The organism is Carnobacterium divergens (assembly GCF_900258435.1).
Classification (GTDB): Bacteria; Bacillota; Bacilli; order Lactobacillales; family Carnobacteriaceae; genus Carnobacterium; species Carnobacterium divergens_A.
Map to the genome: position 1 here is coordinate 2,147,853 of NZ_LT992558.1, position 57,671 is coordinate 2,205,523.

Here is a 57,671-nt window from a genome sequence, read left to right on the forward strand (position 1 = left end):
CAACTTCTCCAAATTCACTATGAATTTCTCCGCTGTTAGAAGTAATATTTTTTCCATATAAATCGCCGTCAACTAAGTTTAAATTAAACCGATCGACATGAAGATCAATAATACGCAACTCACCTTTCGTTAAATTGAAATCAAGGGAATCAAGTTTGGTTCCTGCTGGGATGAAAACAACCATTTCAGAACTGCCTGTTCTTGTAAAAAAGTCAAACTTATTTCGTTTATCAACTTCTAAATCAAATTTATTTCCCTTAACGGCATGGTTGATTTTAGTCAATTCACTTTTTTTAAATCGTCCGCTTAAAAAAATTCGGAATTCTTCATTCTTAGGAACTTCTACTGTTGTAATTTCAACATCTGCATCTGAATCCATTATTAATTTGACATCTTTTTCATTTTTTATCACTAAATCTTGTTCAATTTTGATTCCTTGATAAAATAAATCTCCTGCTAAATACCCTCCTGCTACCATAATCAAACTAAGAGAACCTAATAAAAATGACGTCCAGCCATTTAAATATAGTTTTTTAAATAACGTTTTTTTTCTGAGTCCCAAAATAATAATAGCCACAATCATTAAGCTGGATGAGAAAGGTATAATCGCTAAATGCTTCTCGTTAATCACTTCTTCTCCTAAATATACAAGGAAATAAAATAACAACAATAATAATAACGACATAAAAAAAATACGGACTCCAGTAAGGATAGACAGCGCTAAAATCTTCATTTTTTTCTTTTGATTGTCTAAAAAAACAGATTGAATTTCTTCACTTGGAATAACATCTTTTTCTGCATACATTGCTGTTTGCAAGCGACGATCTTCAAAAAAATCATCCGCTATTTCCTTAGGAGAGGCTAACGAACTTAACGCTTCTTCAATTGTCTGCCCGTCTTCTTTACAGGCTTCAATGTGATCCAATAAATCTTCTTTAATTTCATAATAACTCTCTAAATCATCTTCTGAAAAATAACTTTTTAGTTCTTTAAAATACTCTTTTGTTAAGTCCATTGTCTTCATCCTCCCTCATTTTTTTTATATTTTGAACAAAAATATCCCAATCTTCAATTAAAGAGGCTAAATAGTCCTCCCCTTTAGATGTTATTCGATAATATTTTCTTGAAGGTCCTCCTGATGATTCTTTTGTATAGGAAATACAAAAATCTTCTTTGACTAGTCGTCTTAGGACAGGATAAAGCGCACCTTCAGTTGTCGGAACGTATTTATTAACTACTTGGGTCAAATCATACCCATAGCGATCTTCATTTTTTAATAAATAAAGGACACACATCTCTAATGCGCCTTTTTTAAATTGTGTTGCGGCTCTCATAGACACTTCTCCTTAAGACAATATCTATTATTATATCAATAATTCTTTTAAGTAGCAATAAAACTTCACCTACTATTCATAAAACAGTATTATTCTATTGACAATATTATTTTTTGTTGTATATTATAAAAAGTGACTACTATTCAATAAATAGTATTAGCAAAAAAACAGTAGAATGGAGTTAAGGATTCATGAAGAACGTAAGAAAAGCGATTATCCCTGTAGGAGGTTTAGGCACACGATTTTTACCGATTACAAAGTCTGTTGCTAAAGAAATGCTTCCAATCATTGATAAACCAACGATTCAATTTATTATCGAAGAAGCCAAAGAAGCAGGTATCGAAGAAATTTTACTCGTTACGGGTCGAGGAAAACGTAGCATTGAAGATTATTTTGATTCTCATCCAGAATTAGAATCGACTTTAAAAGAAAAAGGAAAAACGGATTTATTGAAGCTTGTAGAAGAAACAACTGGAATTAAATTACATTTTATTCGTCAAACAAACCCACACGGACTAGGACATGCCATTTTACAAGGAAAATCATTTATTGGAGATGAACCCTTCGTTGTATTGCTTGGGGATGATTTGATGGCTGATACCCAGCCTCTTACAAAGCAATTAATAGAGGCTTATGAAAAAAAAGGCCGCACGATTGTCGCAACCATGGCCATGCCTCTTGAAGAGATTTCAAAATACGGCGTAGTTAGTCCAATGAATCATTCATCTAAGCAATTATGCCAAGTAGATGGTTTGGTTGAAAAACCTGCTATTGAAGATGCACCAAGTAATTTAGCAATTATTGGCAGATACTTGTTGACGCCTGCTATCTTTGATTTATTAGAAACCCAAGAACCAGGTGTAGGGAATGAAATTCAATTAACCGATGCCATCGCTGCTTTGAACAAACAAGAAGAGGTTTACTCTTATGAATTTAAAGGGACACGTTACGATGTTGGAGATAAAATGGGCTTTTTAAAAACCAATATTGAATACGGATTAAATCATCCAGAATTAAAAGAAGACTTAAAAACATATCTAAAAACGATTACTTTGTAAAAGGAAGGAAAAAATATGTATCAGCTATTATTCTATTACTACACGATTCCTAGTATTATTTTTCTAAGTATTTTTTATATTTTAACTAAAATCAACTTAAAATTCAGACGCTTTTTATTGATTGGGTATGTTTTAATGAATGGCATCTATCTTTATTGGAGAATTGCTTATTCTTTCCCAACTATTACTATTTTTAGTAGTTTTTCTGGAGGGTTGCTATTATTTGCTGAAATAATGGGATTTCTACAATCCCTAGTTTTAGTTATACTATTTTGGTCCCCGTATCGCAGAAAATTTCGTAGTTTAAAACGACTTAAAAAACTTCCAACCGTTGATATTTTAATTGCAACCTATAATGAAAATGCCGAAATTTTAAATCGCACAATTTTAGGTTGTCAAAATATTGATTACCCGAAACACCTTGTTTCTATCTATCTTTGCGACGATGGAAATCGCAGTGAAATTGCTACACTTGCTAAGAAATTTGATATTGGCTACATCAATCGAGATAGTAATGAACACGCTAAGGCTGGGAACTTAAACCATGCCTTAACTCAAACAACTGGTGAAATCATTGTTACTCAAGACGCCGATATGGTTCCAAAACGCCATTTTTTAAAGAGAACTTTAGGGTATTTTTATAAAGAAGATGTTGGTTTTGTTCAAACACCTCAAACTTTTTTTAATTATGATATTTTTCAAAATAACCTCTTTCTACATAATGAAGTTAATAACGAGCAAGACTTCTTTATGCGCTCTTTGCAAACGGCAAAAGATCAATACAACGCCCTTTTATATGTTGGAAGTAATGCGCTTTTTCGACGCACAACATTAGAAGAAATTGGTGGCTTTAGCACTGGTGTGATTACGGAAGATATGGCAACGGGCTTAATTATTCAAAACAATGGTTGGAAAACGGTTTTTGTAAACGAAGCTTTAGCATCAGGCATTTCTCCTGAAACGTTAGAAGATTTTATTAAACAACGAGACCGTTGGGGCCGTGGCAATATTCAAGTGTTTAAAAAATACAAGTTAAACAAGCTCCCAGAACTAAGTTTTATTCAAAAATTATTTTATGTTGATGGCGTTTTATATTGGTTTTATGGTATCTACAAATTAATTTATATTATTTGTCCCCTGCTTTATATTTTATTCAATGTTTACAGTATTGAAGCTGCTTTTACTGATTTACTTTTATTTTGGGCCCCTTCTTATCTTTCAGGACAACTAATGTTTAAGTCAATTGCAGGGAAAAAATACCATTCCTTATTAAGTCATATTTATGAACTATCCACCGCACCACAAGTATTTTGGGCAGTTTTTAAAGAAGTCTTTGCTAAATCAGATAAAGGAAAAAAATTCCATGTAACCAAAAAAGGCTTGAAGCAAACCACTAGCCACTTTAACTGGCGCATCATTCGAACACAAATTGTATTATTGGTTATTTGTTTAATCGCTTTTGTAAAACTAGCCCTAACTAGCTATCAATCAGGACACGCGATTTCATTCTTTAATCTAAACACGTATTGGTTACTTTATAATATTTTTGCATTAACGATTGTTGTTTTCGTTGCAATTGAACGTCCTAGATTGCCTTTATTTGTAAAAGTCATTGTGGATGAAATTATTAACATTGGCAAAACGAACCTCTTTGCTGAAGACATTATCATTAGTGAATCTCATTTAATTTTAAACTTACCCTATCGCAAAAAATTAGCACGACAATTAAAAGAAAATTACTACACCAGCATTTCTTTTAAAGAATTAACCAACTTACCTATTCAAAAAACGAAATTAAAAATCGCTAATGATGCCATCGAGGTCACGTTTAAAATTAACCATCTCTCAAAAGAAAATCAAAAAGCGCTTCATCAGTTAATTTACTCTGATATGAAAAACCAAGTTGGTGAAGTTAAAGACTTAAAAGCCTGGAGAATTCTTCGGGATGTAAATAAAAATCGTTATTTCAACCGAGAAAATTACCTTACATTAAGATAATTAAATAAAAAGGAGAGTTTAGTAATGAAAAAAAAATTAATCACAGGCGCTGTAATAATGATTATTGGAGGAAGCTTCTATTCCGTTCCTGCTATTGCAAAACCAGATACTTCAAGTATGATTGAAAACCGTTTTAAAATTAAGCGAGAAAAAATGATGACCCAACTTAATCAAGTTCTTTCTAAAGTGGATGTTGAAGTAAAAGAAACAATCAAAGAAAAAATCGCTATTAAAGAAGAAGCTTTAGTTAGAGCTGAAGAAGAAGCCAAAGCTCGTGCTACCCAGGAACAAGCCCAACAAGTCGCTAATGAGCAAGCCGCTCAAGAACAACAAGCAGCTACTACTCAACAAACTCCTCCAGTAGAACAAAATGAACCGTCGGCTAATTCTGCTGCCCCTGACGCAACAACAGGCGCTAGTCAAAACAATTGGCAAGAACGTAGCAACAAAGGCCGTGAGTACGGAGAACGCTTAAGTGACCCTAACTTAAGTCACGAGGAAAGAAGAAATATTGTGGAAGAAAAGAAAAACTATTTCCGTAATGGACGTTAATAGTAATAGGAGACTATGAAAATGAAAAATAGAATTTTACCCATTTTAGCTGTATTGAGTATTAGCATAACCTTGTTAGCTGGTTGTACGAAAAAAATTGATTCAGAAGACGCAATCTCAAGCTATATCAACGCCTATATTTATAGTGACGAAACCGACACCTTACAAAAAGCCTTTGCTGAAAAAGAAACGGACTTGGCTAAAGAAGACAAAGAAAACTTTACAAGCTCTTTAAAAGAACAGTTTAAATTAGGTGATGATTACGATCCGAAACTAGATGAACTTTATCAAATTTATCAAACGAATTTGAAAAAAAACACTAAATTTTCAACCAAAATTTTACATGAAAAATCAGATAAAGCAACTGTTGAAGTAACCGTTTCTGGTTTGAAAGAATTGAATTTAGATAACCTTGAAGAAGAAATTTCCCAAAAGATAGCAGCTAACCCCGATCTAATCAACGAAGATTTGTCTGAAGAAGATGCCCAAAAAGTAATCAATCAATTAGCTTTTGACATTTATTCAGAAAAAATTAAAGCAAATACTGAAACAAAAGAACCTGTAAAATTATCCATTTCGCTAAAAGAAAACCCCGATGATAAAAATGCTTGGGTGATTCAAAACGAAAATGATATTTTTAAAGAATTAAGCGACGCCTTTGGTGTATAAATAAAAAAACCGTTTGACTTCCAAATAAATGGAAATCAAACGGTTTTTAACTTACATTTATTTTTGAGCGTCTTTAACGGTTGCTTTAACGTCTTCTTTAACATCTTTTGCTTGATCTTTGGCTTCATTAGCAACATCTTTTGCATCTGATTTCACTGTTTCAGCCGTTTTTTTCGCTTCGCCTTTTACATCATTAGCTGCTGATTTCACTTCATCTGCAACATTTCTAGCGCCTGCTACAGCTGTATCTTTTGTATCTTCTAAGTCTGATTTCAACTCTTCTTTGTTGCTATCTAATTCAGTATGAATATCTTCTAAATCTGATTCTACTTCTTTAGATGTTTGTTTTAATTGATCTGCAAATTGATTCGCAGTATCTTTTAAGTTTACTTTGATATCTTCTGTAGCATCTTTTGCAACACGACTAATTTCAGTTCCTTTATCTACAGCGATATCTGCATAGTCTTTTGCAGTTTCTTTGAAGTCATTGGCTTTATCGTTAATATCGCCACGTAATTCTTTTCCTGATTTTGGTGCAAATAATAATGCTGTAATTGCTGCAGCTGTACCACCAATAATTGTTCCTAGTAAAAATCCACCTTTTTTAGCCATCTTTCATTCCTCATTTCATTTTTATAGTGATTGTTTCGATACTTTTTTAGCTTTACGATTTTTATTCATTGACCATGCCGTACGGCCAATTTTTGAAATAACGGAAGCTTGCGCAGTTTTCTTAGTTGCGCCTGTTACATGCCCTGCTAAATTACGACTTGATTGGTTTAAATCAGAAACCGTCACACCCAAATCACCAATTGCTTGGAATAGAGGGTCTGTCATACCTAATTTGCCGTTGACATCATCTAATAAAACATTGGATTTATTCAATAGCCCTTCAACTTCAATCGATAAACTATCGACATCTTTCGTAATCACTTCGATACTGTTGTTTGCTTCTTTTACTGTTTTAGAGATTTCTTCCATAATTTTAGTAATTTTCATCACTGCCATCACGATAAACAAAACTAAAACGGCAAATGCAACTGCTGCAATAATTGCTGCAATTTCTCCACCTGTCATCTTAATGCCTCACTCCCATCTAATATAGTATTCATGCTATTTAAATTGATATGTATTCTAAAAAAACTACTAAAAATCAACTAAATAGTCACTAATCTTCTTAATTAGAATAACATTTTTTCACTATCACTTCAAATTATACGAAAGGGGTTTCCAATAATTTTTATTAAGAACGTTAGTTTATTCTTAATTTCTACTAATTTTTTTTCTTTTCGGCTTAATTTTTGATAGAATGAAACTAAGTAGTTTCTAAAGGAGTTTTTTTATGAATCAAGATGTAGATAGTTCTGTCACAAATGACGTGGTTGAAAAAGTATCCAATAGCACCAATCTATTTGTTAATTATTGGCATAGTATTGATTGGAACAACATTTTAGCCTTGCTTATCAATAAATCAATCCAACTTGTTTTTATTACCTTTTTATTTTTTGTCTTTCGTAAAATAGGAAAAGTTTTTCTTGATAAAAGCTTTAATAATTATAAGAAGAAAAAATATGTTTCAGAAAACCGTTCAAACACACTTTATACCTTATCATTAAATATTTTCCACTATGTGATGGTTTTTTTCTATGCTTATGCTTTACTGTCAATTTTAGGTGTTCCTGTTGCAACCTTAATCGCTGGTGCTGGAGTCGTAGGGATTGCAATTGGTCTTGGCGCACAAGGCTTTATTAGCGACATTGTTACCGGGTTTTTCATTATTTTAGAAAAGCAACTAGATGTTGGCGATTTTGTTAAACTAGATTTAATTGAAGGAAATGTAGTCGCCGTTGGCCTCAGAACAACGCAAGTTAAAAGCGTTAATGGTACATTAAATTATATTCCAAACCGCAACATCACGATTGTCAGCAACTTATCTAGAGGCAATATGCGCGCATTAATCGACATTCATCTGATGCCAAATCCTGATATTGAAAAAGTTGCCAGTATCATTGAAGCTGTTAATGAAGAATTGGTTCCACTTCACCAAGAAATCGTCCAAGGACCTACTAATTTAGGCTTAACTGATTTAGGAAATGGACAGCTTGCGATGCGAATTGTTATTTTCACTCTAAATGGCAGCCAATATCAGATTCAAAATGAATTTTTACAAAAATACATTGTGGCCTTAACAGCTGCAGGCGTTGAAATCCCTGTTTCACCTTTGAACTTAACAAAATAAGCCTCACTATGATATACTCTATCAAAATGAACACAGAAAGGATGGATGGTCACTTGGACAAAGCTCCCAAAATACTCATTTTAACAGGTAGCTATGGAAACGGGCATCTTGAAGTAACAAGAGCACTGATAGAAGAACTTCATCGCGTGGGTATCACAGATATCACCACGTCGGATTTATTTTATGAAGCTCATCCCATTGTCACCACTGTTACAAAATACCTATACATTAAAAGCTTTACTAGATACCGTAATCTCTATGGCTTTCTTTACTATAATTTTGACAATCAATTAAAAGAACACAGCTTTGATAAGTTTACGGATTCCTATGGCTACATTCGTTTGAATCAATTAATGAAAAACAATGACTTCGATTTGGTCATCAACACCTTTCCTATGCAAGTCTTTCCAGCCTATAAGAAAAAAGTTGGCAAGCAGATTCCTTTTGTCAATGTGTTAACTGATTTTTGTTTGCACACTCGCTGGGTCTCAAAAGAAATTGATCATTTTTTTGTTTCTTGCGATCATTTAAAAAATGAGCTAGTTGAAGCTGGCATCCCTCAAGAAACGATCACCATTTCTGGCATTCCGATCAAAGAACAGTTTTACTTGCAAAAACAAGAAAAACAGCAAAAACAAAATTCTCGTTCTAGCAAAAAAAATCTTTTGATTTCTGCAGGTGCGTACGGCGTCTTAACCAATTTGGCAGATATTCTTGAAGAATTAAAATCAAAAGAAGACCTAACCATTGTGGTGGTGTGTGGCAACAATAAGAATCTTTTCGACTCTTTATCGGCGCAATTTTCAGATCAACCTACCATTGAGATCAAAGGATTTGTTTCTGAAATGGCTAAATTAATGAGTCAAGCCGATATTATGATCACCAAACCAGGAGGCATTTCTTTATCAGAAGCCCTTGCGATTCAAACACCTTTAATTCTAACTCCTGGCGTCCCCGGACAAGAAAGTGAAAATGCGCAATTATTTGAAAAAGAATGTATGGCTATTGTAACTAAAACTGAAGAAGAAATTATTCCCGCTATTTATCAATTATTAAAACAACCCTTATTAGCAAAAAATCTCGTTCAGCATATGGAAGAACATTTTTATCCACATGCTGCTAAGACCATTATTACAGATTCGCTAGCTTTAGCAGGTATTTCTATCAATGAAAAAGTTGACTAAAAAACAATTCCTTGTTTTTTAGTCAACTTTTTTTGAATATCTTACTCCCTATCAAAAACAACCACTTGATTACGATTTTGAGACTTCCCTTGATACAAGGCTTCATCTGCTTGATTGATTATTTCTTGATAACGTTGTTTTTCATCCACTTTAAAAGAGACCCCAATCGATGTCGTCACTGCTATTTTTTGTTCTTCAGATAAAATGAAAGGATACGTCTCCACAGCCACCCGAATTGTTTCGGCCAACTTCGTTACTTTTTCACGATCTGTTTCATCAACTAAAATGATAAATTCTTCCCCACCATAGCGAAAAACAAGGGAATTGCTGCCAGTCGTCTTTCGCATTAACAGCGCTGCAAATTGCATTAAAGTCGTGTCACCTGCTGCATGACCATATTGATCATTAATTTTTTTAAAATGGTCAATATCCAGCAGTAATAGACTGTATTTTTTTTGCTTCGCATCTCTTTGTTTAATTAATTTAATCAGATAATTACGATTAAAAAGCTCGGTTAAAAAATCTTTCCTTGATTCATCCACTAAAGTTAAATGACTTTGAAAATAAATCCGTTGTTTATTAATGAAGAAGTAACAAATAACCGAAGAAAGATAACAAAATAATTCAAATATCCAAATACTCGGTTTCCAAATTGCTGTGGGATAGAAAATAAAAATAAGCACTAAGGAATAGACAATTAAAATAAAAAGAACAATCGAAAAAGCTTTAACTGATCTCTTCTCCCAAACTTTTAAAACAATTAAAAACATAAAAATCACTAACATATAAGTAACATTAAAAAAACTAAACGCGACTCTATCGGTTACAGACAAAACAAAAAAACTCGTCAAGCCTGCAAAAGGTCCTGCTAAATAAAAGCAAATAAAAATAGGAATTAAACTGTAGGATAGTTCACTTGATCCTTGTTTAATTGCCGTTTCCGTAAGCAAAAGCGCTAATAGTCCAAAAGAAATCCCAAATAAAGCTTTTTTCCAGTAATCAGAATAAACCGTAATGATTTCCTTTCCATCAAATAAATAAAAAATCACAGAGATAAAAAAGTAAATCACACTAATATTTTCAAGGGAACGAATCAAAAGTTGACTAGTTTGCATTTTTTCATCTCCTTCCTTAGCTATTTTAGTAAACAATCAAACACAATAGCAACAAAAAAGCCTTCCCCTTACAGGAGTGCTTTTTTGAAAGGCTATTTTTTTCTTAAAATACAAACTTTTAAATAATCCCCTTCCGGAAAATGTGGATTCAATTTAAAGTCATTTGGTAATGTATACTTTTCAAGCATACTATAACGTGTACTACTTGTTTCAAAAGCCTTTTGAATAAAACTTTCAAATTTTTCCATAGTAACATTGGCTGCATTTGTTGACGCAACAATGACACCATTTTGATTTGTAATAGCGATGACTTCTTCTAAAAGTTTTTGATAATCTTTCGCTACACTAAAGGTTCGTTTTTTGGAACGTGCAAAACTTGGTGGATCAATAATAACCGTATCGTAAGATAAGTTTTTTTTCAACGCATATTTAAAGTAATCAAACACATCCATGACTAAAATTCGTTGTGTCTTGGCATCAATTCCATTGACTTCAAATTGTTCTTTCGTTTTAGGAAGGCTACGATTGGCTAAATCAACACTAGTTGTTTCACTTGCCCCTCCCATTGCTGCAGCGATGGAAAATGCACCTGTGTAACTAAAGGTATTTAAAACTGTTTTTCCCATTGAATAATGTTCACGGATTGTTTCTCTGACTTCTCGTTGATCTAAGAAAATACCAGTCATTAAGCCATCATCAAGATACGTTGCATAGCGAATCCCATTTTCAAGAACCATTAATGGAGCTGGTGCCTCTTTTCCTACAAAATGACTTACTTGCTCTTTGCCTTTTAAATCATACCGAAATTTTTGATAAATACCTAGACAGTCTTTAATCACGGCTTGAAAAGCCTTTAAAATCAATTCATGGTGAGTGTAAATCCCTTCACTATACCAAGAAAAAACATAATAATCGGCATAATAATCAATGGTTAGTCCTCCAAGACCATCTCCTTCGCCATTAAAAAAGCGATAAGCTGTCGTAGATTCATCCAGTTTCAAAGTGTTTCGTGATTTTTCAGCCTTTAAAAAAAGTCGTTCAAAGAAGCTTTGTGTTAACTCTTCTTTTGGATTTGTTGTTAAAACCCACCCGTCACCTTTATTTTGCTTGGCAAGATACCCTTTAGCTACAAATTGCTTTTGATCGTCCACCAACTCCACAAAACGACCATCAATTTGCTTAGGCTCTGAAAGAAAATCGCCTTTTACTAATAAAGGATAGCCTTCCTTCACTCTTTTTGTCGCTACTTTTTTTAATTTTATTTTTTCCACGTTCTATTTATCTCCTTTAACTGACATACCTGTTTTTTAAAATCTCGTTTCAAAGCATACCATAAACTAGAAGCGCTGGCAAAAACTGTTTTATTATCGTTGATGATGGATGCTTTTTGTATTTCTACGAACCAACAGAAAATTGAACAAAACAAACATCGGCGTTATGATAAATACACCTCTAAATCCCAAGCTACTTGAAATCATCGAACCAATTAAAGGGCCCATGACATTTCCCATTGCTTGAAAAGACTGGTTGTAACTGAAAATACGTCCTGCAACAACATGAGGACTATTTTTAGTTAAAATCGCTTGAACGGCTGGAATTAACGCAGCATCCGATATCCCTAAAAAGAAACGTAAAACAGCTAACTGCCATACATTTGTAACAAAAGCCATTGGAATCAATAAGCAAATGGAGAAGATTAATCCTGCCATTAAAATACGTTCACTTCCAATTTTATCCCCTAAAGCGCCTAAGCGAGGAGCTGCAATCAGTGTCGCAATTCCTGGAACCGAAGCAACAATTCCACTAATGAAAGCAACATTTTGATTGGCTCCTAGTAATTCTTTTATATACAGACTAAGAATGGGACTAATGGAATTCGCTGCAACTTGAATCATCATCGTTGTAACAAACATGCCGATTATCACTTTTGGATACGTCAAATTTTTCAAAACTTCCCTACCAGAAAGCTCCGTGCCTTTTTCCACTGGTTGAAATTCTTCCTTCACAAAAAATAAACACAAGAAAAAAACAAGTAGCAATAGAACTCCTGTTAATAAAAAAGGAATTCGGTAACCAAACAATTCCGCTATGCCTCCACCAAAAAAAGGGCCTAATAACGTACCCGTCACACTTCCTGTAGTTAAGGTTCCTAATGTTTTTCCACTTTGTTCTCTAGGTACTTGTGTTGCAATTAATGCTGTCGCATTTGAGATAAACCCTGAAAAAACCCCTTGTAACAAACGCAATCCAATCAATTGGTAGACATTCGTTACACTTCCCATTAAACCAATTACAATGGCCATCCCTAACGCTGAGCGTAACAACATTAATTTTCGCCCTTTTCGATCGGCCAAACGCCCCCAATAAGGAGAAACAATTGCTGTTACTAAGAACGTTGAACTAAAGGTTACCCCACTCCAAAGGCTTAATTGCTTTTGAGAAAAGTCCCCTAACGTGTCTATATACAAAGACATAAATGGCATCACTAAACTAAAGCCCATCCCCGCTAAAAAACAACCAATCCAAAGTATTTTTAAATTTCGTTGCCAGATAGTTCTTGTTGCTTTTGCTTTTTCTACCATAGTAGAATCATCTCTTTTCGTTAAAGTCATTTTTATTATAGCATAAGCAAAAAAGCAACGGCTTAATGGCTAGTTGCTTTTTTGCTGACTGTTTTTTTAAGTAAAAAAATGAATTCATAAAACATATACCCAAGAATCGTACCAATTGTGTTAAAAATCAAATCATCGATATCTGCTACCCCAGTTCTAAAAAGAAACTGCATAGTCTCAATTGAAAGAGAACATAGAAAACCAATCATTACCACTTTAAAAAAAGGATGTCTTTTTTTAAATAGAAAGCCTAAACAACATCCCATTGGAATAAACCAAAAAATATTGCCATATAAATTATAGAAAAAATCAAATTGAGAAGTTCCATTAGTTAGCTTAAACGTTTCTGTAAAAGGTTCCCAATTTACTTCACTGATTGGACGCCACTCAATATAAACATTCATTATTGTATACTCTCCACGAAAAACAGTCAGCTGGAAAAGTAAAATAAAATAAAACACAAATCCATTTAGAAGCAGCTCTCTTCCAAGAAAAAAAGACGTCTTCTTTTTTGTAACAATTAAATAAAAAGCACGCAAAAGGAACCAAATTAAAAAGTAGACAAGCGTTTTATCCAGACTATAAAAAATTAACTTAACCAACGGAAAATGATTGATTGTGTCCCCAAAAACCGCCTCAGTGTATTCATATAACCTATTTAAGAAAAACATCGTATTTTCGGGAACCTCCTTCTTTTGATAAATCAACTCTATTATAACTTAAAGGGAAAAAAAATAATCCTCACTTTGTTTAAATTTTTATTAAAATCACAAATCCCCCACAAACCTTTATACAACCTCGTTTTACATCGTGTTAAAAAAATAGTATAAAGTTGACTTTGATTTCGAGAAACGGTAAAATTAAAGGTGATATATTTTTAAAGCAACAGACAATAGCGCAATCTTTAAACTGTTGATGATTCGCTACTTTTAGTGATTATCATGAAAACTGTCTGCTTTTTAAGAGGAGGACAATCGTTTTGAAATTTATGAATAAAATAAACTCTTTATTAAACACCCGGTTGGGTTTTTTCACCCTAAGTGTTATCTTCTTTTGGGCTAAAACCTATTATGGGTACCAAGCCGATTTTTCATTAGGCGTGACTGGACCGTTACAACAATTCATCCTAATCATTAATCCAATCGCAACAACATTGTTTATCTTTTCCATTGCACTTTACTTTAAAAAACCAAAAAGTGCCTATATTGCGTTGTTTGTTTTGTACTTCTTAACATCGGCGTTAATTTATGCCAACGTGATTTATTACCGAGAATTCACAGACTTCTTGACTGTTAACACTATGTTAGGCGTGAAGAGCGTTTCAGGTGGGCTAAACTCAAGTGCCTTTGCTTTAGTCAACTTCTCCGATGCGTTCTATTGGTTAGACTTTATTATTCTAATCGCCTTGCTTGCTTCTAAAAAAGTCAAGATTGATCCTCGTCCCTTCAAAAAACGCTATGCCTTTGCTACTACAGCATTAGCGATTGCTATTTTCAGTGCTAACTTAAGTTTAGCAGAAAGCAATCGTCCACAACTGTTAACAAGAACCTTTGACCGTAACTACATCGTTAAATACCTCGGCTTAAATGTTTTTACCGTTTACGATGGAATTAAAACTGCTCAAGCAAACCAAGTCAAAGCAAATGCTGATGTCTCAGATATGGATGATGTTCTAGACTATTTAAATGAACATCGTGCAGAACCAAATCCAGCAACTTTTGGCTCTGCTAAAGGACGAAATGTTGTTTACATCCATCTAGAAAGTTTCCAACAATTTTTAATTGATTATAAATTAAAAGATGAAAATGGCGTAGAACATGAAGTTACACCATTTTTAAACAGTCTCTATCATGACCAAAGTACCAGCAGCTACCAAAATTTCTTCCATCAGGTTGGACAAGGAAAAACCAGTGATGCTGAAACGATTCTTGAAAATTCACTATTTGGCTTGCCTCAAGGCTCTGCCTTTACTCAAGCAGGATCGTCAAATACCTTCCAAGCAGCTCCAAAAATTTTACACGATAACGGCAATTACACAAGCGCTGTTTTCCACGGAAATGTTGGTTCTTTCTGGAATCGTGACGATACCTATAAATCACTAGGATACAATTATTTCTTTGATGCTAGTTACTACGATACTTCTGAGGGAAATACATTAGAGTATGGCTTAAAAGATAAACTTCTTTTCCAAGAATCTGCTCAATATTTAGAACAATTGCAACAACCTTTCTACACAAAATTCATAACCGTAACCAATCATTTCCCGTACCCTCTTGATGATGCAAATGTAAGTTTCCCAAGAGCTTCTACAGGAGATAGCACAATTGATGGTTACTTTGCCACTGCTCATTACCTAGATCAATCTATCAAAGAAATGTTTGACTATTTAAAAGCAGCTGGATTATATGACAATACAGTATTCGTTCTTTACGGAGACCACTACGGTATTTCCAACTCCCGTAATCCTTCTTTAGCTCCATTGTTAGGAAAAGAATCGAGTGAATGGAACGACTATGACAATGCCATGCTTCAACGTGTTCCACTTATGTTCCATATCCCTGGTCAAACAAATGGCGGAATCAAAGAAGAGTTTGGTGGCCAAATTGATGTGCTGCCTACGCTACTCAACTTACTTGGTGTTGATGCAAAAAGTTACATTCAATTCGGAACTGATTTAACTTCAAGCGAACACGATCAAACTGTCACTTTCCGTAATGGAAATTTCGTAACTCCAACATACACTGTTATCGGGTCAAAAATTTATGACACAAAAACAGGTGTCTTAATGGAAGAACCTTCTCAAGAAGTCCTTGATGAAGTTGAAAAATTAAGATTGGGTGTAGAAAAACAATTAAATCTTTCAGATAGCATCATTAACAGTGATTTATTAAGATTCTATACTCCAGATGGATTTAAACCTGTTACTCCATCTGATTACAGTTATAAAAAACAAAAAGAACAAATTGATGACATTACTAAAAAATTAGGCAAAGAATCTACAAGTTTATATAGTAAAAACAACAATACTTCAACTGTTGACCTATATAAAACAGATGCACCTGAATTAGCTCCACCTGCATCTGATTCTACTACTTCTGAAGAAGAGTCGTCAGCCAACTAAAAAATAGCTCCTAAGCAGTCAACTGCTTAGGAGCTATTTTACTTTTTAATGGTGAATTGCTACAAATCGAGCTTTCGTCACTAACGCTAGTTCCTTTGGATTTAACGCCAATTGCATGCCTCTTTTTCCTGCTGAAACGATAATTTCGTCTTCCAGTTCAGCACTTTTTTGAATAAAAGTAGGAAATAATTTTTTCATACCAATTGGGGAACAGCCGCCACGAATATACCCTGTCGTCTTTTCTAATTCCTTCATTGGGAGCATCTCCACTTTTTTATTTCCACTCACTTTTGCTAACGCTTTTAAATCTAATTCCATCCCACCGGAAATACATGCTACCAAAATCCCGGTCTTATCTCCTACTGTAACTAAGGTTTTGTAGATGGAATCAGTCGCAATTCCAAGTTTTTCTGCAACTGACTTTGCATCGATATGGTCTTCACTCCACGGAAATTCGTACATTTGATATTGGATATTTTCTTGATCTAAAATACGGCAAGCATTTGTTTTAGTTCCTTTTTTAGCCTTCATAATAAATTCCTTCTTTTTTTAATTTGATTCTATTTTAACATATCTTCAATTTTTTTTCGTTCTTCTTGTAAATTCTCGTAAAACCAAATAAATTTCTTATCATTATCTTAACCAATTTATTATTGTTCAGTATTTTAAAAAAAGTTATAATAGACTATGTAAAATAACAAATAACTAATTTTTTAGGAGGAACAGTAGTTCATGTCTTTAATCAATACACTAAAAGGTTTTTTAATTGGGATCGCCTTGGTTATCCCTGGTCTATCTGGTAGTATTTTTGCGGTTGTTGTCGGTCTCTATGAAAAAATGATGGACTCGATTAACCATTTTAAAACAAATAAAAAAGCTTCATTTCAATTTTTACTCCCTATCGGAATTGGAGCAGCGATTGGGATTCTGGCTTCCACTAAAATGATTTTATGGGTTTGTGTCGAATACCCTATTCAGTCTTATTTATTTTTTGTTGGTTTAGTATTAGGCAGTTTTCCCTTAGTGTTAAAAAAAATGAAAAAAATTCAATTTAAACCAAGTTATTTAATAGTCTCACTTGTTTCATTTCTTCTTATCTTAGCTTTAACAAAAATGGGGGAAGGTGGCAGTGAATCTTATATCGCTATTCAATCGTTTGATAGCTGGGATGATGCTTTTTCAATGCTTTTTGCAGGGGCCTTTTCAATGTCTTTGATGTCTGTTCCTGGCGTAAGCGGAAGTATTATGTTAATGGTTATTAATCAATATGGAACCGTCTATAACGCAGTTGGTCAATTTGTTGATCTCCTATTCTATCTGCTAAAAGGCGACTTTACAGCAGCTAATGCAGCTTTTGGAAGTGTTCTATTATTAATTCCATTTATTCTTGGATCCGTAATTGGGGTTATCTTAATTGCAAAATTAATGGGTTATTTACTGAAAAAATATGAAAGTCTTGTATACTACGGTGTAGCTGGTGTGATGGTTTCAGCTCTTATCACACTATTTGAAACAGGTGTCTTTCCTTATTGGAGCACAGAAACAGCTACTATCAATCCATTGTTACTTGTCGTAATCGGAATCATTTGTTTAGTAATAGGAGTTGTTTGTACCCTCTTCTTAGACTCTCCATCAACCGACCAAGACAGTTAAGTCACATCAAAAAAAGCGTCTCTCATGATGATGAGAAACGCTTTTTTTTTATTCCATTACAAATTGATTGTGGTACAATTCTGAATAAAATCCTTCTAAATTCAATAATTCTTCATGTGTGCCTTCTTCAATAATTTCACCTTGGTTCAACACAACAATATAATCTGCATTTAAAATTGTTTTTAACCGGTGCGCAATGACAAAACTAGTCCGCCCAGAAATGATGGCTTCCATTGCTTTTTGAATTTTACTTTCTGTTACCGTATCTACATTACTTGTCGCTTCATCTAAAATCAACAAGGAAGGATTCGTAATGATGGTTCTTGCAATACTGATTAGTTGTTTTTGGCCTACACTAAAGATACTGTGTTCATCGCTGACGATCGTTTCATAACCATCATCTAAGGATAAAATAAAATCATGAATGTTTGCTTGTTTTGCTGCATCAACAACTTCTTCATCTGTTGCATCAGGTTTCCCAAAAACAATGTTATCTCGAATTGTACCAGAAAATAGGACTGAATCTTGCAACACAATTCCAACTTGCTTACGCAATGAAGCGAGTTCAATGTCACGAATGTCGACATTATCAATTAAAATTGCGCCACTGTCGACGTTATAAAATCGATTTAATAAGTTCATGATTGTTGTCTTTCCTGAACCAGTTGGACCTACTAAGGCAACCATTTGACCTTTTTTCGCTGTAATTGAAATATCTTTTAAAATAGGTTTGTTTGGTACGTAAGAAAAATCGACATGATCTAAACGTACTTCTTTTTCGATTCCATACATCGCCTCAACTGTAGGACGTTCCACTTCAGGTTCCTCATCTAATACTTCAATCACACGTTTTGCACCTGTAAAGGCCAACTGCAACATGCTGTATTGAGAAGAAATTTGTGTTAATGGCATGTAAAATTGTTGTGAATACTGGACAAACGTCACAATCAACCCAAGTGCTAATGTACGCTCAATACTGCCATTTAATGCAAAATACCCACCAAAGAAAATAACGATTGCAGTGTTAAACAAAGCGATTCCTTGCATCATTGGGAAAAGCAATCCTGAGTATACTTGACCTTTAAATGAAACTTTTTTAACCTTTTGATTGTAGTCTAAAAATTCAGTAACTGTCTCAGCTTCTAAACCATTTGCTATAATCATTTTTTGGCCTGAAATTTTCTCATCAATATATCCATTTAAAGAGCCAATACTTTCTTGTTGTAAATTGACATACTTACGTGCTTTGCGAATCACCAATGCTGCAATAATAATTGCAAAAGGTGCTGCAGCAAGCGTTACAATACTTAATTGGACATCTTGACGGAACATCATGATAATAACACCCACCATCAATGCCACATTGGACATCACTTGAACTAATGCTTGGTTTAAAGTATTGGAAATATTATCTAAATCACTGGTGAAACGACTCAACATCTCACCATCTTTATGACTGTCAAAAAAGCGGATTGACAAGCTTTCCATTTTTTTAAACAAATCAATGCGCATTTTATTAGTAGAACGGCCTGAAATTCCAGCCATCAAAATACTTTGAATGAACGTACCTGCTGCAAGCAATACATAAAAAATCAACAGCAACCAAATAATGCGGATAAATTCACTATTGTCTTTAAACCCACGAGCTGCATAATTTGCCAGTTCTTGAATTGCTTGACCAATATAGTAAGGGGCTTTTACTTGTAAATAAGTGGAAGCGACAACTGCCACGATTACCACCATTAATTGTAATTTAAAATGACGTAAATACATCCAGAAAAAACGGCTAATTTTTTTAAATTCACTCACTTATAGCCACCTCTTTTCCTTTTTGAGTGTCATAAATTTCTTGATAAATCTCACTTGTTTGCAATAATTCTTTATGGGTTCCTACTTGAACAAGTTTTCCTTGATCGAGTACTAAAATTTTATCTGCTTGAATGACTGATGAAATTTTTTGAGCAATAATAATCGTCGTTGTATCTTTTAATTCTTGATTCAACGCTTCTTTTACTAATTTTTCTGATTTAGCATCTAATGCACTTGTGCTATCATCTAAAATCAATACTTTAGGCTCACCTACGATTCCTCTTGTAATAGATAGTCGTTGTTTTTGCCCACCAGAGAAATTCAATCCACGTTCTTCTACCATCGCATCGTATCTCTTGTCTTGGCGATCGATAAATTCTTTTGCTTGTGCAATTGCAGATGCATGTTCCATTTCATCTAGTGAAGCATTTTGTTTTCCTTGTCGAATGTTATCAGCAATCGTACCTGAAAATAAAACTGCACGTTGAAGGACTAATGAGATTGTATGACGTAATGTATCCTTAGGAATTTCTTTTAATGGGACACCCCCAACAAAAATCTCCCCTTCACTTGGATCGTATAACCGAGTCATTAATTGTGCTAATGTTGATTTACCTGACCCTGTTGCTCCAACGATTCCGACTAGTTCTCCTGGCTTAACAGAAAAAGAAATATCTTTTAACGCTGCATCGTCATCATTTTCGTATTTAAAGCTAACATGTTTAAAGGTTACGCTACCGTCTAACTCTTTAGTTAATGGTTCTGTATTGTAGTTGATGTCTGACTTTGTTTCAAGAATTTCGGAAATCCGTTTTAACGAAATAATCGCTCTTGAAGACATCATCATTAACATTCCACCAATGATAATCGCCATCATAATTTGAGTTAAATAACTCATAAATGAAGCAACTGCACCAATGACAGCTGGATCACTCTTCACCATTGTTCCAACAAAGAAAATTGATGTCACAACAGCAATATTTGATACAAACATAAAGGCTGGAATCATAATTGAAAATAGATTTCCAACTTTAATCGTGTGATACGTCAATGATTCACTCACATCTGTAAAACGTTTCTCTTCATTTTTTTCTTGTACAAATGATTTTACAACACGCATACCTGCTAAATTTTCTTTCGCAATGCCATTTACACGATCTAAAAAGCCTTGAATTTTAGCAAAATGTTTGCCCATTGCCCCAAATGTAAAGAATACAATAATAAAAACTAACACCACTAATAAAATAATGATCCACCACAATTGTGGCAAAGTATACATAGCTAGAATAAAACTACCAATAAATAAAATTGGAATACGAATTAGTGATTGTAAAGCTAACATCACTAAGTTTTGTACTTGGGTAATGTCATTTGTTAAACGAACAACTAAATTCCCAGTAGAAAATCGTTCAATATTGCTATATGAGAATGTTTGAATTTTTCTGAAACTTTCTTCTCTTAGGTTCGCTCCAACTTCTTGTGCGACCTTTGCTGAAGTAATTGTATTTAAAATACCCGCAATCAAACCGACTCCTGCCACACCAATCAAAATGATGCCAATCGAATAAATATCGTCTAATTTATCGTTTACAATTGCCTCTAAAACTTGTTGTAATAGCTTAGGTTGCCACAATTGAGAACCTACCATGATGCTCGTTAAGATAATTGATAAAACCGTAAACAAACGAAATTTTTTCATTTGTTGAATCAAAAACTTCATGCATTTTCCCTCCTCTTTCACTTGTACTGTGAAACATAGATTTCTATTATAATACAAACGTCCGTTCGAAACAAGCGTTTTTGAGTAATTATTTTAAAGAAAATCCTTATTAATTGTATTCTCAAATGATTATTTATTGAAAGCGAAAACAATTCGTTATTTAATCGCTATTGACTTTTTTTCAGAAAAAAAGCTACTGATTTTTGATGGCATCAGTAGCTTTTATCAGATTTTTTAATTGAGCTTCATTTTAAAAAAATCTTTCAAAACGTCAATAGCAAACGGAATCGCTTCCTCACTTGGATTCATTTTAGAATGGTGCAATCCGTAAGGGCTATCTACTCCAAGCCAAAACATCGTTCCTGGTATTTTATCTAACAAATAACCAAAATCTTCTCCTGTCATTGCTGTTGGAGCAGGAATAAACGCCACTTTTGGATGATGCTTCATAAAATCAATCAAAGTGGTTGTCTCTTTTTCCGTATTCACAACTGGGTAGTAGCCGCCTTGTTCTAAAATCAATTCAACCTCACATTGATACGAAAGTTCAATGCCACGAGCTACTTGCTTAACTCGCTCCTGCATCAAATGACTCATTTCTGGCGTTAATGTCCGAATCGTTCCTGTTAAAGAAGCTTTCCCACTGATGATATTTCCTGTTGTTCCAGCATGAAATGTGCCTAACGTAACCACTGCTCCTTCAATGGGATCTACATTTCGGCTAACAATCGTTTGAATTTGGCTAACAAATTGACTTGCAGCCACAATCATATCATTTGCCTCGTGAGGATACGCAGCATGTCCGCTTTTTCCTGTGAAATTCGCTTGAATCGTACACGTTCCAGCAAAGAGAGTTCCAATCTTAGTCCCAATCTGCCCAACTTTTAAATTAGGTTGTACGTGCAATGCATAAAATTCATTTGGCATCCACGTATCTAGTACACCCTCGTCATAAAGCAGTTTTCCTCCACTAGCATTTTCTTCTGCTGGTTGGAATAAAAAGACTAAATGGTCACGACCTGGGTGATTGCTAAAATACGTCAATAGACCTAATGCAATCGACATATGAACATCATGTCCACACGCATGCATCTGATTAGGATGCGTTGATTTAAATGGCAGTCCTGTTTCTTCACTAACGGGTAAGCCGTCAATATCTGTTCGCCAGCCAATGGTTTTCTCCCCTACTGTTCCACGAACTCTAACCAAGATAGCTGTTTTCCATTCAATGATTTCCAGACGCTCTTGTGGCAATGTTGCAATATAGGTCATCAAGTATGCGTGGGTTTTGTACTCAAGTAAGCCAATTTCTGGAATTTGATGCAGGTCTCTTCTTATTTTTATAAAAGGATTTAATTCGCTCATCATTTTTGCTCCTTTGGGTAAATCGTATAAAAAGCCATCTCATCAGAGACAGCCTTTTTGTGTTTATAATTTGCGTAATTCGTCAATTAAACTTGTTTTGCTTTTTGTTTTTTCATCTATATCTTTGATTTTCTTAGCAGGAACACCTGCTACGACTGTGTAAGGCGCTACATCATTAACAACAATTGCTCCAGCTGCAACAACAGCTCCCTTGCCCACTCGAATGCCTTCAAGTACAACTGCATTCGCACCAATCAGCACGTCATCTTCAACAACAACGGGTTGAGCACTAGCTGGTTCAACAACACCTGCTAAAACGGTTCCTGCACCAATATGACAATTTTTACCAACTGTCGCACGTCCACCAAGAACTGCACCCATATCAATCATTGTATTGTCTCCAACCACAGCACCAATATTGATTAATGCTCCCATCATAATAACTGCTTGATTGCCAATTTCAACTTGATCACGAATAATCGCGCCTGGTTCAATTCTTGCATTCAAGCCTTTCATATCTACTAATGGAACAGCTGAATTGCGACGATCGTTTTCAACTACTTGATCTGTAATCAATACTTGATTTTCTTTTAGGAAAGGTTCAACATCTTTCCAATCCCCAAACAAGACTCCTGTCTTACAGTTTGTAAAGTGTTGAATTGTATCTGGGAATGTCAACTCTTTTAAAGACCCTTTAATATAAACCTTTACAGGTGTTTTTTTCTCACTATTTGCTATAAAAGCAATGATTTCATTTGCATCCATGCTATCTCTCCTTTTAAAATCTTTTATCGTTAATAACAGCATAGCAAACTTTCAACGGAAAATGAAACTTTTTCTGTTAAAAGTCAGTTTCTAATGATTTTTTTTAACTTTTTCTTTTTTTATAACTTCAAATTCATTTTCAAATTCATGAGCAATTCGATTGGTTCCTTTAAGAATTTCACTTCTTGTAACGATTCCTGTAAAGCTTCCATCTTCACTTGCTACACAGATAAAGGCATGATTCACTAATAAATGTAACACTTCTTCTAAATCATATGGATTGTTAATTGTTGCAAAATCAGTCTGCATGACTTCATGCACACAAGTGTCGCTTAATTTATCGTAATCGAATTTTTCAAGTCCCATAATCGCATCAATAATCATCGGCATTGAAATTAACCCTTTTATTTTATAGTCATGGTCCAAAACAGGAATAACGGAATAACCTACTTTCGTTAAAACTAACAGTGCGTGATCTAAGTGATTGTTCACTTGAACATGGGCAACCATTTCTGCTGGAATTAAAAAATTTTCTTGATTTTCAAGGAGCATTTCTCCTATTTCTTTCCCTATCATTCTCTTAATATCCTCCTTAAAAGTCCTTAACTTACTTCTTATTTTACGTTATAAATGTGAAAAAAAGTAGTCTTTCTTGTTAGTATTTTAAGTTTAATAAATCCTTAAGAAAGCGTTCTTTTAAACTTCACCTCTTACTTTAACGTTGCTGGAATCCAACCCTTTTTATTATAGCGGATTCTATCTGAAAGGGAAATTTTTACACTTATTTAGTTATTTTAAAACAAAAAAAGCAGAGAATCTCTTCTCCGCTTTTTGCTATTATCTTTTAAACTCTCTTGCTAATTCTGAAACTACTTTATGTGTTTCATCATAGTAATTTACTGTTATTTTTTCTGGAGTTGTTTCAATCATGGCATATGTTTTAATTGGGTATTTCCCTCTTGGTAAACGAATGCTTCCTGGATTAAGCAACAACACATCATCCACTACTTCTACACCTAATTCATGGGTATGGCCGAAGAAAGCAAATTGAGCTTTTGCTTCTTTAGCAGCTAACAGTAACGTGTTCATTGTGAATTTCACTTCATGTAAATGGCCGTGAGTCATAAAAATTTTCTCACCTTTAACCTCTGTTTCAACCGTTGTTGGAAAAGCATCATCGTAATCACAGTTGCCACGTACTACATAAAAATTTTTCCAAATAGTATCCGTTGCTTCTAATTCAGAATCCCCGCAGTGAAACATTCCATCTACTTTTCCTTGATACGTTTCAACCAAATCTACTAATACATCACGATCTCCATGATTATCACTAACAACTAAAATCAACATAGAACCACTCCTCTAATTTTATTGATTAATCCAATCGTCCCAGACTTTTTCTAACTGTACCAAAGCTTGACTTCGATGACTGATTTTATTTTTTTCTTCGCCTGTTAGTTCTGCCATTGTTTTAGCAAGGGTAGGCACGAAGAATAAAGGATCGTAACCAAACCCATTATCACCACGAGGGATAGTCAAAATCGTTCCCTCTACTTCACCACTTACAACCAAGCTTTCACGGTCAGGCATTGCTAATGCTAAAGTACAATGAAATTGAGCAGTTCGTTCTGCTTCGGGAACATCTGTTAGTTCATGAAGTAATTTAGCGTTATTCGCCGCGTCACTCTTTGCCTCGCCAGCAAATCGAGCTGAATAGACGCCAGGTTGTCCGCCTAAAGCATCTACTTTCAATCCAGAGTCATCTGCTAGCACTACCATGTTCAAGGTCTGTGCAATCGTCTCAGCTTTCAGTAGTGCATTTTCTGTAAAAGTCGTTCCTGTTTCTTCTACATCTGGAATTTCAGGGAAATCTAGTAAGGTTTTAATTGACCAACCTTTTTTAGCAAATAAGGCGTCAAATTCTTTGGCTTTTCCTGGATTGCGGGTTGCAATCACTAATTGATTTTTGGGAGAAGATGGGTACACAATCGTTTCAACTGAACAGCTTTCGATTGCTTCATTTTGAAGACGAATCAATTCTTTAATTCCTAAATCACCTAAAGCAAGCATCGAAGTCAATTCATCTGTTGAAAAAGTTGCCTCTTCACCTGTTCCTTGAATTTCAACAAATTTTCCACCAGCCGTCATCACTAAATTCATGTCTACAGCTGCAGCGCTGTCTTCAAGATAGTTTAAATCTAACACCGCCTGCCCATCGGTTAAAATACCGACGCTAATTGCCGCAATATTTTCTTTGATTGGGTTGGTGGTTAGTTCGCCGTTTTCCAATAATTTGTTGACAGCTATACTTAAGGCTACAAATGCGCCAGTGATACTGGCTGTTCTTGTCCCGCCATCTGCTTGGATAACGTCGCAATCCACTACAATTGAGCGTTCACCTAGTAAATCTAAATCAATCACTGAACGCAATGCACGTCCGATTAGTCGTTGAATTTCCATGGTACGTCCTGTTAATTTCCCTTTTGCTGCTTCACGAATGTTTCGAGTATTGGTCGCTCGTGGAAGCATGCTGTATTCAGCCGTTACCCATCCACGTCCTTCGCCTCGCATAAAAGGGGGAACGCGGGATTCTAATGAAGCATTACAAATCACTTTTGTATCTCCAACAGAAATTAAAACTGAACCTTCTGGGTGTTTTAAATAATTGGTCTCAATTGTTACTTTACGACTTTCGTCAAAACTTCTTCCATCTACTCGCATGTTTATGGCCTCTATTCTTTTTATATCTTAATTAATCCCTAATTTGATTTGCTCCACTGCCATTTCCTCAAGACCTAACCAGCCAGAAGCAATTTCTTGAAACATTTGGGTAGAGCCGGTTGTATAAAAACACCGCTCTGTTTGTTCTTTATTCTTACTATCTACTGCTAAATCGAAATAATCTAAAATCGTACTTACTTCACTTACTGTTTCCGCTCCTGAATCAATTAAGGTAACCGTATTTCCCATTACATTTTGGATAATTGGACGTAATAAAGGGTAATGAGTACACCCTAAAATTAAAGTATCTACACCTTTTTTTTGCATAGGTCTCAATGTTTCAGCTACGACTTTTTTAGCAATGGCGCTATTGTACTCATTGCTTTCAACAATTGGAACAAATTTAGGACACGCTAAGCTATCGACAGCAGCCTTTTTGTCCTTTGACTGAATCATTTTTTTATACATATCGCTCTTGACGGTTCCTGCCGTTCCAATCACGCCAATATGATTATTTTTTGTTGCTTTAATAGCTGCACGACTGCCAGGCAAAATCACTCCAATAACAGGGATTGCTAGTTTTTTCTTGATGTCCTCTAAAGCTGCTGCAGTTGCTGTATTACAGGCAATGACAAGCATTTTTATATCCTTATCTAGTAGAAAATGAGTCATTTCCCAAGTAAATTGGCGGACTTGTTCTTCCGGTCTAGGACCATAGGGGCAACGAGCCGTATCTCCAACATAATAAATAGATTCATTCGGCAATTGACGCATGGCTTCTTTGACAACCGTCAACCCGCCAACACCTGAATCAATAAAGCCAATCGCTTGTTTTGTCATAGTTCAAAAACCTCATTTTACATTTAGTATCGTTGATACTTTCTATTTTCGCTTTTTTTCAACGAAAATTCAAGAGATAGCCAGATCTTTTAATGGAAACTTGAAGATTTCTTTCATTTTTATTAAGTAAAGTGAAAAAAGATGGGCTTCAAACACATTTCACGTTATAATGAATCAGAAGACTATAATGAGGTGACGCGAATGAAAAATGAAGAACAAACAACATCATTGGATTTAGAAAATTTAAACGGCTCGGTTTCTCTATTTGGTTATGAACTGATACGCGATGGTTTATTGCCAAATCTTTTAGGAAAAGACACTGAAGATATTTTATACTGGGCAGGAAAAGAACTGGCAAGACAATATCCTTTAGAAGACTTTTCAGCGATTGGTTTATTTTTCAAAAAAGCTGGTTTTGGAACCTTAACCTTAACCAAAGAAAAAAAACATCAACGAATTTATACGTTAACTGGTGACATCGTGAAAACTCGAATTGAGCATACCAAACCAAGCTTCAGCTTAGAAACAGGTTTTTTAGCAGAACAAATTCAATTACAAGAAACCCTTTATGCTGAAGCTGTTTCAGAAGTTTCCGTTAAAACAAAAGAAGTGATCATTACTTTACAATGGGATGCAAAAGACACTGTTTCAATTGAAAAACCTCTTGAAACATTCGTTATAACTGAAGAAAATGAAGAACCTGAAGAGTTATCGATGTTGGAGATTGACTCTGTTGATGCCTTACCAGATGAAGCAATAGAGTCTTTGACAGAAGAAATTGAATTGAAGGAAACTTTTGATGAAGAGATTGACGGTGACTTGTTTGCTGAAGAACTCGTTCCTGAAGTTGAACCTATTAATGACGTTCAATTAGAGTTGCCAGAAACGGCAATCACAGATGAAATTCCTGTAGAATTTGAGGAAGTACTAGCAGTTGAAGAAGAAGAAATCCTTCCTCCATCAGCTTCCGTTGTTTCTCAAGAAGATGTGGATAAATTTCATCAAATGAGTGCGGAAGAAGCCTTATCTGCTTTCGACAAGCTCTCTCAAGAATTTACTGATGTGAATGAGCAGACTTCATCAGAAGTAGAAGAAGAAACGATCTTTGATACCTTGCCTTCTCGCTCTTCTAGACATCAAAAGAAAACTAAAAAATAAAACCCACGAATGTCTGAGTTATTTTAGCTATAATTCAGGCATTTTTTATTAATGAGGAAAATATTTAAAAAAATGCGCGTAAAAATTAATAATTTTTTTTAAATAACAAACACAAAAACGAATATGATGAAATTGACGACGTTTGCGACTTTGTTTGTTCTTTTAAAAAAAGAATCGTGGTATATTCATAGTTAAGGAGGAATTTTTATGAACACTTCTATCTTTTGTGATAAAGTTTTAAGTAAAGTTGGCATCAAAGAAACAGAAGAAAACTATGAATACATTAAATATGGTTTTGAGATATTTATTATCAATCTATCTAAATTAGGTATTATCTATTCCATTGCTTTAATTACTAAACAATTTTTTCCTACTTTAATTGTTCATCTTTCGTATTTATTTTTAAGACACTATTCTTTTGGCCTCCATGCCACTTCAAGCCTATCTTGTACAATTATTAGTGTCATTCTATTTAATATCCTTCCTTTTTTTGCTAAAGGAATCCAATTACCTACGCCGTTTTTAGTTCTAACTTCATTATTTATTTTAATTAGTATCTTTTTATTTGCACCAGCGGATACTGAAAACAATCCTATTTGTGGCGCTGACCATCGAAAAAAATTAAAAATAAAAGCCACAATTTCATGTTTATTATTACTATCACTGGTATTCATCTCTTCGAATCCAATGATTCAAACCTTGATTTTACTAGGTGGAATTTTTCAAGCTATCTCTATTCTACCTGTAACTTATAAACTTTTAAAAAGGAGGTACAATAATTATGAACTCTTTAGTTAACTTTTCATTAGGATTTTTTAAATCTTATTTCTTAAAATTAGGTGCAAGTGGCAGTACTCGTAATTGTATGTTTGCAGTATATGAACCTGTTTCACCTAAAGTTAAAGCAATGAGAGAAAAAGCATAACACCATATTATTATAGAGCCATTTCTGTTAAAATGGCTCTATAATATTTTTTTATGATTGGAGTATAAATATGAAAGAAATTCTTTTCGCTTTTACTGAAAATATTGGACTTTTCTATTTAATTTATCAATTTTTATCCAAAAATATAAGTTTAAAAACGCTAACTATAGCTTATATTTTATGCAGTGCACTTGAAAGCTTATTGGCGGTGACAGTCGGAAATATTATTACATTTCCTTTTTTATTTATTTTTACAGCTTTGTTTACCTATTGGCTCACAAGAAATTTTGTAACCAGTGTTTTAACCCTATTTTCTACCATTATTTTATTTGCGACTGCACAATATGCATCTGGATTTATGATGGTCTTAATAGGAAAACCTACTGGAAATTATAATTCCACTCAAATTAGTACTACTATTTTGTTCTTTATTATTAATTATGCAATTATTTATGTATCTTCATTTTTTATCATTAAAGTTCTTAGTTTGGCTAAAAAAACAACAATTCTATTTTCGAAGAAAGTTTATTTAGGAACTCTTTTAACCTTACTAGCACTAATTGTTGCATTCTTTTTTACCACTAGCTCTTTAGAAAAATATTATGAAAATGATCATACTATTTTACAAGTAACAAATGCTTTATTTTTAGCGTTTGGTGTTATAATCATGTTTACTTTTACAATTTTATTTAAATCATTAACCCGTGAAACAGAAGTTCAAAAGAGAAAATTAGAGTTGGATCAGCTTCGAATTTATAGCAATAAACTAGAAGAAAACTACCAAGAATATCGTAAGTTTCGGCATGATTATTTAAACATGTATACCGGTATGGTGGGGTATATCGAAACGAAAGATATGGCGGGCTTAGAACGCTATTTTACAGAACATATTGTTCCTATTAGTCAATCCATTACGACAAATTTAATTAAACTAGCAGATCTTTATCGGATTGAAATACCTGAACTAAAAGGCTTAGTTGCAACAAAATTATTGCTTGCCCAAGAAAAAGGCATGGATATCAGTTGCGAAGTCCCTACCCCTGTGACACGAATTAATATGGATATTTTAGATTTATGTACAGCTATTGGGATTTTATTAGACAACGCAATTGAAGCAACAGAATCGATTGAAAATGGCAAAATCCGTCTTTCTTTCATCACATACGAAGACCGTATCTTGATTACAATCGAAAATCAGGTTGAAGATTTGCTTGTTCCTATTTATCAACTATTTGAGCATGGGTTTTCAACAAAAGGTTCTGATCGCGGTTTAGGACTTTGGAATTTATCAGAAATGATGGATAAGTCTGATGTGATTCATTTAGATACTTCAATTGAAAATCATTATTTTATTCAGCAATTAAATATTATGGAGGAATCAACTTATGACTGAACTTTTTATTTGTGAAGATAATCCAGCGATTGCCAAACAAATTACCGCTCATGCGGCTAATGTGATTGAAGAAAATAAGTTAAATTTCACAATAAAATTAACAACCAGTAATCCTACGACATTATTGAATATCGTCAATTCATCTAAAGAACCTGGTGTCTATTTCTTAGATATTGATTTAGGCAGTAATGTTATGGATGGCATCGAACTCGCTCAAAAAATTCGTGAATTAGACCCTCGTGGTTTTATTATTTTTATTACGTCTGACACAGAAAAATTTCAACATACCTTTAAATATAAAATTGAAGCGTTGGATTATATCGTCAAGCAAGATACCGACAACTTAGAGCAACGCTTGCTTGAATGTTTAACAACCATCCTTTCTCGTAACCCAAAAAATAATGAACAGTCGCTATTTAGCATTAAGGATGGCACGCGTATTATTACTGAGAAATACAGCAATATTTTATTTTTCGAAGTTTCTTCTAAAGTCCATAAAATCAAAATGCATTCATTGACTAAACAAGCTGAGTTTTACGGTTCTCTTAAAGACGTAGAGACTGAATTGTTAAAGCATAACTTTTTCCGTTGTCATCAGTCGTATTTAATCAATTTGACAAATGTTAAAGAAGTCGATGTTAAAAATCGTTTTGTGTATATGATTAATGGTCAAAAATGTGAAGTCTCTTACCGAGCCTTGACTGAACTCAAAAAAATGATGAAGAAAGCTTAAAAAAGGAAGACTAAAGAAATTCTTTGGTCCTCCTTTTTTTTAAATTAAGATAATAAGAATAAGAATGGCACTAATGAACAACGTGATTTTTAATGGACTTTTTGGAGCGGATCCGACAACTTTCCCATTTTGACCATTTACAAAATAACGATAGATTTTACCTCAGAATGTGTAGCTATTAATCCAGATTGGCAACACTAAATGTTTAAATTCAGGCTGTTGATAGTTCGTTTGATACTTAATATCTTTTGTCACACCGTTTTCCCAGTAGGTTTTTTGAACGTTATCATAATCGCCACGCATTCCCTGATACGCAACAATAGCTTTTGTATTAAAGGCCCAATTTTGATTGTTTCACATTTTTTAATGCGTTTAACAATTTATTTTATAACACTATCATAATCTCAATTCCATCTAAATACACTCCTTATTTCCCCAATAAAAAAAGCCCTGCTATACAGCAGAACTTTTTCTATTAAGATTGTTTTGTTTTTTCATTTCGCATAATGACCCATGAACGTTTTAGTGATTTCATTAGGCTTGTGTCTGAATAAATCAGTACATTTGAACGGTACATGGTCAAGGATACATACGTACATATCATGGTAAAAACAGCCATTATTATAATGGACGCCCAGACGCCTGTGCTGTTCACAGTATCACTCGCAATTCTAAATGGCATCATAAAGGGTGTGAAAAATGGAACATAGGACCCTATTTTCACTAAGGGTTCATTGGGAGTCGCAAAACCATACATTCCCCCAAAGAATCCAACCAATGTCAGTAACGTTAACGGGGTAATGGCTTTTCCAACATCTTCTACTTTTGAAACAAGGGATCCTAACAACGCTGCTAAGATCGAGTAAATCATAATTCCAAAAATAAAGAAAACAATTGAATTGCCAATCAAGCCTTTTAAGAGAGCAAATAAATCGATTCCTTTTAAGGCTTCTTGCATAAAATCAAAAGATTTTCCAATTTGATACACAATCGTACCGATAAGGGCGTAACTTAAAATTTGTGTCAAACAAACAAGTAGAATTCCGACTAATTTCCCAAAAAAGTGCTGAGTTGCAGAGACGCTTGATAAAATAATTTCCATAATTCGCGTGCCTTTTTCTGAAGCAATTTCTTGAGCAATAATACTTGAATAGTACAAGGTAAACATATAGATAGCAAACGCGACAATATAAGCACTCCAGCGTTTAATCATAGCATCTGTTGCTTGATTCGTTTCTTCTTTACCATTTTCAAACTTTAAGGTAGTGGTTTTAACATCTGCGGGAGTTACCAACGCTGCTACATCTTTTTGACTCAAGCCTAATTTACTTGCTACTTGATTGGTTTGAATCGCTGTTAATAATTGCGTGATGAGTGTGGTATCAACGGCATCACTCGTAGTACTTTGAATGTAGTTTCCTGTTATCGTATCATTTTTTTCTTCAATGATTAAATAGCCTGCTAAATCTTCTTTTTTCAAGGCTTCTTTAGCTGCTTTTTCAGTAGTAATTTTTTTATTAAGTGTGTACTCTCCTTTTGAGGAACTTAACGCTTCAATAACTTGTTGATTTTTAGAAATAATCGCAATTTCTGGAACAGTAGCTGTTTGACTAACAAAGTAAGCAATGCCTCCTGCTGCTGCTGCGATTAGGATTGGAGAAAGTACCATTAAAATAAAAGCCATTGATCGTACATTTTTTTTATATACTTCCCATACAATAATCCAAAATTTAGTTACTTTCATCATTGTCACCTGCTTTCAACTTGAAAATTTCTTCTAATGTTGGTGCTTGCTGACTGAAGGTCGGGATGTAGCCATTTTTAGTTACAATCTCAAAAATTTCTTTGCCGTAATGAGCCTCACTTAACTGAAGTATCGCTACACCTTCTGCAGTGTGAGTAACTTGTTGTACGCCAGGAAGATTTTCCAATTCACCCTTTGTCAAATTGCTTTCTAAAAATAGTTTTGTTCGACCAAATGTTTCTCTAATTTCATTTACTTTGCCATGCAACACCATCTCACCATTGCGTAACATCACTAGCGTGTCACAAATTTCAGCAACATTTTCCATTTGATGACTAGAAAAAATCACACAGCTGCCTTGCTCTTTTAATTCAATAATTCCTTGTTGCAATAAATCTGCATTGACTGGATCTAATCCACTAAACGGTTCATCTAGAATCACAAGCTTTGGTTTATGAATCAACGTGCAAATTAATTGAACTTTTTGTTGATTTCCTTTTGAAAGAGATTTGACTTTATCTGTTTTCTTACCCTTCACTTGGAATTTTTCCATCCAATAATCCACCTGAGGTTTGATTTCTTTTTTTGTCTTTCCTCTTAATCGTGCAAAATAATAAATTTGCTCTTCGATTGAAATATTAGGGTATAGTCCTCTTTCTTCTGGTAAATAACCAATCATGTCGTAATCCACTTTTTTTAATGGCTCTCCATTCCATAAAACTTCGCCACTATCTGCCGTTAAAAATTGCAGAATTAAACGAAATGTTGTTGTTTTTCCTGCTCCATTTTGTCCAATCATACCTAGAATTTCGCCATCTTTAATAGTAAAGGACAACCTGTTGACTGCTGTTAAGGAACCAAATGTCTTTTTTAAATTTCTTACTTCTAACATGTCTACTCCTCCATTTTATTTATTTTTTAAGTACTTTTTTAATTATAGATATAAGTTTATCACATTTTATAAAAATTAGATAAAATTGTTTAAGAACGAATGTTTTTGATTAAAAAAAGTAAAAGTGACGAATTCTCGTCACTTATTTTACTTTTTAATATCAATGGCTTTTTTATCTTGCCATTCTTTTGATAAAAAATACGGATTTAATTTGATTGAACTTGGTTCTTTGGTTTTTGATTCCAAAAATGGTTTTAATTCTTTATCCAGCGCTAACCAACCACGCCAGCCAATATGAATCGTATCTTGCATAAAGTAACTTTCAGAGCCATCTTGTGAAAAATCAACGACTTTAAAACCTTGACTTTTTAGTTGATGATTAATTTTTTTAGAAAATTGTGCCATCATTTCAGGCGATAATCCTGTAAATTCCATCCACTTATGATTGACTGGGGTCACTACAAAACGAACGTCCATATTGTTTTCTTTCATTTTGGCTAATACTAATTGAAAATCTGAATATTCAGGAGAGCACTCATAGTCAAAATGAGTTTGTGAATTTTTTAAATCCCCTTGAATCGGTTGAATTCTTGTTTGGTAGAAGCCGTTTTTAATCTCAAAAGGGTTATTATTGCTTCCTTTTTCACCAATTTGGTAGGCTAACGTATCTAGCTTTTCAAAATTATAGGCATTAGGAAGACGTTTAACTGATTTTTCAACCTTTTGTTTGTTTTTATTTGTAATAAAGGCGCCAAACAAGTCATCTTCTCGCTCTAAAATACGCAATTTCATTTTAATGTAAATACGTTCTTTTCGAGTTAATGCTTCTCCTTTTTCAACCGAACGTAAGGCTGACACCATTTTAACGTCCGATTTAACAGATTTGTACGTCAATAAACGTGACGCTGCATAGCGACGTTCTGGTGTATCTTTGTCATTGGCTTTAATGAATTCAAATGTTTGTAGCGGTGAAAAATGTGAATCAAACATCATTCCTGGCGCGCCTTTTTTGACAAACCATTGTGGGGAAATAATAAAGACTGCTTTTTTATTTTTTAAGCTTTCTCCCATTCCCTCCATGGCTAAGAAATGCGTTAATGATTGAGAACCGGCATTTCCAATCAGATACGGAGTGTAGTTTCTTTGGTATTTTTCAGCTAACACAGAAGGATGAAACGGATCAAAGCGTGACAATTCAGAAGACCCAAAGAAAGGGACCATCTGAGGCTCATTCATTGCTGTTTGATACACCTTTTCTCCCTTCATAATATTGGTGCTAATGGCTGTAGCAGAATCGGCTACTTGTTTCTTTCCAACAGGTAAAACATTAAATGGCGCAAATAAGACTCCTAGTAACATGACCACTGCTACTACTAATGGGCCTACTGCCATAATCAACTTGCGTTTCATTACATTAAAGACTCAATTTTTTGACTAATTAAGTTAGGCGTTGCCCACTCTGCGCGGTCAAATTCAGAAACAGGTACCGAAACACCAAATCTTGCTTCTACTTCAATCAATAATTGTACAGTTCCTAATGAATCTAAAACCCCTTCATCAAATAAGTTCATCTCTAAATTTTCTTTTACTTCATCTGTTCCAGTTAATTCTTCTAGTAAATCTAAGACTTCTTCTTTTGTATTCATAATAAAACCCTCTTTTCAATTTTTAGTGAATCATTTTATCAAAAATCCCTGAGAATATCAGGAAGCTAAAGCAGACAACGTTAAACGTAATAAAAATGGCTAACCCTTTCGTTGCAAAATTACTTGGCAGTTGTTTTTTGTGTTTCTTTTTAAAACGAAGCCACGCCTCATTGATACACATTGCCACGCCGTGAAACAATCCATACGCAATGTAGTACCACGTTAAACCGTGCCACACACCCATTAATAAGAATAAGGTTAAGTAGCCCACATTAGAGACCGTTACGCGACTCTTAAAGACTTTTTTCTTCATTAGCATAAAGACCATTCTCATAAAGACATAATCTCTAAACCAGAAAGATAACGACATATGCCATCTATTCCAAAAATCTTTTAAATTTTGGCTGATAAACGGCTTGTTAAAGTTAATCGGTGTTTCAATTCCTAATAAATAGCTGGTTCCAACTGCGAATAAGCTGTACCCTGCAAAATCGAAAAACAAATAAAAACTGTAACTATACATATACAACAATAAGCTCATTGAAAAGCCTTTTGTATGCAAAGCCATCTGTTCTGTAAAGGGAACTGCAAATTGCCCAATATAGTGAGCAATAATAAACTTATACAAACAGCCTATGAAAATCATCATAATGCCTTTTCCAAGAAGCGTTGCATATTTTTCCTTATCAGGAGGTGTCACAAAATCCTTTTCAAAACGACGGTAACGATCAATTGGACCGGAAGAAATCGTTGGGAAAAATAACAGGAACTGGAGGAACATCAATGGATTGTATTCCTTAATGATGCCGTCTCGAATTTCCATGACCATTTGAACGGCCTTAAAGGTTAAATATGAAATCCCTAAAAAGCCAATAATCGAGGTGTGTCCAGTAACAAATGGGAAAATTTTTACGATTGCTAATGGAGCAATGGCTAAAATTACTGCACCTACAAAGACATTCGTTTCGTTTTTCTGCATTCGATAACGATGGTAAAGGTAAACTAGAAGGACTTGCCAAATAACATATACAATAATTGAAATACCTTGCTTCCAGTTGCTACCACCAAACGTCACGTACAGCAAGCCTAGTGTTACGAGATTTTGATAAATCAAAAATCGCTTGCCATTTAACAACCCAATAATAATGGGTAAAAATAAAACCGTCAATAGTACAAAATATTTGGGTGCTTCATAGGGTAAACTCATGAATTCACCTCATTCATTAATCCTTTTCGATCCACTTTGCCATTTTGGGTTAGCGGCAACTGCTCAACGTAATTCCATTTTTGAGGCATCATATAGTCCATAATCAACGGCTGCAACTCTTTTTTGATTGCATTAGTCAATTGATAGTTTTTTTCAAAATCATGCTCTTTCGCCACAACAAAAGCCACTAAACTTTGAACTTTGTGATCTTTTATTTTTGGAACAACGGTTGCTGCTTTTACGTAAGACACTTGTTCGATATTATGATCAATATCTTCCAATTCAATTCGGTAGCCATGAAGTTTCACTTGAAAATCAATTCGTCCTTGATAGAATAATTGATCGCCTTCATATTTTCCAATATCGCCTGTTCGATACGCTTGCACGCCGTCAATTTGATAGAAAGTTTCCGCTGTTTTTTCAGGATTATTAAGGTAACCTTTAGAGACGCTTGGTCCTGTAATCACCATTTCTCCAGGCATGCCACTTACTACTTGATTTAACTCTTCATCCACTAAGATTACTTCTGTGTCCGACTTCACGCGACCAATTGGCAAACGTGGGTATTCTGTTGTAACCTCTGGCGTAATCAAAACTTCTGTAATCGCAACCGTTGCTTCGGTCGGACCATAGGTGTTAAAAACTGCTGCCTTTGGAAAACGGTCATTTAATAACGTTGCTGTTCGGTTCGTTAACTCTTCGCCACAAAATAGGAAGGTTTCTAACGATGGATAATGCTCTGCATCAAAATGGGGTTCCATTAGACAAATATCCATAAATGAAGGCGTTGATACCCATACATTTAAGTCTAGAGTCGGCAATTTTTCAAACAAAAGCTTGAAATTTGTTGTCACTTCTTTTGTTAAAGGAACTAATGTACCACCAGATAACAACGATGGGTATAAATCCATTACGGATAAGTCAAATGAAAATGGTGCTTGCGCTAAAAAGCGCTTGTTCTTGCCAAGTGGGAAGTCATTGGCCATCCACTCACTAAAACTAATGAGGTTATCATGGCTGATTTGAACGCCTTTGGGGACGCCTGTTGTTCCAGATGTAAAAATAATGTAGACATTTTCATCTCCTTGAACAGCTTCTGATATCGGTAAAGGTAACACTTTTTCAGCATCTAGCACATTCCACAATGTTGTCCTGTCTATTTTCAATTGCTTTGCTTCAAGTGCAATCGGTAAATCTTCGATTGAAATCACCATTGCTGGCTTTGCAATCGAAATAATTTGTTCCAAACGCTCTGAGGGAGTATGTCCATCAACTGGAATATAAGCATGTCCGGCTTTCATACATCCTAAAAACGTCACTAACATCTCAAACTGCAACCCGCCAAAAACAAGAATTGGCGCTTTTTTTGTCAATGCTGTTTGTTGGTTTAAATAACTTGCAACTTTATCTGATTGTTCCATCAATAACTCAAAGGAATACTGTTTTGTTCCAGCATCATAGCAAATTGCATCTGGATATTGTTCTGAAATTTTTTTTAGTCGTTCTATAATCGTTTCTGTCATTTGATTGCGTTACATATTTAAACTATGCAACTCGCTCCTTTCTAGTTAAAATTCATTATAAATAAAATTGCCACTGTCTGTATTTGTGTAATCGTATAAGTAAACCAAAATTAATAAAATCGCTAAATAAAATACGGTCTTTGCACAAAATACCACAATATCATTTTCTTTTAATTTTTGAATGGCTTCTTTCATTTGAAATACCTCCTTGCCTTGTTTCATCTTTACTGAATATTACAGTCAGATTACACATTGTCATAATTCTATCATTTATTGCTATAAAAAAACATACAAATATATGTAAGATTTGTTAAAACACCTAACACTTTTGTCACTTCGTTAGAATTGACTGATAAATTACAATTTTGTTAGTTATTTCTACAATTTTTAGTTTATCGAACATTCCTCCTTCTAACATCCGCCTTTAGAATGAATTTCTGCTCCGTCGATTGTCCTAAATAGTCAACGTTTCCTATTATAACGTGTTTTATCTTTTATTTCAAAAAAAACCAAAGAAAGAAATTTTTGAAATTTCTTCTTTGGTTTAATCGGTTATTCTAGTGCACTGAAATGCTTCATTACATTTTCAGCTACATTTTTAGGAAGTCCAACAGCTTTTAACTCTTCTATTGAGGCTTCTTGGATATTTTTGACAGACTTAAAGGATTTCAATAAATTCTTTTTACGGGTTGGACCTAAGCCATCGATGCCATCTAATTTAGAGGCAAAACTGTTTTTATTTCGCAATTGACGGTGGAAGGTAATCGCGAAACGATGGACTTCATCTTGAATTCGTTGCAGTAAGAAGAATTCTTGACTGTTTCGTTTTAATGGAATGACACCTAGTTTTGGACCAAATAACAGTTCACTCGTTCGATGCTTGTTATCTTTAGCTAATCCTGCGATTGGAATTTCTAAGCCTAACTGGTTCTCTAATACTTCCTTAGCAGCGTCTACCTGCCCTTTTCCGCCATCTATCAAGACTAAATCAGGCAATGGTAGCTCGTCCTTTAAAACACGTGAATAGCGTCGATAAATGACTTCTCGCATTGACGCATAATCATCTGGTCCCACAACGGTTTTAATTTTGTATTTTCGGTACTCATTCTTAGCAGGTTTCCCGTCAATAAACACGACCATTGCTGAAACGGGATCCACTCCCATAATATTCGAATTGTCAAAAGCTTCGATGCGAATTGGAGCCGGAATATTCATTGCGTCCCCTAAATTTTTAACTGCCCCTAATGTCCGCTCTTCTTTTTTCTCAATCAGTGAGAATTTTTCTTGAAGGGATACGCTGGCATTTTTGTTGGCTAGTACGACTAATTCCTTTTTTTGGCCTTTTTGTGGTTGAAGTATTTTAGCATCTACTAGTGCTGCTACACTTTCACGATCAATATTTTTAGGAATCAAAATTTCTTTTGGTATAAAGTGTTGATTTTTTTGATAAAACTGACCGATAAAGGTTAGAAAATCAGCTTCTTCTTCGTTATAGAAAGGAAACAAAGAAACATCTCGTTCAATTAATTTTCCTTGACGAACAAAAAAGACTTGGACACACATCCAGCCTTTATCGACTGCATATCCGAACACATCGCGGTCGATAAAATCGGCACTTGTCATTTTTTGACGAATCAAGGTGGTTTCAATTGAATTGATTTGATCTCGAAATTCAGCGGCTTTTTCAAATTCCATGTTTAAGCTTGCTGTTTCCATTTTTTCTGTCAACTCATTTTTTACATCTTCGTAGCCGCCGTTTAAGAATCGTTTGATTTCTTCTACCATCTCAGTGTAGGTTTCTTTGGGAATGTCTTTCACACAACAACCCAAACATTGTCCTAGATGATAATAGAGGCACACGCGATTTGGCAACATTTTACATTTTCTTAGTGGGTAAAGTTTATCTAATAATTTCTTGGTTTCATTGGCTGCTTTAACATCTGGATACGGTCCAAAATAAATCGCCTTATCCTTTAATACTTTTCTCGTAATCAATAAACGCGGGTATTTTTCATTGGTAATTTTAATGAAAGGATAAGTCTTATCATCTTTTAACATGATATTGTATTTAGGATCATTTTTTTTAATCAAATTTATTTCTAATAACAACGCTTCAATATTGGAGCCCGTTACGATATATTCAAAATCAACAATTTCGCTGACTAAACGTTCTGTTTTTGTGTCGTGACTTCCTCTAAAATAAGAACGAACACGGTTTTTCAATACTTTTGCCTTTCCAACATAAATAATGGTGCCGTTTTTATCCTTCATTAGGTAACAGCCAGGTTGGTCTGGCAAAAGAGCTAATTTATGCTCGATATGTTCATTCATTGGATGAGTAAAACCTCCTTTTATTTAGGGATACACTTCTTCTAAAAATGAACATACTAACCGATTAAATAGATCTGGTTTTTTCATAATTAGAAAATGATCTGCATCTGGAATAATTTTTAATTGACTGTTAGGTAAGGACGCAGCGATCAATTCGGTGTGCGCTTCTTCAATCATATCATGATCTCCCGCCACAACTAACACAGGTGCTTGAATCGTTTGTAATTGTTCTGGTGTTAGTTGGAGTTGTTTCAACATTAAATCAATGATTTGTTTGCGTTGATTAAAATAGCGACTCACCTGTCCTAACAGTTTGGTCATTTTATAAGCTAACTTCACTTGCAAAACAGGAAGTTTTTTCATGCCATCTGTTTCTAAGTTTGCCCCTACGATAATTAACGATTGAACATATTCAGGATATTTTAAGGCTACATATAACGCGATATTGCCACCATCACTAAACCCAACAATTGCCGCCTTACGAACATTAAAATAATCCATTACTTCCACAACATCTAACGCTAATCGTGTAAAGCTAAGCGGATATTGGCCATGCTCTGAACGTCCATGTCCTCTTGTATCAATGGCAATCACTTGATATTTCTGACTAAATGCTTCTATTTGGTCTTCGAAGATACTACTGTCTTCTCCATTGCCATGTAGTAAAATAAGAGGTTTTCCTTCACCTGAAATTCTACAATAAATCTCGGTGTTATCAACTGGAATATAAACGGCTTTCATGCCTTGGCCTCCCTTTTAATAATTGAAATGTGTTTACTTGTTATCTAGTTTAATCCATTTTAATCGAAGTTGCAATTGACAAAAAAAGAGGCATTGCCTAGTAAATTAGGCAATGCAATCTGATTGTAACTTAAGCGTATTTTTTAATGATTTCTTCTAGTTGTTCTTTTGCGTGATAGCCCACTAATTTTTCAACCACTTCGCCATCTTTTTTAACAAGTAATGTTGGGATGCTCATAATACCAAATGAAGCGGGTACTTCTGGATTTTGATCCACATCCATTTTTACGATTTTTACTTGTTCGCCTTTTTCTTCTTCTAAAAGATCTAATACAGGGGATTGCATCCGACAAGGTCCGCACCACGTTGCCCAAAAATCAGTGATTACTAACCCTTCTTTTGTTTCATTTTCAAATGTTTGATCTGTAACTGCTAATACCATAGTTATTTCCTCCTGTTACTTATAAATTGTAAGTTTGATTTCTAAACTTATTATAACAAATTTTTTTCTTTTTTTCTAAAATAATGCTCGCTACTTAAATTCGACAATCGTAGCGCCATTTCCACCTTGATTGGCGGGAGCTGTTTCAAACTTTTTAATGGAACGATGATTTTTTAGCGCTTGGGTTACCCCTTGTCTAAGAGCCCCAGTTCCTTTCCCGTGAACGATAGTGACTTGTGGATAACCTGCTAATAATGCAGCGTCTAAATACTGGTCCAACTCTTTTAAAGCTGATTCGTAACGCTCGCCTCGTAAATCCAATTGCGTTGAAACGTGGCTGTTGCTTTCTGAGCGGACAGTTGCTACCATTTTGCGTGCTGTTTCCTTTTCAGCTTGGACACGGCTTAGATCTGATTCTTTAATTTTCATTTTTAAAATACCAATTTGAACTAGCCATTGATTGTTGTCTACTTTTTCCATTAAAATGCCTCGTTGGCCATAAGAATGAACCATCACTTCATCGCCTTTTTTGAAAGTCTTTTGTTCTTTCGCTTTTTTCAAGACTTTATTTTTAGCTAGTGCTTCTTCGTGATGTAGTTTAGATAATCTTGTTTTAGCGTCAATTAGTTCATGTTCTTTAATGCCACCTTCAAATTGACCTGTTAACTGCATTTTGCGTAAATCTTTAACAATTTGGCTAGCTTCTTCTTCTGCTGTTTCAACTACTTGATTGGCTTTTTCACGAGCTTTCTTCATTAAAACTTCTCGTTCTTCGTAAAATTGAGTAATGGCTGTTTGCAAGTCTAAATGCAATTGCTCAGCTTCCTCGACGTAATGACGCACTTCAAGATACTCTGTTTCCGTCATTTTACGACGATTCTCTAAATCTGCAATCATTTCATTTAGGTTTTGACTTTCCCCATCAATCAAGCTGCTCGCTGCTTGAATCACGGTTTCATCTAATCCTAATCGTTTCGAAATCTCGAAAGCATTACTACGTCCAGGTACGCCAATTAGTAAACGATACGTTGGGCTCAACGATTCAACATCAAATTCCATACTTGCATTGATGGTTTTAGGCCGATTATAGCCATAGGCTTTTAATTCAGGATAGTGGGTTGTTGCCATCACAAAACTGCCAATTTCCCCTACTTTATCTAAAATGGCAATCGCTAAAGCCGCTCCTTCTTGAGGATCGGTTCCAGCTCCTAATTCATCAAATAAGATTAAGCTTTTTTCATCAATTTGATCTAAAATAGACACAATATTAGTCATGTGAGAAGAGAAGGTACTTAAGCTTTGTTCAATCGATTGTTCGTCGCCAATATCGGCAAAAATCTCATTGAAGATTCCCATCTGACTTTCTTCTGCTACTGGCAATTGTAAGCCCGATTGTCCCATTAATTGCAACAAACCAAGTGTTTTTAATGTAATGGTTTTCCCACCCGTATTTGGTCCCGTAATCACAACAGCTTGGTAATCACCACCAATAGTAATGTCATTTGCTACTGCTATTTTTTCATCCAATAAAGGATGTCTTGCTTGGTGAAATTTGATGTCATTTGTTTCGCTAATCAAAGGTCTCGTTCCTTTAATGGCTTTTGCATAACTAGCTTTTGCACCGATGAAATCTAATTTTCCTAATAAATAGGTATTGTTTAAAATTTCATTGCCAAATGGTTCGATTTCATTTGAAATTTCAGCTAAAATACGGTCAATTTCTTGACGCTCTTCTATTTGTAGTTGTCTTAAGCGATTGTTTAAGTCAACGACACTTTGTGGTTCGATAAATAAAGTTTGACCTGTTGAACTTTGATCGTGGACAACCCCACCGAAATGACCTCGGTATTCTTGTTTGACTGGAATCACGTAACGATCATTTCGCATAGTCACAATCGCATCACTTAAATACTGAGCACTTTTGCCACGTACCATGCCATCTAATTTTTCACGAATGTTGCTCTCTGCTCGCTTCATTCCGTTGCGAATGCCTTTTAACGCTTGACTTGCGTCATCTAAAACGCGACCGTCTTCATCCACTGTTTCACGTATTAATTGGCTTAATGTTGGCAGTGTGACAAGTTTTGCTACTAGTTCATATAATTGATGCAACTCGATTTCAGCATCTTTTAAGTCGTCAAAGAAGCGTGTTACTTCTGACGTCGTTTTTAAAATTTTACCGATTTGAGCAATCTCAAGGCCATTTAGCATGGCTCCGATTTCTAAACGTTTCAAATGAGGGCGAATGTTTTGCAGTTTGGGAATCGGCATTCCACCACGTAAACGCAAGATTTTTGCGCCATCCTCCGTTTCTTCCTGCCATTTTTCAACTTCCTCGATGGAGGTTGAAGGAGCTATTCCTTCCGCTTGCTCTCTTCCTAACTCAGAAGAAGTGTAACGAACAAGTGCCTGTTTGATTTTATCAAATTCAAGTGTGTAACTAATTTTTTTATTCATATCCAACCCTTCCTTCACTTCATTTCCTTAAAAGAAAACGCCCTTCAAAAAAGAAGAGCGACTCATTAACCGATTGTACCGATCCACCAATTGTAAATTTGATTGGACAGTATCGGCGTATGCTTGACAATAAACTGCGCTAAACTACTATTTTTTAACATTTCTTGGATGGTATCCATTGGAATCATGGCTAATACATATAAAATCAAAAAAATAGCAATATAAGCCACAAGTACGCTTAAAATTCCGCCACCTAAATAGTTGGCTTGTTTGATGATTGGGAAAAACGTTAACGAATTTAATAATCGGCCAATAAATCTTGTAACCAACCAACCGATAAATAAAATCAACATAAAAGCAACTGCATTATAAAAAGCTTTATCTAGTTCCAAACCTAGGGCATGATCGAAAAAAGCGAATTGGCTGTTTTCGGTTGCCGACGGATAGGGAATAAAAAGTTCTAAATGAGCTCCTAATTTTAAATAATAAAGTCTTGCCACAATATAAGAGAGCAAATAGCCTCCTGTCATGACAATTTGTAAGACAAGACCCCTTCTTGCGCCACCATAAAAATTTATCACTAAAACAATGATGATTCCTAAAGAAAGCATTCTCTCATCCTTTTCTACCTGAAAGTTAGGGGATCTGATTATCCCTCTTCAAATTTTGCTAATTTAGTTTCTAACTCAGTTATTTTTTGACGCATTTTTTCCATTTCGATTTGCATTTCTAATTGATCAGAAACGGCATTGACTGCTGTTAAAACCGCCATTTTATCTAGTTCAAGATTATCTGTTAAGCTTTTAATCTGATTGATTTGCTCATCAACGGTTTCTGCTACCAGTTGAAGATGCTCAGTTGGTCTTGAACCAACAATGGTATAGGATTTCCCCGCAATGGTTGCCTTATAACGTTTTTTTCCACCTGACAAAGAAAGCCCTCCTAATGTTACATTTCCCTTATTTTACCATGAAATTGAACAAAGTTGCATTCTTTTTTAAGAAAATCACTTGATTTAAGATTAAATTAAGGCTTTCGACTCGTTTTTCAGTAAAATATGGTAAACTTATAAGAAAATCAATGGATTAGAAATGAGTGAATCCGCTTGGCAAATGATGTATTAACGGTTGCAACAGCAACTCTTAAAGAAATGAAAAATTATTATCAAGACTATTTAAAACCTACTACTCCACCTGGGGCACTTTTTGCTGCAAAAAAAAGTTCAGTAAATATCACGGGCTACAATTCTGGTAAAGTTTTATTTCAAGGAAGTTCGGCTGAGCAAGAAGCCCATATTTGGAAGAGCAAGGCCACTACTACTTTACCCTCAAAAAAAAGCACTAGTAAAAAACCAATCGACACGCCACTTCCCCACGGATTTGATTCTTGGTCCGTTATCGGAAGCGATGAGGTGGGAACAGGCAGTTACTTTGGTCCGTTAACGGTTGTAGCAGCTTATGTTGAAAAAAGTCAAATTCCATTGCTAAAGGAGCTGGGTGTGCGAGACTCTAAAGACTTAAAAGATCCTCAAATCATTGCCATTGCGAAAGACTTGATGACCTTTTTACCTTTTAGCTTGCTCAATGTAATGCCAGAGAAATACAATCAAATTCAACCAACAATGACCCAAGGAAAAATGAAAGCAGTCTTACACAATCAAGCCTTAGGACATGTCTTAGCTAAGATTTCTCCACAAAAACCGGATGCCATTTTAATTGATCAATTTGAATTGCCTAGTACTTATTTTAAACACATTCAAGATCAACCTGCGCAAATAAAAGAGCGGGTTTACTTCCAAACGAAAGGCGAGGGACATCACTTAGCTGTGGCTGCAGCTTCTATCATTGCTCGTTATGCCTTTTTAAAAGGATTGGACGACCTATCTGCAGAAGCTGGAACGAACATTCCTTCTGGCGCTGGAAGCAATGTCGATTTGGTTGCAGCTAAACTATTAAAAAGAGGTGGCGTAACACTGCTAGGAAAATACGCCAAACTTCACTTTGCTAATACTGAAAAAGCAAAAAAAATCAGTGGTCGCTACTAAAAAAGACGCCCGTTTCAAAAAAAACAACTTCTATTCAATTGAATAGAAGTTGTTTTTTTGTTAACGCTTTTTGCGCTTTACTACGAAATGAATAATCCATGTAATCACACCACTAAAAAGAAATAAGTAGCCTAGGGGGATTAAGAAAAAGTAAGGTTCATGTAACAGACCATTGCTGTCAACTCTTGATTCTGTAAATGCACTGGATAAGAAACAAAGTCCACCTATTAACAACAGGCTCGTACTCATCACCATCAGTTTTGCTTTTCTGACTTCACTTGCATCTTTAACTAATTTGTTTGTCATCTGTTCATCTCCTAAAATTAATTGATCGAGTGAGATGTCAAATAATTTTGCAATGCGCACCACCATTTCTAAATCAGGTAAATTCCGATCATTCTCCCAACTAGAAACAGCTTGTCTAGAAACCATTAGTTTTTGAGCCAATTGTTCTTGTGTTAATTTATTATCAGTTCTAACTTTTTTGATTTGTTTGCCAAAATTCATATCTGCCATCTCCTCGTTCCATTATCCTAAAAGAAAAAAAGTTTTTTTTAAAGATTGCCTTACAAGCATGTCGGACAGCCCAACTGTCATTGCTATTAAATCAACATTTTTGAAACAAATTTACTACAAAATAAATTTATTTCAAGTAGTTTATTTTGGATAGTGTTTTAGTTATTATTTCCAAAAAAGTAACAATTTAATCTTCTAATGCTTTTATTTCCATTTGAGTAACTACGATACTTGCTGCACTTAATACACCAATTCCCAGCAATAATTTTGAAGAAAACGGAACACTTAGAACTAGACATCCAGTCGCAATCAGTCCATTTGCATATTGACTTCTTTTTAACGAACGTTTAGTTGGCACCGGCAGTGTAACTGAAATTCCCATTTTCTGATTGAACTTATTTAACGAATAATGCACTTTTTTTATCATCTGTTTTCCTCCTTAAAAATCCCTGGCAATGAGTGGTCTAATAAAAATTCAAAAGATTTTTCTGTAGCTGTTAACGTATCTCGATCAATTGTTGCCAAAAATAAAATAGTGTGGATAATGTCAATCGCCTCTTTTTCAGGCAACAACAAATGCAAGTTAGAAGTGTGAATTACTTCTGAAAAAATGTCCAAGCTTTTTTCTTTTAACTGCGTGACTTGCTCTTGAGGTAATTTGGCAAAAAATAAATCATACTCTGAGTTATTAAAATTATACAAAGCTGGATACTGACGATATTCTTTAAACAGCCACTGCATTCCTTTTTTAAACCCTCGTAATGAAGAATCTTCCTCTTGAATAAAGTCCGCCCATGTTGTCAACAACTTTTCTTGTACCCTCTCAAGAACTTCAATAAAAAGCTGTTCTTTGGTTTCATACATTAAATAAAAAGCTCCTGTTGAAATTCCAACAGTCTTCGTTAAGTATGGAATGCTCGTTCGTTTGTAGCCATTTGTCTTCCAGCTCTCCTCACAAGCTCTTTTTAATTTTTCCTTAATCTGAAGCTTGTCCTCTTCTGAAAATCCTCTTACCATTCCTAAACCTCCTTCTCTTTTCTTATTCGTTCTGAATATGAATATATTTTATAATAAATTCATGAATAAAACAACACAACTATTCACGAACGATCACTCTTTTTTTTGATACTAAAAAAACTTCTAGAACGTCGTGATTCCCACAACTTCTAGAAGTTTTTATTTACCTTTTTTTTAGTTTATTTTGTTGATATAAATACACTGGAATACCTAGTAACGTTAATAATAATCCTAAACCTGCATTTAAAGGCTGAACATATAGTGTATTTAAAATGATATAGAAACCACCTAAAATCGCAATTAAAGGAACGACTGGATAGAAGGGAACCTTGTAAGGTCGAACCAATTCAGGGTTGGTTCGTCTTAACTTAATCACCGCAACAAAAGTTAACGTATTGAAAATCCAAATGACAAAAACAATTAAATCCGTCAGTTGATTAAATTGTCCCGAGCAAATCATCACAATTGAAATCACCAACATTAAGATTCCTCCATTTGTTGGCATATTTCCAGATTTACTTAACTTGCTAAACCAATTGCTAAAAGGCAATAAATTTTGGCTTCCTAATGCATATGGAATTCTTAATCCAGAAATCGTATATCCGTTAATTCCGCCAAAAACTGAAATTAAAATTCCAATCGTCACAAGTTTTCCTCCAAAACCACCAAATAAAGCATGCGCTACAGCGGCTGCAGGTGTATCCGTAGCTGCCAATTGAGGTGCGTCTAAAACGAATAGGTAGGCAATATTAATCAATAAGTACACCGACATAACGACCGACAAACCTCCGATAATTACTTTAGGTAGCACTTTGCCAGGATTTTTCATTTCCCCAGCTAGCGCGCCGACGTTCATCCATCCATCATAAGCAAATACGGTTGCAACTAAAGCAGATCCTAGGCTAGTTACAAAGGGGTGATCTGTTACGCTCATTGGCAACAATCGAACAACACCACCTCCTGGATAAAGCAAACCTGCAATAATAATAACAGCAATTGGGATTAATTTTAATAAAGTTGAAACATTTTGAACAAAACCACCATATTTAGTTCCTAATAAATTCATCCCCATTACTAAACTAGCAACACAAATTGCAATTGGAATCAAATACCCCATTGATAAATCAAATAAACTCGTTACTTGTGTAGCAAATATAATAGCTAATGCTGCAATATTGGCTGGAAAATAGACAATCATTTGTGCCCAACCTACTAAAAATCCAAGCCACTTTCCAAATACTTTTTCTAAGTAAATCATCATACCGCCTGTTTCTGGAAAAATCGTTCCAATCTCGGCAACTGTCAAACCTCCGGCAATCGCAATAACGCCACCTAACACCCATGCCAATAGACCTAATCCAGGTGAGCCGGCTGCGCCATATACAGCAGTTGGTTTAAAAAAGATGCCTGCTCCAATAACCGTTCCTATCACGACGGTAAGCGCGGTTAAAGCACTCACTTCTTTTTTCAATTGTGTTCCTCCCATAAAATACGGTCACATCCTTTTTTTACTAATAAAGAAAAAGAACCCTATTCAACAATAGCGTTCTTTTTCTATAATTGATTTTCTTATCTTACCACAACATGGAAGGTTTCTACTAGTGCATTTGTTACTTTTTCAAATGCCGATGTTACTTCCTCTTCTACAAGCGTTGCTTCTGGGTTTAAATAAATCAATTTGTATGCCATTGACTTTTTACCCGCTTCAATTTTTTCACCGTTATAAACGTCAAATAATTGAACATCTTGTAAATATTTTCCACCTTTAGCTTTAATTAAAGTCGTTAACTCTTGATTATCAACAGTTTCATCTACTAACAATGCCATATCTCTTGTCATACCAGGATATTTAGGAATCGTTTGATAAACCGTTGGTGCTTTTGGTGCATCCATTACTTTTTGTAAATTGATTTCAAAACCATAGGTTTCTTTTAAATCGTACTCTTTAGCACGTAATGGATGAATTTGGCCTAAATACCCAATTTCTTCACCATCTAATAAAATCAAAGCCGTTCTACCTGGGTGCATTCCGTCTAAAGTTTCTGCCTTTTGATAGCTGATGGAACCTGTAAATCCGTACATCGCAAGTAATCCTTCAATCACACCTTTGACAGTGAAGAAATCAACTGCTTTGCCACTTTGTTGCCAATCACTTGTCACTTCTAAACCAGTCATTACACCAGCGACGTGTTCTTCTTCTAAAGGCAAGACTTCCCCTGCTACTTTATAAAAGACACGACCGATTTCATAAAGGGCAACATCTTGATTTTTACGTGCTTTGTTATAACGAACATCATCCAATAAGCCACTTAATAAGTTCATACGTAACGTACTACGCTCTTCCGTCATTGGCATATCCAACATGGTGGCTTCGCTTTCACGCATCATAAATTGACTGGCTTTCGTTGGTGTCGTTAACACATAACTAATAGCTTGTGACAATCCTGCCCCTTCAAGGGAACGTCTTGTATGACGAACCAAACGCTGATTTTCATTTAGCATTCCAGGTGTTGCCTCACTAATTGGTAGTGTTGAAGGCAAATTATCGTATCCGTAAATCCGTGCCACTTCTTCAATCAAATCGGCTTCAATGGAAATATCCCAACGTCTTGGTGGAATCGTTACATCAAAAAGTCCTTCTGAATGAGTGACTCCAAAACCTAAGCGTTCAAAAATGGCAACAACTTCTTCACTTGAAATAGCTGTTCCTAACGAGCCATTGATTCGATCTAATGTAATATTTAATGAACTATCCATTGGTTTTAAGACATTTTTTGAAACCACTCCGCTGACGATTGTACCGCCAGCAAGCTCCACCATTAACTGCGCGGCATGATCGCACGCTGTTAAAATAGTGCTAGTGTTAATTCCTTTTTCAAAGCGTGCGCTGCCTTCACTGCGTAAATTGAACTCTTTTGCTGTTCTACGAATGGTAGTTGATTCAAATAAAGCAGATTCCAACGCGACAGTAACGGTATCTTCTTGAATTTCAGAATCCAAACCACCCATAACACCGGCAAGTGCCACTGGAATTTCACCATTTGTTACAACAATGTTATCCTCGCTTAATTGACGTTCTTCGCCATCTAAAGTAACCACTACTTCCCCTTTTTTGCCACGACGAACTAAAATTTCTTTTGATCCTAAGCGATCATAATCAAATGCATGTAGAGGCTGGCCGTATTCTAAAAGAATATAATTTGTAATATCCACCACATTGTTGATTGGGCGAATGCCAGCGTTCATTAATTTTGTTTGCATCCATAATGGACTTTCGGCAATTTTTACATCTTTAATAATGCGCATGTTGTAACTTGGAACATCTGTTGAATTTTCAACTTCTACTTGAATGTAATCGGCTGCTTTTTCTGAAGAGTCTTCTGTTAGAACCACTTCTTTAAAAGTTGGTTTTTGATCATAAATTGCACCAACTTCATAAGCTACTCCACGCATGCTTAAGGCATCTGCACGGTTTGGTGTAATGGATAATTCTAAAATCGCATCATCCATTGCTAGATATGGAAAAACTTCTTCTCCTGCTACTGCTTCTGCTGGTAAAACATAAATACCATCTGCGTATTTTTTAGGCACCACTTTTTCAGAAAAGCCTAATTCACTTAAAGAACAAACCATTCCATTTGAAACTTTCCCACGAATTTTGCCTTTTTTGATTTTTGCATTCCCAGTAATTCTCGCTCCTGGTAAAGCCACAATAATTTTTTGATCCTTAGCAATATTTGGCGCACCACAAACGATTTGGGTTGGCTCCTCTTCACCGATATCTACTTGGCAAATGTGCAAGTGATCTGAATCTGGATGATCTACTACTGAAAGGGTATGTCCCACAACGATTTTCTTTAAACCTGTTTCGCCTTTAAAAACATCTTCGACTTCAATCCCAGTCCGAGACATTCTATCCGCTAATTTTTCAGGGGTAATCTCTTTATTTGCGTTTAAATCTAAATATTCATTTAACCAGTTATAAGATACATTCATGATTTTTACTCCTTCACCTTGAATTGATTTAAGAAACGTACATCATTTTGATAGAAATGACGGATATCATCGATTCCGTATTTTAACATCGCAACGCGATCTGGTCCCATCCCAAAGGCAAATCCGCCATAAACAGAGCTATCAATGCCTGCCATTTCAAGAACATTGGGATGAACGACTCCTGCGCCTAAAATCTCGATCCATCCTGTATGCTTACATACGTTACAACCTGCTCCACCACATTTAAAACAGCTCACGTCCACTTCAACAGAAGGTTCAGTAAATGGGAAATAACTTGGGCGCAAACGAATTTCACGATCTGCTCCAAATAGTTGTTTAGCAAAAACTTCAAGGGTTCCTTTTAAGTCACCCATTGTAATATTTTTATCGATGACTAAACCTTCTATTTGATGGAATTGATGTGAGTGAGTAGCGTCATCACTATCGCGACGATACACTCTTCCTGGACTGATCATTTTTAATGGTCCTTTTGTAAAATCATGCTTCTCCATTGTTCTAGCTTGAACAGGAGACGTGTGGGTTCTTAGTAAAATTTCTTCTGTAATATAGAAGGTATCTTGCATATCTCTGGCTGGATGATCTTTTGGCAAGTTCATCATTTCAAAGTTGTAACGGTCTTCTTCAACTTCAGGACCTTCAATAACTTCATAGCCCATTCCAATAAACAAATCTTCAATTTCTTCAATAATTTGTGTTAAGACATGTGGTTGACCTACGCTAACATGACTACCAGGTAGGGTAACATCAATGGCTTCATTTGCTAAAGCTTCATTAATTTTTTTCATTTCTAAAGTTGCTTTTTTCTCTTCTAGCATCGTCGTAATTTCATCACGTACCACGTTAGCCAATGCCCCTACTTTTGGACGTTCCTCAGCCGATAAATCTTTCATACCTCGTAAAACTTCTGTTAGCGGTCCTTTTTTCCCTAGATACGCTACACGCACTTGGTTCAATACATCTAGATTTTCAGAAGCTGCTACTTTTGCTAGTGCTTCTTCTTTTAAACTTTCAATTTTTGCTTTTAAATCCATCATTTTCTACTCCTTTATAGTGTATTTAGGTTGTTTTAGGCAAATAAAAAAAGACCTATTCCCCAGAAAGGGACGAGGTCTTAGAATCGCGGTACCACCCTTGTTCAGTTAATTGCATAATAGCAACTAGACTGCACTTCATTTAGATAACGGCTAATGCCGGAACTTCTTTCATTACAATTTGCAATAGCCAAAAGTCAACTCGAGAAGTGAATGTTCACCAGTATCTGATTCCTTTCAAATGGTTTCAGCCACGCCATTTGTCTCTACCTTACGGAGTCCATACTACTTACTTTTTTTCTGTCATTGTTTTATATGTGTATTCAATTGTTTCTCTTCCTTAGTTTACGGAATAAATCAAGGTTCGTCAAGCAGATTCTATTTTTCTTTTTCATTTAAATGATAAAAAGCTGTTGATTCTTCTCTTTTAAAAAGAGGAAATCAACAGCTTTAAGGTTCATTGAGTAAGGGATTAGAGAATTTATTCTTATACGGTTTGTGGGACATTTTCTTCTGAGTCGATCCATTTATCTGCCCAGCATTGAACTTCATCCATTACAGGTTTTAATGACTCGCCTTTTTCAGTTAGACTATATGCTACTCTAACAGGTGAATCGGGATAGACAGTTCGTGTTACGATGCCTGCTTGTTCAAGCTCTTTTAAGCGCTCAACTAACACACGATCACTAACACTTGGAATTTTCGCTGCCATATCTTTAAAACGTTGTGGCCCTTCTAACAAGACGTCGATAATGAGCCCCATCCATTTTTTCCCTAAAATAGAAAAAGTTTGCTCAAATTTTGGACAAATCGTTTTCTGTCTTTCTTCACATGATGTCATCTTCTTCACCTCTTTTTTTTATTATAGCATTAATGGTTATAAAAAATAAGTAACTTGCTTTTAATTCTCACTCTTTTTTTTTATTAGTTTCTATAGTATAGCACATTTCTAAAAAAATAAAGAGTTATTATTTGCTTATTTTTTACAATAGGAGTAGGATACTAATATAAAGTAAGTAAAAAAAACAATTGGAGGAATGAAACATGTCAAACACAAAAATTGCTGTCATTTACTATAGTTCAACAGGAGGAAATACTCAAATGGCTCGTTGGGCAGCTGAGGCTGCAAAAGAAGCTGGTGCTGAAGTTCGCTTATTGAAAGTGCATGAATTAGCTCCTGATGTTGCTATTGATTCAAATCCTTTATGGCGTAAAAATGTTAACGAAACGGCTGATATTCCTGAAGCAACAAGCGCTGATTTAGAATGGGCAGACGGAATTATTTTTAGCTCTCCTTCACGTTTTGGTGTGATGGCTAGCCAATTAAAACAATTTATTGACTTACAAGGTGGACTTTGGGCACAAGGAAAATTAGCAAATAAAGCTGTCACAGCAATGGCAACAGCTGGTAACCCACATGGTGGCCAAGAAGAAGTCATTCAAAGCATTTATACTGTAATGCAACATTGGAGTACCATTCTTGTCCCAACTGGTTACATCAATCAAAGTACTTTCGGCGCAGGTGGGAACCCTTACGGAAGCAGCGCGACAATCAGTCAAGACGGAGAAGTAGTGGATGCAAAAAATATCCAACCTGCTGTTGCAGATCAAGCAAAACGTTTGGTTCAAGTAGCAACAGCTTTAAAAAATGGCTTATAATTTTTAGTCAATAAAAAAGTTTAACTCGCAAATTGACGAGTTAAACTTTTTTTTTATGATTGAACGGATACTTTCAGTTTTAACCAAGTGTTTTTCACACTAGCAGTAGCGCGACCCATCAACGGCGCAATAACCTCCGCACAAGCGCAATACTTATCGACAAAAGTTACAACGTAACTTTCTTTATAACGAGGTGGCGCAATCGTTGCTAACCACATATGTTTAATAATAATGTCTTTTTCTAAATCAGACAATGGTGTTAATTTTTCAGCATTTTCACAAGCCATTCTTGGATGTACATAGGCATGCGTTCCTTCATCAAACTTCGTTGTTCTCCAGTCATAGTAAAACAGATCATGTAGCAAACCTGCTCTGGCTGTTGAACGTGCATTCCAGCCGAACTTTTTAGTAATTCGGTAACTTCGGTAAGACACACTAATGGAATGTTCAAGTCTGGTTGTAAAATGATGTTGAGTATACTCAGAAAGTTGTTGCACTTCTTTGCGGTTGATTAAATCCTCAATATGTCCAATATATTCGGTATCTGTTTTCCATTTTGGTTCCGTCATTTAACGACTTCCTTTTTTTAGAGTTCTTGATATGAAGCTGAATCGCTCTACTATTTTCTTGCTAACTTCTATTTTACACCTTTTTACTACAATTAATAGTAGAAGGAATTCAATTTATAGAATTTTAAACAATCCTTAATTTTTTTGTCACAACTTATTTTTTCAATGTAAACATTAAAATCCCTGCTGCTACAGCAACATTTAAGGACTCTGCTTTTCCTGTTATTGGAATATAGAGATTCTTAGTTGTTTTAGCTAATAAATCAGCCTGCATCCCATTGCCTTCATTGCCCATTACGATAGCAAATGCATCTGTTTTAGGAATACTCGTGTAGCTAACAGCGGCTTCGTTTAACTCTGTCCCATAAATAGGAACATTCTGCTGCTTAAACGTTTCAAACCATTCAGTTAAATCGCCTTCAAAGATAGGTAAATGAAAGTGACTTCCCTGCATTGAACGTAAAACCTTGCTATTATACATATCCACTGTTCCACTGCCTAACACGACTCCACCAAATCCCGCAGCATCAGCTGTACGAATCATTGTTCCTAAATTGCCAGGATCTTGCACAGTATCTAAACATAGAAATGGCTTGGTAAAAGTTGGGGTTGCTTGATTTTTCTGTAAGGAAATTACCGCGAACACACCTTGCGTTGTAGGTGTTTCGCTTAATTGATTGGCAATTTCTTTTGAAATCATAACTTGTTTATCTAGTGGGTATTTAAACGCTAAGTCCTCATGTTCTTCACTGATTAAAAGTTCAACAATCGGTGCATCATAGTGAATCGCCTCTTCTACTAAATGAAACCCTTCAATCAAATAACGTTTTGCTTTTTCTCTGCCTTTTCTCGTTTGTAATTTTTTCCATTGTTTTACTCGTTCATTTTTAACAGATAGAATTGTCTCCATCGTTATTGCCTCCTAGTTCGCTCTTAACTAAAAGCGTCCTTTGAGTAAACTCAAAAGACGCTTGGTTTGGTTTATTTTTGTGACGTCTTAACTAGTATAACAGATAATTACAATCCAATAAATGGTGCTGGATTCACTGGTGTGCCATTTTCTCGAACTTCAAAATGAAGGTGCACACCGGTTGAGGAACCACTTGTTCCCATAACCCCAATTTGTTGCCCTTGACGAACCGTCTGTCCTGCCACCATTGTTAGGCTTCCAGGTGCCATATGAGCATAGTATGTTTGATAATTGACGCCGTTAATAGCGCCATGATTGATGATTACTAAATAACCATAACCGCCATTGTTGTAATTTGAATACTCTACAACGCCGTCAGCTGCTGCTTTAATTGCTCCACTTCCTGCTAAATCGATTCCTTTATGGAAGGTTTGTGCTCCTGTAAAAGGATCGCTACGGTAACCAAATGGTGACGATACGTACCCATTACTTGGTCGAATAAAGGTTGTTCCTCCTGTACTTGGAGGGGTGGGTGTTTCTTCATTGCTAGCTGGCGGAGTATTAGTTGTTGGCGTCGCCATTTCTTCCGCCTTTTTATCTGCTGCAACTTTTGCTGCTTGTTCAGCCACAATGCGATCTTGTTCAGCTTTTAAATCACTGGTAAGTTTACTTGTTTGCGTGGCAAGTGTATTTTTTTCAGAAATCAAAGTGTTTTTTTCGGCTTCCGTAAGTTGATATTTTGTTGCAATTTGAAGGATTTTATCATCTAGTTCTGATTTTTGAGCATACAAATTATTCTTTGAACGTTCAATTTCATTTTTTAAATTTTCAGCTACCTTTTTTTCATTAATCGCTGCAGTTTCAGCTGTTTTCAATTCTTTTTGATCGTTTTCTTGATCCGTTACAATTTGTTTGTTTGCATACACCAATTGAGTCACGGCCGTTACTTTTCCAATTAAATCAGAAAAATTTTCAGCAGTTAAAACAATCGTTGCTAGACTATGTGTGTCGCCATCCGTTTGGACGAAGCGCGCTTGATTTTCTAATTTCTGTGTACGTTGTTGAATTCGGTCTTCTAAAGTAGCTATTTTTTCTTTTAACTCATTGATTTTTACTTCTGAATCTTTTAAGTTTACTTGTTGCTCTTCTAATTTTTTCATGACGTCGTCGATTTGTTTTTGTAGAGATTGAACTTCTTTTTCTAAAGTGCTTTTTTCAGTTTCTAATGATTGTAATGATTCCTCAGTAGCTTCGATTCCATTTTCAACGGTTGCTGATTTTGACTCAATTTCTTGTTGTTGTTGAGTGATTTCCTCAGTAGTTGCAGCTGATGTTTGCATCATTGGCAAAACTGAAAAAGTTGATACGACTATCGTTGAAATTAAACTTAGTTGAATGATTTTTTTCACAGTGTCCTCCTAATAACTTGTATTCGTTTTCTAAATTATAGCATAGCACTGCTTGTAATATTATATTAGTTTTGTAACAAGCGAGTGGCAAATTGTTACAGCCACTCTTTTTTCCTAATTATGCTATACTATAGTAAGAAAATGTTTTAAAAGGACTGATGAAAATGGATTGGATTTTATTATTACGCTTAATTTTAGCCAGTTTTTTAGGCGGAATCATTGGTGTAGATCGTGAGTTCCGTGCAAAAGAAGCCGGGATTCGGACACATTTTTTAGTGTGCTTAGGAAGCGCCCTTTTAATGATTGTCTCTCAACATGGATTTGGGGACGTTGTGGGTCAACCTGGCTATAGCTTAGATGTGAGTCGTGTAGCTGCACAAGTTGTCAGCGGTATTGGCTTTATTGGAGCTGGTATGATTATCATTCAAAAACAAAGTGTCGTAGGTTTGACTAGTGCAGCTGGTATTTGGGCAACTTCTGGTATTGGTTTAGCTGTTGGTGGTGGCATGTATTGGATTAGTGTGAGTGCTACCCTTTTAACGCTAGTTGGTT

The 57,671-nt window shown here is 35.1% G+C and carries 57 protein-coding genes (2 of these 57 cut by a window edge); 16 read left to right on the forward strand and 41 right to left on the reverse strand.

What is annotated here, in order from left to right:
• Together CDIMF43_RS10785 and CDIMF43_RS10790 are read right to left on the reverse strand one after the other, a co-directional pair.
• Positions 1–1,015, reverse strand: the 5' portion of a protein-coding gene (locus CDIMF43_RS10785; RefSeq protein ID WP_162532935.1) for a DUF4097 family beta strand repeat-containing protein. 542 nt of this gene lie to the left of the window's left edge; only the first 1,015 of its 1,557 coding nucleotides appear in the window; it begins with the start codon at positions 1,013–1,015; its stop codon lies beyond the left edge, outside the window.
• Entirely contained in the window at positions 990–1,334 is a 345-nt protein-coding gene (locus CDIMF43_RS10790) for a PadR family transcriptional regulator (RefSeq protein ID WP_034568800.1), read from the reverse strand. Before CDIMF43_RS10790 ends, CDIMF43_RS10785 begins: the two co-directional genes overlap by 26 nt.
• A gap of 191 nt (positions 1,335–1,525) precedes the next feature.
• Between CDIMF43_RS10790 and galU the strand changes: the two genes are divergently transcribed.
• Genes galU through CDIMF43_RS10810 form a run of 4 tightly spaced genes read left to right on the forward strand, consistent with a single transcriptional unit; the run spans position 1,526 to position 5,611 of the window.
• Complete coding sequence (gene galU, locus CDIMF43_RS10795; RefSeq protein WP_074403326.1) at positions 1,526–2,392, forward strand: UTP--glucose-1-phosphate uridylyltransferase GalU; 867 nt, start codon at positions 1,526–1,528, stop codon at positions 2,390–2,392.
• A 15-nt stretch (positions 2,393–2,407) separates the two neighbouring features.
• Positions 2,408–4,390: a glycosyltransferase family 2 protein gene (locus CDIMF43_RS10800; protein WP_109841968.1), complete on the forward strand. Its 1,983-nt coding sequence runs from the start codon at positions 2,408–2,410 to the stop codon at positions 4,388–4,390.
• A gap of 24 nt (positions 4,391–4,414) precedes the next feature.
• Positions 4,415–4,942 (forward strand): hypothetical protein, encoded by a 528-nt coding sequence (locus CDIMF43_RS10805; protein ID WP_109841969.1) that lies wholly within the window; start codon positions 4,415–4,417, stop codon positions 4,940–4,942.
• A gap of 21 nt (positions 4,943–4,963) precedes the next feature.
• On the forward strand, positions 4,964–5,611 hold the full coding sequence (locus CDIMF43_RS10810) for a DUF5105 domain-containing protein (RefSeq protein WP_162532936.1): 648 nt from the start codon (positions 4,964–4,966) through the stop codon (positions 5,609–5,611).
• 57 nt (positions 5,612–5,668) lie between these two features.
• On the opposite strand, the gene CDIMF43_RS10815 is transcribed toward CDIMF43_RS10810, so the two are convergent.
• On the reverse strand, positions 5,669–6,223 hold the full coding sequence (locus tag CDIMF43_RS10815; protein WP_109841971.1) for a YtxH domain-containing protein: 555 nt from the start codon (positions 6,221–6,223) through the stop codon (positions 5,669–5,671).
• Between the two features lie 21 nt (positions 6,224–6,244).
• Complete coding sequence (locus CDIMF43_RS10820) at positions 6,245–6,688, reverse strand: DUF948 domain-containing protein (protein WP_074403331.1); 444 nt, start codon at positions 6,686–6,688, stop codon at positions 6,245–6,247.
• Between the two features lie 265 nt (positions 6,689–6,953).
• Between CDIMF43_RS10820 and CDIMF43_RS10825 the strand changes: the two genes are divergently transcribed.
• Together CDIMF43_RS10825 and CDIMF43_RS10830 are read left to right on the forward strand one after the other, a co-directional pair.
• A complete protein-coding gene (locus CDIMF43_RS10825; RefSeq protein ID WP_074403332.1) occupies positions 6,954–7,850 on the forward strand; it encodes a mechanosensitive ion channel family protein in 897 nt (298 codons plus the stop codon).
• 53 nt (positions 7,851–7,903) lie between these two features.
• Positions 7,904–9,034, forward strand: a complete 1,131-nt coding sequence (locus tag CDIMF43_RS10830) for an MGDG synthase family glycosyltransferase (RefSeq protein ID WP_233218317.1) — start codon at positions 7,904–7,906, stop codon at positions 9,032–9,034.
• A 41-nt stretch (positions 9,035–9,075) separates the two neighbouring features.
• Here CDIMF43_RS10830 and CDIMF43_RS10835 read toward each other — a convergent pair whose 3' ends face one another.
• The 4 genes from CDIMF43_RS10835 to CDIMF43_RS13900 all read right to left on the reverse strand — a co-directional run bounded on the left by CDIMF43_RS10835 (position 9,076) and on the right by CDIMF43_RS13900 (position 13,432).
• A complete protein-coding gene (locus CDIMF43_RS10835) occupies positions 9,076–10,149 on the reverse strand; it encodes a GGDEF domain-containing protein (RefSeq protein ID WP_109841972.1) in 1,074 nt (357 codons plus the stop codon).
• 92 nt (positions 10,150–10,241) lie between these two features.
• A complete protein-coding gene (locus CDIMF43_RS10840; protein ID WP_074403335.1) occupies positions 10,242–11,420 on the reverse strand; it encodes a class I SAM-dependent rRNA methyltransferase in 1,179 nt (392 codons plus the stop codon).
• Positions 11,421–11,513: 93 nt separating this feature from the next.
• The gene (locus CDIMF43_RS10845) at positions 11,514–12,731 is read right to left on the reverse strand and encodes a multidrug efflux MFS transporter (RefSeq protein WP_109841973.1); all 1,218 of its coding nucleotides are present in this window, start codon (positions 12,729–12,731) and stop codon (positions 11,514–11,516) included.
• 62 nt (positions 12,732–12,793) lie between these two features.
• Complete coding sequence (locus CDIMF43_RS13900) at positions 12,794–13,432, reverse strand: VanZ family protein (RefSeq protein WP_074403337.1); 639 nt, start codon at positions 13,430–13,432, stop codon at positions 12,794–12,796.
• A 317-nt stretch (positions 13,433–13,749) separates the two neighbouring features.
• Between CDIMF43_RS13900 and CDIMF43_RS10855 the strand changes: the two genes are divergently transcribed.
• Entirely contained in the window at positions 13,750–15,882 is a 2,133-nt protein-coding gene (locus tag CDIMF43_RS10855; RefSeq protein ID WP_176713140.1) for an LTA synthase family protein, read from the forward strand.
• Positions 15,883–15,927: 45 nt separating this feature from the next.
• Here the strand turns inward: CDIMF43_RS10855 and ybaK are convergent, their stop codons facing one another.
• Complete coding sequence (gene ybaK / locus CDIMF43_RS10860) at positions 15,928–16,413, reverse strand: Cys-tRNA(Pro) deacylase (RefSeq protein ID WP_109841974.1); 486 nt, start codon at positions 16,411–16,413, stop codon at positions 15,928–15,930.
• A gap of 201 nt (positions 16,414–16,614) precedes the next feature.
• Here ybaK and CDIMF43_RS10865 point away from each other — a divergent pair, with 201 nt between their 5' ends.
• The gene (locus CDIMF43_RS10865) at positions 16,615–17,535 is read left to right on the forward strand and encodes a DUF368 domain-containing protein (protein WP_109841975.1); all 921 of its coding nucleotides are present in this window, start codon (positions 16,615–16,617) and stop codon (positions 17,533–17,535) included.
• 48 nt (positions 17,536–17,583) lie between these two features.
• On the opposite strand, the gene CDIMF43_RS10870 is transcribed toward CDIMF43_RS10865, so the two are convergent.
• The 8 genes from CDIMF43_RS10870 to racE form a co-directional block, all read right to left on the reverse strand.
• On the reverse strand, positions 17,584–19,344 hold the full coding sequence (locus CDIMF43_RS10870) for an ABC transporter ATP-binding protein (protein WP_109841976.1): 1,761 nt from the start codon (positions 19,342–19,344) through the stop codon (positions 17,584–17,586).
• Positions 19,337–21,043: an ABC transporter ATP-binding protein gene (locus CDIMF43_RS10875; RefSeq protein WP_404989858.1), complete on the reverse strand. Its 1,707-nt coding sequence runs from the start codon at positions 21,041–21,043 to the stop codon at positions 19,337–19,339. Before CDIMF43_RS10875 ends, CDIMF43_RS10870 begins: the two co-directional genes overlap by 8 nt.
• Positions 21,044–21,298: 255 nt before the next feature.
• On the reverse strand, positions 21,299–22,432 hold the full coding sequence (locus CDIMF43_RS10880) for an N-acetyldiaminopimelate deacetylase (protein WP_074403343.1): 1,134 nt from the start codon (positions 22,430–22,432) through the stop codon (positions 21,299–21,301).
• 60 nt (positions 22,433–22,492) lie between these two features.
• Positions 22,493–23,194, reverse strand: coding sequence for a 2,3,4,5-tetrahydropyridine-2,6-dicarboxylate N-acetyltransferase (dapD, locus tag CDIMF43_RS10885; RefSeq protein ID WP_074403344.1), 702 nt, complete (start codon positions 23,192–23,194; stop codon positions 22,493–22,495).
• Positions 23,195–23,284: 90 nt separating this feature from the next.
• Positions 23,285–23,770 (reverse strand): cyclic-di-AMP-binding protein CbpB, encoded by a 486-nt coding sequence (gene cbpB, locus CDIMF43_RS10890; RefSeq protein ID WP_074403345.1) that lies wholly within the window; start codon positions 23,768–23,770, stop codon positions 23,285–23,287.
• Positions 23,771–24,031: 261 nt separating this feature from the next.
• On the reverse strand, positions 24,032–24,544 hold the full coding sequence (locus tag CDIMF43_RS10895) for a metallophosphoesterase (RefSeq protein ID WP_074403346.1): 513 nt from the start codon (positions 24,542–24,544) through the stop codon (positions 24,032–24,034).
• 18 nt (positions 24,545–24,562) lie between these two features.
• Positions 24,563–25,915, reverse strand: a complete 1,353-nt coding sequence (gene rph, locus CDIMF43_RS10900) for a ribonuclease PH (protein ID WP_109841978.1) — start codon at positions 25,913–25,915, stop codon at positions 24,563–24,565.
• 27 nt (positions 25,916–25,942) lie between these two features.
• Positions 25,943–26,755 (reverse strand): glutamate racemase, encoded by an 813-nt coding sequence (gene racE / locus CDIMF43_RS10905; protein ID WP_074403348.1) that lies wholly within the window; start codon positions 26,753–26,755, stop codon positions 25,943–25,945.
• A gap of 201 nt (positions 26,756–26,956) precedes the next feature.
• Between racE and CDIMF43_RS10910 the strand changes: the two genes are divergently transcribed.
• From CDIMF43_RS10910 to CDIMF43_RS10930, 5 genes are all read left to right on the forward strand, one after another.
• Positions 26,957–27,913: a YslB family protein gene (locus CDIMF43_RS10910; RefSeq protein WP_074403349.1), complete on the forward strand. Its 957-nt coding sequence runs from the start codon at positions 26,957–26,959 to the stop codon at positions 27,911–27,913.
• Between the two features lie 207 nt (positions 27,914–28,120).
• Positions 28,121–28,711 carry an accessory gene regulator B family protein gene (locus CDIMF43_RS10915; RefSeq protein WP_074403350.1) on the forward strand — a complete coding sequence of 197 codons (591 nt, stop codon included), beginning with the start codon at positions 28,121–28,123 and terminating at the stop codon, positions 28,709–28,711.
• Complete coding sequence (locus tag CDIMF43_RS10920) at positions 28,695–28,838, forward strand: AgrD family cyclic lactone autoinducer peptide (protein ID WP_109841979.1); 144 nt, start codon at positions 28,695–28,697, stop codon at positions 28,836–28,838. Before CDIMF43_RS10915 ends, CDIMF43_RS10920 begins: the two co-directional genes overlap by 17 nt.
• 70 nt (positions 28,839–28,908) lie before the next feature.
• The gene (locus tag CDIMF43_RS10925) at positions 28,909–30,231 is read left to right on the forward strand and encodes a sensor histidine kinase (protein WP_074403351.1); all 1,323 of its coding nucleotides are present in this window, start codon (positions 28,909–28,911) and stop codon (positions 30,229–30,231) included.
• Positions 30,224–30,964, forward strand: a complete 741-nt coding sequence (locus tag CDIMF43_RS10930; protein WP_074403352.1) for a LytR/AlgR family response regulator transcription factor — start codon at positions 30,224–30,226, stop codon at positions 30,962–30,964. Before CDIMF43_RS10925 ends, CDIMF43_RS10930 begins: the two co-directional genes overlap by 8 nt.
• Positions 30,965–31,126: 162 nt before the next feature.
• On the opposite strand, the gene CDIMF43_RS13620 is transcribed toward CDIMF43_RS10930, so the two are convergent.
• From CDIMF43_RS13620 to zapA, 14 genes are all read right to left on the reverse strand, one after another.
• Entirely contained in the window at positions 31,127–31,267 is a 141-nt protein-coding gene (locus tag CDIMF43_RS13620; protein ID WP_162532937.1) for a hypothetical protein, read from the reverse strand.
• 172 nt (positions 31,268–31,439) lie between these two features.
• Positions 31,440–32,708 carry an ABC transporter permease gene (locus CDIMF43_RS10935; RefSeq protein WP_074403354.1) on the reverse strand — a complete coding sequence of 423 codons (1,269 nt, stop codon included), beginning with the start codon at positions 32,706–32,708 and terminating at the stop codon, positions 31,440–31,442.
• Complete coding sequence (locus CDIMF43_RS10940; protein WP_109841980.1) at positions 32,695–33,600, reverse strand: ABC transporter ATP-binding protein; 906 nt, start codon at positions 33,598–33,600, stop codon at positions 32,695–32,697. Before CDIMF43_RS10940 ends, CDIMF43_RS10935 begins: the two co-directional genes overlap by 14 nt.
• A 147-nt stretch (positions 33,601–33,747) precedes the next feature.
• Complete coding sequence (dltD, locus tag CDIMF43_RS10945) at positions 33,748–35,010, reverse strand: D-alanyl-lipoteichoic acid biosynthesis protein DltD (RefSeq protein ID WP_074403356.1); 1,263 nt, start codon at positions 35,008–35,010, stop codon at positions 33,748–33,750.
• Positions 35,010–35,246 (reverse strand): D-alanine--poly(phosphoribitol) ligase subunit DltC, encoded by a 237-nt coding sequence (gene dltC, locus CDIMF43_RS10950; protein WP_074403357.1) that lies wholly within the window; start codon positions 35,244–35,246, stop codon positions 35,010–35,012. The genes dltD and dltC overlap by 1 nt, the downstream gene beginning before the upstream one ends.
• A gap of 22 nt (positions 35,247–35,268) precedes the next feature.
• Complete coding sequence (gene dltB, locus CDIMF43_RS10955) at positions 35,269–36,453, reverse strand: D-alanyl-lipoteichoic acid biosynthesis protein DltB (RefSeq protein WP_074403358.1); 1,185 nt, start codon at positions 36,451–36,453, stop codon at positions 35,269–35,271.
• On the reverse strand, positions 36,450–37,976 hold the full coding sequence (dltA, locus tag CDIMF43_RS10960) for a D-alanine--poly(phosphoribitol) ligase subunit DltA (RefSeq protein ID WP_109841981.1): 1,527 nt from the start codon (positions 37,974–37,976) through the stop codon (positions 36,450–36,452). Before dltA ends, dltB begins: the two co-directional genes overlap by 4 nt.
• Positions 37,977–38,021: 45 nt before the next feature.
• Positions 38,022–38,171 (reverse strand): teichoic acid D-Ala incorporation-associated protein DltX, encoded by a 150-nt coding sequence (locus CDIMF43_RS10965; RefSeq protein ID WP_074403360.1) that lies wholly within the window; start codon positions 38,169–38,171, stop codon positions 38,022–38,024.
• Positions 38,172–38,528: 357 nt separating this feature from the next.
• The gene (gene uvrC, locus CDIMF43_RS10970) at positions 38,529–40,307 is read right to left on the reverse strand and encodes an excinuclease ABC subunit UvrC (protein ID WP_074403361.1); all 1,779 of its coding nucleotides are present in this window, start codon (positions 40,305–40,307) and stop codon (positions 38,529–38,531) included.
• Positions 40,308–40,331: 24 nt separating this feature from the next.
• Entirely contained in the window at positions 40,332–41,048 is a 717-nt protein-coding gene (locus CDIMF43_RS10975) for an alpha/beta fold hydrolase (protein ID WP_074403362.1), read from the reverse strand.
• 130 nt (positions 41,049–41,178) lie between these two features.
• Positions 41,179–41,490, reverse strand: coding sequence for a thioredoxin (gene trxA, locus CDIMF43_RS10980; RefSeq protein WP_034568726.1), 312 nt, complete (start codon positions 41,488–41,490; stop codon positions 41,179–41,181).
• Positions 41,491–41,580: 90 nt separating this feature from the next.
• Positions 41,581–43,947 carry an endonuclease MutS2 gene (locus CDIMF43_RS10985; RefSeq protein WP_109841982.1) on the reverse strand — a complete coding sequence of 789 codons (2,367 nt, stop codon included), beginning with the start codon at positions 43,945–43,947 and terminating at the stop codon, positions 41,581–41,583.
• A gap of 65 nt (positions 43,948–44,012) precedes the next feature.
• Positions 44,013–44,558 carry a CvpA family protein gene (locus CDIMF43_RS10990; RefSeq protein WP_074403364.1) on the reverse strand — a complete coding sequence of 182 codons (546 nt, stop codon included), beginning with the start codon at positions 44,556–44,558 and terminating at the stop codon, positions 44,013–44,015.
• A 38-nt stretch (positions 44,559–44,596) separates the two neighbouring features.
• The gene (gene zapA / locus CDIMF43_RS10995) at positions 44,597–44,878 is read right to left on the reverse strand and encodes a cell division protein ZapA (RefSeq protein WP_074403365.1); all 282 of its coding nucleotides are present in this window, start codon (positions 44,876–44,878) and stop codon (positions 44,597–44,599) included.
• A 174-nt stretch (positions 44,879–45,052) separates the two neighbouring features.
• Here zapA and rnhC point away from each other — a divergent pair, with 174 nt between their 5' ends.
• A complete protein-coding gene (gene rnhC, locus CDIMF43_RS11000; protein WP_109841983.1) occupies positions 45,053–45,991 on the forward strand; it encodes a ribonuclease HIII in 939 nt (312 codons plus the stop codon).
• Positions 45,992–46,051: 60 nt separating this feature from the next.
• On the opposite strand, the gene CDIMF43_RS11005 is transcribed toward rnhC, so the two are convergent.
• The 7 genes from CDIMF43_RS11005 to CDIMF43_RS11035 form a co-directional block, all read right to left on the reverse strand.
• Positions 46,052–46,507 (reverse strand): helix-turn-helix domain-containing protein, encoded by a 456-nt coding sequence (locus CDIMF43_RS11005; RefSeq protein ID WP_416171950.1) that lies wholly within the window; start codon positions 46,505–46,507, stop codon positions 46,052–46,054.
• A 187-nt stretch (positions 46,508–46,694) separates the two neighbouring features.
• Positions 46,695–46,934, reverse strand: coding sequence for a hypothetical protein (locus CDIMF43_RS11010; RefSeq protein ID WP_109841985.1), 240 nt, complete (start codon positions 46,932–46,934; stop codon positions 46,695–46,697).
• Entirely contained in the window at positions 46,931–47,524 is a 594-nt protein-coding gene (locus CDIMF43_RS11015; protein WP_109841986.1) for a TetR/AcrR family transcriptional regulator, read from the reverse strand. The genes CDIMF43_RS11010 and CDIMF43_RS11015 overlap by 4 nt, the downstream gene beginning before the upstream one ends.
• Before the next feature lie 163 nt (positions 47,525–47,687).
• On the reverse strand, positions 47,688–49,010 hold the full coding sequence (locus CDIMF43_RS11020; RefSeq protein WP_109841987.1) for an APC family permease: 1,323 nt from the start codon (positions 49,008–49,010) through the stop codon (positions 47,688–47,690).
• Between the two features lie 83 nt (positions 49,011–49,093).
• Positions 49,094–51,520, reverse strand: coding sequence for a phenylalanine--tRNA ligase subunit beta (pheT, locus tag CDIMF43_RS11025; protein WP_109841988.1), 2,427 nt, complete (start codon positions 51,518–51,520; stop codon positions 49,094–49,096).
• A 5-nt stretch (positions 51,521–51,525) separates the two neighbouring features.
• Positions 51,526–52,572, reverse strand: a complete 1,047-nt coding sequence (pheS, locus tag CDIMF43_RS11030) for a phenylalanine--tRNA ligase subunit alpha (protein WP_074403372.1) — start codon at positions 52,570–52,572, stop codon at positions 51,526–51,528.
• A 487-nt stretch (positions 52,573–53,059) separates the two neighbouring features.
• The gene (locus CDIMF43_RS11035) at positions 53,060–53,413 is read right to left on the reverse strand and encodes a winged helix-turn-helix transcriptional regulator (protein WP_109841989.1); all 354 of its coding nucleotides are present in this window, start codon (positions 53,411–53,413) and stop codon (positions 53,060–53,062) included.
• Between the two features lie 203 nt (positions 53,414–53,616).
• Between CDIMF43_RS11035 and wrbA the strand changes: the two genes are divergently transcribed.
• On the forward strand, positions 53,617–54,231 hold the full coding sequence (gene wrbA / locus CDIMF43_RS11040) for an NAD(P)H:quinone oxidoreductase (RefSeq protein ID WP_074403373.1): 615 nt from the start codon (positions 53,617–53,619) through the stop codon (positions 54,229–54,231).
• A gap of 53 nt (positions 54,232–54,284) precedes the next feature.
• Here the strand turns inward: wrbA and CDIMF43_RS11045 are convergent, their stop codons facing one another.
• The 3 genes from CDIMF43_RS11045 to CDIMF43_RS11055 all read right to left on the reverse strand — a co-directional run bounded on the left by CDIMF43_RS11045 (position 54,285) and on the right by CDIMF43_RS11055 (position 57,119).
• Positions 54,285–54,800 carry an HD domain-containing protein gene (locus tag CDIMF43_RS11045; protein ID WP_074403374.1) on the reverse strand — a complete coding sequence of 172 codons (516 nt, stop codon included), beginning with the start codon at positions 54,798–54,800 and terminating at the stop codon, positions 54,285–54,287.
• Between the two features lie 154 nt (positions 54,801–54,954).
• Entirely contained in the window at positions 54,955–55,710 is a 756-nt protein-coding gene (locus CDIMF43_RS11050) for a TrmH family RNA methyltransferase (RefSeq protein ID WP_109841990.1), read from the reverse strand.
• A 107-nt stretch (positions 55,711–55,817) separates the two neighbouring features.
• On the reverse strand, positions 55,818–57,119 hold the full coding sequence (locus tag CDIMF43_RS11055) for a murein hydrolase activator EnvC family protein (RefSeq protein WP_074403376.1): 1,302 nt from the start codon (positions 57,117–57,119) through the stop codon (positions 55,818–55,820).
• A gap of 164 nt (positions 57,120–57,283) precedes the next feature.
• On the opposite strand from CDIMF43_RS11055, the gene CDIMF43_RS11060 reads away from it, so the two are divergent.
• Positions 57,284–57,671: the 5' portion of an MgtC/SapB family protein gene (locus tag CDIMF43_RS11060; RefSeq protein ID WP_227001176.1), read on the forward strand. It continues 275 nt past the right edge of the window; only the first 388 of its 663 coding nucleotides appear in the window; its start codon is at positions 57,284–57,286; its stop codon lies beyond the right edge, outside the window.

What these genes read in the sequence shown, in the direction of transcription:
- CDIMF43_RS10790 (WP_034568800.1), bottom strand. Translation starts at nt 1,334, where the DNA reads ATGAGAGCCGCAACACAATTTAAAAAAGGCGCATTAGAGATGTGTGTC.
- galU (WP_074403326.1), top strand. Translation starts at nt 1,526, where the DNA reads ATGAAGAACGTAAGAAAAGCGATTATCCCTGTAGGAGGTTTAGGCACA.
- CDIMF43_RS10800 (WP_109841968.1), top strand. Translation starts at nt 2,408, where the DNA reads ATGTATCAGCTATTATTCTATTACTACACGATTCCTAGTATTATTTTT.
- CDIMF43_RS10805 (WP_109841969.1), top strand. Translation starts at nt 4,415, where the DNA reads ATGAAAAAAAAATTAATCACAGGCGCTGTAATAATGATTATTGGAGGA.
- CDIMF43_RS10810 (WP_162532936.1), top strand. Translation starts at nt 4,964, where the DNA reads ATGAAAAATAGAATTTTACCCATTTTAGCTGTATTGAGTATTAGCATA.
- CDIMF43_RS10815 (WP_109841971.1), bottom strand. Translation starts at nt 6,223, where the DNA reads ATGGCTAAAAAAGGTGGATTTTTACTAGGAACAATTATTGGTGGTACA.
- CDIMF43_RS10820 (WP_074403331.1), bottom strand. Translation starts at nt 6,688, where the DNA reads ATGACAGGTGGAGAAATTGCAGCAATTATTGCAGCAGTTGCATTTGCC.
- CDIMF43_RS10825 (WP_074403332.1), top strand. Translation starts at nt 6,954, where the DNA reads ATGAATCAAGATGTAGATAGTTCTGTCACAAATGACGTGGTTGAAAAA.
- CDIMF43_RS10835 (WP_109841972.1), bottom strand. Translation starts at nt 10,149, where the DNA reads ATGCAAACTAGTCAACTTTTGATTCGTTCCCTTGAAAATATTAGTGTG.
- CDIMF43_RS10845 (WP_109841973.1), bottom strand. Translation starts at nt 12,731, where the DNA reads ATGGTAGAAAAAGCAAAAGCAACAAGAACTATCTGGCAACGAAATTTA.
- CDIMF43_RS13900 (WP_074403337.1), bottom strand. Translation starts at nt 13,432, where the DNA reads ATGTTTTTCTTAAATAGGTTATATGAATACACTGAGGCGGTTTTTGGG.
- CDIMF43_RS10855 (WP_176713140.1), top strand. Translation starts at nt 13,750, where the DNA reads ATGAATAAAATAAACTCTTTATTAAACACCCGGTTGGGTTTTTTCACC.
- ybaK (WP_109841974.1), bottom strand. Translation starts at nt 16,413, where the DNA reads ATGAAGGCTAAAAAAGGAACTAAAACAAATGCTTGCCGTATTTTAGAT.
- CDIMF43_RS10865 (WP_109841975.1), top strand. Translation starts at nt 16,615, where the DNA reads ATGTCTTTAATCAATACACTAAAAGGTTTTTTAATTGGGATCGCCTTG.
- CDIMF43_RS10875 (WP_404989858.1), bottom strand. Translation starts at nt 21,043, where the DNA reads ATGAAAAAATTTCGTTTGTTTACGGTTTTATCAATTATCTTAACGAGC.
- CDIMF43_RS10880 (WP_074403343.1), bottom strand. Translation starts at nt 22,432, where the DNA reads ATGATGAGCGAATTAAATCCTTTTATAAAAATAAGAAGAGACCTGCAT.
- dapD (WP_074403344.1), bottom strand. Translation starts at nt 23,194, where the DNA reads ATGGATGCAAATGAAATCATTGCTTTTATAGCAAATAGTGAGAAAAAA.
- cbpB (WP_074403345.1), bottom strand. Translation starts at nt 23,770, where the DNA reads ATGATAGGGAAAGAAATAGGAGAAATGCTCCTTGAAAATCAAGAAAAT.
- CDIMF43_RS10895 (WP_074403346.1), bottom strand. Translation starts at nt 24,544, where the DNA reads ATGTTGATTTTAGTTGTTAGTGATAATCATGGAGATCGTGATGTATTA.
- rph (WP_109841978.1), bottom strand. Translation starts at nt 25,915, where the DNA reads ATGCGAGTAGATGGAAGAAGTTTTGACGAAAGTCGTAAAGTAACAATT.
- racE (WP_074403348.1), bottom strand. Translation starts at nt 26,755, where the DNA reads ATGACAAAACAAGCGATTGGCTTTATTGATTCAGGTGTTGGCGGGTTG.
- CDIMF43_RS10910 (WP_074403349.1), top strand. Translation starts at nt 26,957, where the DNA reads ATGAAAAATGAAGAACAAACAACATCATTGGATTTAGAAAATTTAAAC.
- CDIMF43_RS10915 (WP_074403350.1), top strand. Translation starts at nt 28,121, where the DNA reads ATGAACACTTCTATCTTTTGTGATAAAGTTTTAAGTAAAGTTGGCATC.
- CDIMF43_RS10920 (WP_109841979.1), top strand. Translation starts at nt 28,695, where the DNA reads ATGAACTCTTTAGTTAACTTTTCATTAGGATTTTTTAAATCTTATTTC.
- CDIMF43_RS10925 (WP_074403351.1), top strand. Translation starts at nt 28,909, where the DNA reads ATGAAAGAAATTCTTTTCGCTTTTACTGAAAATATTGGACTTTTCTAT.
- CDIMF43_RS10930 (WP_074403352.1), top strand. Translation starts at nt 30,224, where the DNA reads ATGACTGAACTTTTTATTTGTGAAGATAATCCAGCGATTGCCAAACAA.
- CDIMF43_RS13620 (WP_162532937.1), bottom strand. Translation starts at nt 31,267, where the DNA reads ATGCGTGGCGATTATGATAACGTTCAAAAAACCTACTGGGAAAACGGT.
- CDIMF43_RS10935 (WP_074403354.1), bottom strand. Translation starts at nt 32,708, where the DNA reads ATGAAAGTAACTAAATTTTGGATTATTGTATGGGAAGTATATAAAAAA.
- CDIMF43_RS10940 (WP_109841980.1), bottom strand. Translation starts at nt 33,600, where the DNA reads ATGTTAGAAGTAAGAAATTTAAAAAAGACATTTGGTTCCTTAACAGCA.
- dltD (WP_074403356.1), bottom strand. Translation starts at nt 35,010, where the DNA reads ATGAAACGCAAGTTGATTATGGCAGTAGGCCCATTAGTAGTAGCAGTG.
- dltC (WP_074403357.1), bottom strand. Translation starts at nt 35,246, where the DNA reads ATGAATACAAAAGAAGAAGTCTTAGATTTACTAGAAGAATTAACTGGA.
- dltB (WP_074403358.1), bottom strand. Translation starts at nt 36,453, where the DNA reads ATGAGTTTACCCTATGAAGCACCCAAATATTTTGTACTATTGACGGTT.
- dltA (WP_109841981.1), bottom strand. Translation starts at nt 37,976, where the DNA reads ATGACAGAAACGATTATAGAACGACTAAAAAAAATTTCAGAACAATAT.
- CDIMF43_RS10965 (WP_074403360.1), bottom strand. Translation starts at nt 38,171, where the DNA reads ATGAAAGAAGCCATTCAAAAATTAAAAGAAAATGATATTGTGGTATTT.
- uvrC (WP_074403361.1), bottom strand. Translation starts at nt 40,307, where the DNA reads ATGAATGAACATATCGAGCATAAATTAGCTCTTTTGCCAGACCAACCT.
- CDIMF43_RS10975 (WP_074403362.1), bottom strand. Translation starts at nt 41,048, where the DNA reads ATGAAAGCCGTTTATATTCCAGTTGATAACACCGAGATTTATTGTAGA.
- trxA (WP_034568726.1), bottom strand. Translation starts at nt 41,490, where the DNA reads ATGGTATTAGCAGTTACAGATCAAACATTTGAAAATGAAACAAAAGAA.
- CDIMF43_RS10985 (WP_109841982.1), bottom strand. Translation starts at nt 43,947, where the DNA reads ATGAATAAAAAAATTAGTTACACACTTGAATTTGATAAAATCAAACAG.
- CDIMF43_RS10990 (WP_074403364.1), bottom strand. Translation starts at nt 44,558, where the DNA reads ATGCTTTCTTTAGGAATCATCATTGTTTTAGTGATAAATTTTTATGGT.
- CDIMF43_RS11005 (WP_416171950.1), bottom strand. Translation starts at nt 46,507, where the DNA reads ATGGCAGATATGAATTTTGGCAAACAAATCAAAAAAGTTAGAACTGAT.
- CDIMF43_RS11010 (WP_109841985.1), bottom strand. Translation starts at nt 46,934, where the DNA reads ATGATAAAAAAAGTGCATTATTCGTTAAATAAGTTCAATCAGAAAATG.
- CDIMF43_RS11015 (WP_109841986.1), bottom strand. Translation starts at nt 47,524, where the DNA reads ATGGTAAGAGGATTTTCAGAAGAGGACAAGCTTCAGATTAAGGAAAAA.
- CDIMF43_RS11020 (WP_109841987.1), bottom strand. Translation starts at nt 49,010, where the DNA reads ATGGGAGGAACACAATTGAAAAAAGAAGTGAGTGCTTTAACCGCGCTT.
- pheT (WP_109841988.1), bottom strand. Translation starts at nt 51,520, where the DNA reads ATGAATGTATCTTATAACTGGTTAAATGAATATTTAGATTTAAACGCA.
- pheS (WP_074403372.1), bottom strand. Translation starts at nt 52,572, where the DNA reads ATGGATTTAAAAGCAAAAATTGAAAGTTTAAAAGAAGAAGCACTAGCA.
- CDIMF43_RS11035 (WP_109841989.1), bottom strand. Translation starts at nt 53,413, where the DNA reads ATGACATCATGTGAAGAAAGACAGAAAACGATTTGTCCAAAATTTGAG.
- wrbA (WP_074403373.1), top strand. Translation starts at nt 53,617, where the DNA reads ATGTCAAACACAAAAATTGCTGTCATTTACTATAGTTCAACAGGAGGA.
- CDIMF43_RS11045 (WP_074403374.1), bottom strand. Translation starts at nt 54,800, where the DNA reads ATGACGGAACCAAAATGGAAAACAGATACCGAATATATTGGACATATT.
- CDIMF43_RS11050 (WP_109841990.1), bottom strand. Translation starts at nt 55,710, where the DNA reads ATGGAGACAATTCTATCTGTTAAAAATGAACGAGTAAAACAATGGAAA.